We start from the raw sequence: 56,204 nt of genomic DNA on the forward strand, positions 1-56,204 counted from the left end.
CAAACCAACAATCAATCTCTCGCTGCCGGTAGAGGGGGTTCTAAGCCCAACACCCAATACCCGCAACCCCTTTTTTAACAGTTTCATGAAAAAATCAAAATAAATTCATAAACTGTTCAAAACATGGGGAAATGCTTGGATTTTAAGCGCCGAGAAAGTGGGTATTGGGCGCAAATCAAGGATGGGATAGAACCCGTTGATGATTTGCACGCGCAATCTGCGCCGATTCACCCGACTCGCAGGAGAAAAAGACGCGCATCACAAGCACAGTCAGACAGGCAAACAAGTTGTTTTAAAAACCGTTCGCATCGCAAAAGAGGATTGCATCTTCACAACGCCAGGCAAACGCACGAGGGATCGGTGAATTTCAGCGAAGTGATCCGTATCAGCTGCGACCACTTTTAGCATATAGTCCGCCGCCCCTGCCATCAGGTGACATTCCAATACATCAGGGACAGTCTGCACCGCTTTTTCAAAGGCAGCCAAAACATCATCGGCTTGCGACGTCAAAGTGACCTCAACAAAAAGAGTAGAGCGCCGATCAACATGGGTCGGGCTGAGCAGGGCAACATAATCGCGAATGATCCCGTCAGCTTCCAAACGCTGCACGCGGCGGTGGCAAGCAGAGCTGGAGACATTCGCAGCAACAGCCAAATCAGCGTTAGAGATGCGGCCCTTCTTTTGCAGGATGCGCAAAATACGGCGGTCTGTCTCGTCAATCTGTGGCATTTGATGAATTCATCCTGCTTTTGTCATTAGATAAGCAAATTCATCCCACGGAAATTATATCAAAGCAAGTGCGACGGAAGTCGATCGTGCGCACGTTATATATCTATCCCCAAAGTGATGGTCCCTCGGGATCACGAAAAAGGCCCGCGTACTGGCGTACACGGGCCTTTCTTTGATCAACAGTTTGATCTTATTTCTTCAAGGAATCACGGATTTCCAAAAGAACGTCCAATTCGCTTGGACCTGCTGGCGCTTCTGCAACTTCTTCAACTGGCTTTTCTGTCGCTGCTTTCACTTTATTGACGTAACGCACGAGCATGAAGACAACGAATGCGATGATCAGGAAGTTAATGACCGCCATGATGAATGAGCCATATGCGAAAATCGCAGCGCCGCTTTCGCGCGCATCAGCTAAAGATGTGCCCGCAGCGATGTCGCCAGACAAAACAACATATTTGTTCGCAAAGTCGATACCGCCCATGAACAGGCCGATGATTGGATTGATCAGATCGTCGACCAAGGATTTAACGATCGCTGTAAACGCTGCACCGATGATGATACCAACTGCCATGTCCATGACATTGCCTTTGGCGATAAAATCTTTGAATTCTTTAAGCATAGTGTCCCTCATGTTTCTACGGCGCGTCATTTTGCGCGCTTGCTCTCATTGGATATCATAAATTTGCACAAGGATAAGAGGTTAATTTTTCGCGAAAAGTCCCCATATTGAAACCAAGTAGCATTCAAAAGGAAAGTACATGTCATCTATCACAACACACCCAATCAATTCTCGCTGGGCCGCCCAAGACCCTAGCAAATTGCAACTGTATTCCTTTCCCACGCCAAACGGCGTTAAGGTGTCGATCGCTTTGGAGGAAATGGGCGTCCCTTATGAAGCGCATTTTGTTGGGCTGACAGACGCAGATGTAAAAAGCCCTGAGTTCTTGGCGTTGAACCCGAACAACAAGATTCCAGCCATCATTGATCCTAATGGGCCAGACGGCACCCAGATTGAGCTATTCGAATCTGGCGCGATCCTGATTTACCTCGCAGAGAAAACTGGCAAGTTTCTGTCGAAAGACCCCGCAAAGCGTTACGAAACTTTGAAATGGGTGATGTTCCAAATGGGCGGACTTGGTCCAATGTTTGGGCAGCTTGGGTTCTTTTACAAATTCGCAGGTGCGAAGATGGAAGACCCGACAGCACGCGACCGCTACATCGGTGAGGCCAAACGGTTATTGGCAGTCGTAGACAAACAACTCGAGGGCAAAGACTGGATTGTGGGCGAATATTCCATCGCTGACATGATGATCGCACCTTGGCTGAACGCTTTGGAATTCTACGGTGCAAAAGAGGTCGTTGGCTATCACGATCTAAAAAATGTACCGGCCTATGTGGACCGCTTTTATGCGCGCCCAGCGGTAGAAAAAGCCAAAAACATCCCGCCAATTCCCGACTGAGCGTAATACAGCAGGCTGTATAGCAGGGGGTGCGCGCCCCCTGCCCTTAATGCAGCCAACGTGAAGTGATCATAGCGCCATAAATAGCCCTAAGGCTTCTTCCAACTCGGTTTCTTCATATTTGAAATGCGACCTAACCACAGCCTCAAGCTGTTCAAATATAAGGCGCGCTGTCTCAAAACGGGTGGTTGACGGGTTGTCCACCAAATCGACCGCAGCCTCATACAGCCGCTCGATCAGTGCATGCACCACTTGATGTTCCGTGCGCAGCTTGGCCACCACAGCGGACAACGCGGCAACACCTTGTTGTTCAAGGCGGGGAAACATCTCTTGTTCTTCGAGGTTATGGTGCATGTTCAAAACCATACATTCACGCCCACATAGATTGCCGAAGCGTTGATAGTTCTGGGTCATTGACATCTTTGGGATAGCTTGGGCAAGTTCTGCGGCCCCTGCCCCCGTTTGTTCGATTTGAAGCAAAAGCGCTTTTGCCGTCACGATATCGCGCAAATGCATGCGATGAATTGCGGCCAAACGTTTGCCAGATTGACGTGCCTGATCATCGTTTGACAAAACGGGGGCTTTGGGGCGCGCGCCTTCATCCAGTGCAGTCATGGCGGCATCAACAGTCTGCCAAAGGTCAATCTTGGTCTGCGTCATATTTTATCCCGTCAAAACGTAAAAAAGGCGCAGCCTGAGCCGCGCCTTTTCAATCTAATCACATCAAACGTGGGATCAACCGCGCAGCACCGCTTTGGTCGCTTTTTCCACTTTGGCGATGATCTTGGCTGAAACTTCTTCGATGTCTTTGTCTTTCAGCGTTTCTTTCGCAGGCTGCAAACGCACCGTGATCGCGAGGGATTTTTTATCCTCGCCCAAGCTGCCACCGATAAATTCATCAAAGACACGCACATCTTCGATCAGGTTTTTATCAGCACCAAAGGCGGCATTCACAACAGCCAAGGCCGCCACGTCTTTATCGACAACGAATGCGAAATCACGCTCGACCGCTTGCAGGTCATTGGTGAAAAACGCAGGGCGCGCGGCTTTGCCGCCGCGAGGGAATGGTGGTTGCTCCAAGAACACTGTGAAAGCCACAGCCGGACCTTTGACGCCCATTTCTTTCAACGTTTTTGGGTGAATTTCGCCAAATTGCGCCATGATCTTTTTCGGCCCTAGACCGATCTTGCCAGAGCGCCCAGGGTGGAACCAGTTCGGCGTATCGCGCAAAATTTGCACCTTTGCAGGCGCACCGATGGACGACAGCACAGCCTCAGCATCGGCTTTTGCATCAAACACATCCACGTCCCGACGCGCGCCGTGCACGTCTTTTGGGCCAGTCGCGCCCACAAGCAGGCCTGCGATTTGCACGTGCTGCTCGCCTGGCTCGCCACCGTGGAAAGCTGCGCCGACTTCGAACAAAGCCAAATCACTGAAACCGCGCGCTTGGTTGCGTGATGCAGCTTGCAACAGACCGACCAAAAGATCGGGGCGCATGTGGCTCATTTCAGATGAAATCGGGTTTTCCAATTTCACAGCATCGCTGCCGCCATCAAACAATTTCGCGGATGCCTCGTCGACGAAAGAATAGGTCACGCATTCGTTGTAACCCAAAGCTGCCGCCGTGTGGCGCGCCATGCTTTCGCGCACCTGCATGGGCGTTTGGATTTGCTTGGCGATACCAACTGGGCGGGCCAACGGTTTTGGCTCAAGCTGTGTCAGGGATTCAACACGCGCGACCTCTTCGACCAAATCAGCAGAGCCCAAAACGTCAGGGCGCCAGCTTGGCACATGGGCCATGTCGCCATCGATCACAAAGCCGAGCGCTTCCAAAGTGGCGATCTGTTTTTCTGGCAGAATTTCCATCCCCACAAGGCTTTGCACGCGATCTGTGTCGAGCTTGTAAGCGCGAGACACGTCAGGCACTTGGCCTGCGACAGTCACCTCAGACGCTTCGCCACCACACAGATCAAGGATCATTTGTGTTGCATCTTCAATGGCTTGCATGTTGTAGGCCGGATCGATGCCGCGCTCGTTGCGGTACCGCGCATCAGAATTGATTTTCAGCGCACGGCCACCTTTGGCAATCGCGATGGTGTCCCAAACGGCGGCTTCTAAAAACACATCCGTGGTCTCGTCGGTGCAGCCCGTTTCCAAACCGCCCATGATGCCCGCGATGCTTTCGACTTTGCCGCCCGATGAAATCACCGTCACGCCCTCAGGGATCGTGTAGGTTTTTTCGTCCAAGGCCACCAATTCTTCGCCACCTTTTGAGGTGTGAATGGTCAAGCCGCCCTCAACTTTGCCCGCATCGAACACGTGCAAAGGACGGTTTTGATCGTAGGTGAAAAAGTTGGTCACATCGACCAATTTGGAAATTGGGCGCAGACCAATAGCTTTCAGACGGTCTTGCAGCCATGCAGGTGATGGTCCGTTTTTGACGCCTTTGATCAAACGGCCAGAAAAAACTTTGCAGCTGTCCTGCGCGCTCGCCTCAATGGTCACGGAAATCGGATTGGCAAAGCTGCCTGCAATTTTGGCCTCTTTCAAAGGCTTCAACGTGCCCAAGCCACGTGCAGCCAAATCGCGTGCGACGCCGCGCACGCCCAAAGCATCTGGGCGGTTTGGCGTAATCGCGATTTCGATCACGGGATCGATTTTAGACGGATTAGTTTCGGCCAAGTAATCCGCAAAAGATTGACCGACTTCGCCACTTGGCAATTCGATAATACCGTTGTGCTCGTCCGACAATTCAAGCTCTTTTTCGGACGCCATCATGCCAAAGGACTCAACGCCACGGATTTTACCGACAGAAATGGTGATATCCAAACCCGGAATATATGTGCCAGGCTTGGCCAAAACCACAGTGATGCCTTCCCGTGCATTCGGCGCGCCACACACGATCTGGGTTTCGCCCGCCCCCGCTTGCACTTTACACACGCGCAATTTGTCGGCGTCTGGGTGCTGCTCTGCATGGGTGATCTTGGCGATTTCGAAATCGGCAAAAACCTTGGCAGGATCTTCGACACCTTCAACTTCAAGACCAAGGTCCGTCAAAGCGTAGAGGATTTCGTCCAAAGTCGCGTCCGTTTCCAAGTGCTCTTTGAGCCATGAGACTGTAAATTTCATTGGGTGTCCTTTTCATCGCGGGCGGGCTGATCAGCGGCACCAAGCCGTCCAAGACGCAGCAATTTAAGTTCGCGCACAAAGCGCAGTGTTGGTTTAACAGCAAATAAAAACGAGCCGATCACAAAAAGCCACGTGCCTGCATATTGCAATTCATCGGAAAAGAAAAAGAACGATCCGACGATAAAACACAGCGCCGCCCCGAGATCGACCAGCGTATGGGCCAATTCGTAGAGCGCATAAACGCGACGACTGTCGTCGTCCATTTCGTGGAATTTTGTATCAAACAGTTTCATATAATGTCAGGGCGCCTAGCGGACGCCCAAATCCTCGACCAGTTCAAAAGTTTCAAAAACCAAAAGCGTGTCTCGGTCGAGCTTGCCTTGTGTGCCGAATTTCTTGGTCATGCGCTTGCGCCACGCTTCGATGTCTTGGTCTTCGCCTTCTTTGAGGGCCATCGCGGGCGTCACATTGCGGAATTTCACTTTTTCCACTTCCAATGTGCGCACGATCAAGGCGGGGTTGTTGTCCCAATCGGCAATGATATCGACACGGCCTGCGACGGGCAGCGCGCCTTCGTCACCTTCGAATTCGGACCACGGCATAGAGGTCGCGGCTTTCTTGCCCTGTGCCACCAATTCATTGAGCTGCGCACAACGCGTGCGATTGTTCGCAAGCTGAAACATCCCCGCACCGGGATAGGTGACCTGAAGGTCTTCCATTGAGTCGTTTTGGTCAGTCATTTTGATAACTCATCCTGAAGATATCCGTTTGCTATAAGAGGCATAGAGCTTAGTTGGCAGCTGCAACCTCGAAGACTTCTTTTGCAAACATTGAAAAATATGAAATCGCTGACTTAACAGTCAAAGAAATCCCTTGTGCTTTCGCTTCTTCTTGCATTTTGGCCCACAACGTTTCCGATCTTACCGCATCCAAAAACTCATATCCGTCCCAAGTGATTTCCCACACCACTTGATCAGAATGTTCACACAACGATTTTCGAATCAACTTACCTTGCTCAAGCAAATCAAGATGGAAAAGATCTTCTTTCGAGAGTTCCGATTGAAGTTCTTTTTCTCGCATGTCGTGATCGGCGTATGCCCATGCTCCGATATCGAAATATCGGTCACCTGATTTCTCAGCCTCTAGAAGTAACGTTCGGACGATTCCTAAATCACGCTTCACCCGTTAATCCCCCCAGCCAGCGTTGGCACGCTGAGCGGGTTAAAGCCGTAGTGTTTCAGCCAGCGCAGGTCGGAATCGAAGAAGGCACGCAGATCGGGGATGCCGTATTTCAGCATGGCCAAACGATCGATACCGATGCCAAAGGCAAAGCCTTGCCATTCATCAGGGTCGATGCCGCCCGCTTTCAACACATTCGGGTGCACCATGCCAGAGCCCAAAACTTCGAGCCAATCGTCGCCCTCGCCCACTTTCACGGTGCCGTTGTCCCATTTGCACTGGATATCCACTTCGGCGGAGGGTTCAGTGAATGGGAAATGCGAGGCGCGGAAACGGGTTTTGACTTCTGTGCCAAAGAAGGCGGTGAAGAATTCTTCGAGCACCCATTTAAGGTTCGCCATAGACACGTCTTTGCCGATGCACAGGCCTTCGACTTGGTGGAACATCGGTGTGTGGGTTTGGTCGTAATCACAGCGGTACACGCGGCCTGGTGCGATGATGCTGATCGGCGCACCTTGGTCAAGCAAAGTACGGATTTGCACGGGTGATGTATGCGTGCGCAAAACATGCGGCGGGCGATCATCGCCTTCATCGCGGTGCATATAGAACGTGTCGTGTTCTTGGCGCGCGGGGTGATGTGGCGGGATGTTGAGCGCATCGAAATTGTGCCAATCGTCTTCGACCTGCGGACCTTCGGCCACGGCAAACCCAAGATCGGCAAAAATCGCATAGATTTCCTCAGAAACGCGGCTGATAGGATGAATAGAGCCTTGGCGCGCAGGGCGTGAGGGCAATGTCACATCCAGCCATTCTTCAGACAGGCGTTTGTCCAAAGCGGCGTCTTCCAAAGCGACTTTTTTCGCAGCCAAAGCGGCATTAATTTCGTCTTTCAACGCGTTCAACTTCGGGCCTGCCACTTGGCGTTCCTCGGGCGTCATCTTGCCAAGCTCGCGCATTTTCAAAGACACTTCGCCCTTTTTGCCCACGGCTTTCAGACGGATGTCTTCGAGTGTCGCCTCGTCCCCTGCCTCGTTGATGGCAGTAAGGTATTTGTTTTTCAGATCATCCATGTCGGCACCCTAAAAGTTTTGTCCCCGCTTGGTAACACGGCGGGCCTAAAAGACAAGAAGCCGCGAGCCCCTATTCAGGGTCCGCGGCTTCTAAATGAGTTATCAATCCCCGAAAGGAAATGATTTACGCGAGCGCGGCCTTCGCCTTTTCGACGATGGCTGTAAACGCTTCTGGTTCATGTACGGCAAGATCTGCAAGGACTTTACGGTCCACTTCGACACCAGCCAATGACAGACCGTTGATGAACTTTGAGTATGTCAAAGCTTCATCATGCGCACGTACCGCAGCGTTGATACGCTGGATCCACAAAGCGCGGAAGTTGCGCTTGCGGTTTTTACGGTCGCGGGTTGCGTATTGGTTTGCTTTGTCAACAGCCTGCGTAGCTGTACGGAACAAGCGTGAACGCGCGCCGTAGTAGCCTTTTGCAGCTTTGATGACTTTTTTGTGACGAGCGTGAGTGACTGTACCACCTTTAACACGGGACATATTCTGAGCCTCCTATTAGCGGTTGTACGGCATGTACGACTTAACGATTTTCGCATCAGGTGCGGAAAGCGTTGTCGTGCCACGTGCGTTACGTAGAAATTTGTTTGAACGTTTGATCATGCCGTGGCGTTTGCCAGCTTGACCAGCTTTTACAAGGCCACTTGCAGTCATTTTAAAGCGCTTTTTTGCGCCTGACTTTGTCTTCATCTTAGGCATTTCCATCTCCTTTTTCGAGTGTTCGGATGGTTAAACGCGCGACTCGGCATGCCAGATCGCCGGACGCGCACCATGAGGCTGAGCAATTACTGCGGTCAGCCATGCTTGGCAAGTGAAAAGAGTGATTAATGTGCGGATTTAAAAATAACGTCCAATAACACGGGTCAAAGCGTGGGGAATATCGCTAAATTCATATCCACCGGGGTGTTGCGTGATGGCCCAAAAGACCATGCCTCCCCCAAGTAAAACCATGACAGCGCCAGTGCGGGGCGGACGGCTTTCAGAGAAAGCGCTAAACAAAGCAGGCACTGATAACACCAGTATTACTGCCCCGATCACCAGAAAAAGATCTGCGTCCATATTTCACCCCTAACTCTATCTATACCATAGAGCCATTATTCTGGGTCTGTGTTAAAAATCAAGCGTTCGTCACAAGGCGCAACACGCAAGATGTTTGTTGTACCAGGCTGGTTGAAGGGCACACCCGCTGTCACAACGATATTATCTGCCTCAGTGGCAAAGCCAAATGTCCGCGCAGCACGTGCAGCATTGACCACAGCCATTTTAAACCGATCCACTTCGCCTGTGACCATGCAATGCATGCCCCAGTACAAACAAAGTTTGCGTGCAGTTTTCGACAAAGATGTCATCGCGATGATCGGAACATGTGGACGTTCGCGCGCTGTCAAAGCCGCTGTTGTCCCACTTTCAGAGTAACAAACGATGGTTTTGATATCAGTCGTTTCAGCGATCTCACGCGCAGCTGATACGATCGCATCAGCCGTGGTTTCTTTTTTACCAGCGCGAGATGCATCCATAACCTCTCGGTAAACAGGATCGCTTTCGACTTCCATGGCCACGTTGTTCATGGTGCTCACAGCTTCGATCGGGAAATCCCCTGCTGCGGATTCAGCAGACAACATGATCGCATCTGCGCCCTCATAAATCGCAGTCGCGACATCAGAGACCTCAGCACGTGTGGGCATGGGGCTTTCGATCATCGATTCAAGCATCTGCGTGGCAACGATGACAGGCTTTGCAGCCGCACGACATTTGCGGATCAGTTGCTTTTGGATCGGAGGCACAGCATGGACAGGCAGTTCAACACCCAAATCGCCACGGGCAACCATGATGCCATCTGACACTTTCAAAATAGCGTCAAAATCTTTCACAGCAGATGGTTTTTCGATTTTGGACAAAACAAACGCACGCCCTGCTGCCAATTCTCTGGCTTGGATCACGTCTTCTGGGCGTTGAACGAATGACAAAGCCAGCCAATCAACACCAAGATCACAAACGAATTCGAGATCTTTCAAATCTTTTTCTGATAAGGCGGCCAAAGGTAGCACAACGTCAGGTACATTTACACCTTTGCGGTTTGAAATCGTACCACCGACAGTAACAACGCAATTGGCATAATCTTTGCCGCAGTCTTCCACTTGCAAACGGATTTTTCCGTCATTGACCAAAAGGTTGGATCCAACCTCAAGGGCTGCAAAGATTTCGGGGTGTGGCAGCTGCACGCGATTGATATCGCCATCCGCGTCATCCAGATCCAAGCGGAACTTAGCGCCCACTTCCAGATCATAAGACTCTTCGGCGAATTTACCGACACGCAGTTTTGGCCCCTGAAGGTCAGCCAAAATAGCAATTGGGCGCCCCAAGTCTTTCTCGACTTTGCGGATCATCGCGTGGCGTTCGCGAATTTCACCATGTTCACCATGGCTCATATTCAAGCGAAACACATTCGCGCCGGCTTCTGTGAGCGCGCGGATCATTTCATAGGTGTTCGAAGCTGGGCCCAATGTGGCCACGATCTTTACATTGCGAAGGCGTCTCATAGTTGCCTTACATCCTTTCGGTCATTTCAATTCGCGGTGGGCCGTCCCCTCTATGGCGCAATCTGCGCCAAGGCACAACTGGCCCTTTGCCTTCAAAGGTCTTATTAGGGTCATGACAGCAGAAGATGACGGTTAAATGAACGATTTTTCACCATTTCAGCAGATCAATTTAGATTTTGAGGGCCGCTGGTTGATCACATGTGACCACGCCACGAACCACATTCCCGCGGAATTTGAACCAAATCTTGGCCTACCCCAGTCGGAAATTGACCGGCATATCGCCTATGATATCGGCGCAAAGCGCGTCACCATCGAACTGGCGCGCCTTTTGCAAAGCCCTGCGATTTATACACAGTTTTCGCGTCTTGTGATCGACCCGAATCGCGGAGAGCGCGATCCGACATTGGTGCGCAAACTCTACGATGGCACGATTATCCCCGCAAATCGCTATGCCGATCATGCCGAAATCACACGACGCTTGAACACATACCACCGCCCTTATCATGACGCCTATCGCAGCCTTGCCGCGCGCAGGCCTGACACGGTGATTTGCGCAGTACACAGCTTTACACCGCAACTTACGGCACGCGCACGGCGGCCTTGGCAAATCGGGATTCTCTCTGCGGCAGACAAACGCCTCACTGCACCTTTAATTGATGCGATGCGCAATTCAGACGCCTTAAAGAGTGCTGCGGCTGAACTGGGTGAACCGCTTTGCATCGGTGACAATGAACCCTATGTTGGGCAGTTTCCTGGAGATGCGATTGCCACACATACTGTGGCGCAAAATCGGCCCAATGTGCTGATTGAATTGCGATCTGATTTGATTGAAACACCACAAACGCAACTTTATTGGGCCAATTTAATCGCCCCTATTCTCACAGATACACTCGCGAAAACAGGGCTTTGACAGCCCCGACCTAAGGATACCATCATGGATGACCAAACCAGACTCGAACTTGAAGCCGCCGCATTTCGCAGTTTACGCGATCATTTGATGACCAAGCGTACGGATGTGCAAAACATCGACATGATGAACTTGGCGGGCTTTTGCCGCAACTGCTTGTCGCGGTGGTATCAAGAAGCTGCCAATGAGCGTGGTATCGAAATGTCAAAAGACGAAGCGCGTGAAACATTTTACGGAATGCCCATGTCGGAATGGAAAGCGCAATATCAGACAGAAGCCTCTGATGATAAGAAATCCGCATTCGATGCCGCATTTGCCGCCAATGTCGACAGCGATAAGGCCTAAGCTTTCCGCCCGTGCTGCGCCCTGACGATTTTAGGATTTGATTCGGCGCGACACATCTTAGCTGCTGTCTTTATTTCTGCGATATGATGCAAAATGGACCAAACGCCACGCTTGATTGGAAACAGTATGGCGCATCGCGCAGCATAGTTCCCAAAGCCTTCATACATCTAAAAAAGCCTTTGTTCAAAACATAGCGTCTGTTACTGATTTTCTTAGCTTTAATATGGGTCGCCACAGTCAAATGCCCCAATATGGGCTGCGAATAACAGCTGCATATCAGCAAATTTCTGTGATGCCGTTGGTGAATGAGACCGCGTTTTTTTTAAAATCAAAAGGATGTTTTCAGCATCGCTTACAAAATCGCTGACAAAAAATTTAGATCGATCCTGTGTCGCTTGACCAGACGGCACAGCACATAGTTTGAGATTTCGGAGATACCGATATGTTACTTTTAAGCCTACTCACGTCACTCTTTGGATTGTCCTTTGCAATCGACACTTGGGGCAGTGATGATTCGTCAGACGAAAACGCTGATGACAACGACAGCAATGTTGACGATGACGCAGCACAAGATGACGTGGAAGATGCGGAGGAAGAAGACCCCATAGAAGTCAGCCCCGTTGGCACAGATGGGGATGACGAATTTTTGGGCACCCCCGCCGATGACCTGTTTGAAGGCATGTTGGGGGATGACACTATTTCGGGTCAAGCAGGCAACGACCACTTGGGGGGCGGTGCAGGCAATGACACCGTGGTAGGAAACGGCGGTGACGACACACTCTACGGCAATGCGGGCGATGATGTGGTTGAGGGCGGCTACGGCGATGACCGCATTTTCCTTGGTGACGGTGATGATACGACGGGCATTACGACGGGCGAAACGAATGACTCGCAAACTGACTATCTAGAACAAGGCGACGACTTTATCCGCGGTGGTGCGGGGAATGACGTTATATTTGATGTATTGGGATCAAACACGATCTACGGCGACGAGGGGCAGGACACAATCCTCACCTTTGACTATAACGAAAACACCCCTGACACAGTGAACGGCGGCTATGGCGCGGATTCGATTTTGGTCGATGATGGCGATACTGTAACTGGCGGTGCGGGCGCTGATATTATCGGCGTTTTGCGCCAAGGGCTTGAGGATGAAAACGTGGTCACGATCACAGATTTCAATCCAGAAGAAGATCAGCTTGTACTGGCATGGGATGGCCCCGCGCAAGATGAAACCCTCTTGGAGTACGCGGATGTAGGTGGTGGCGTTATGATTGGCTACAACGGGATCAACATGGCATTTTTACAAAATGTCACCGCAGATCAAATGGCCGATGTCGAAATAGAGTTCTTCTATACTGCAGCGATCATTTAAGCGGCACGGTTAAGCAGCACGGGCGCCCACCACTATGGTTTGAGGCGACAATTTGCACATCGCACACATACACAAAAAGGCCCGCAGTTGAGCGGGCCTTTATCGTAATCATGTCGAAATCGGCGCAGTGCCACAGCTTGTGAAGCACCGACGATTGTTAAATCGCGGCTTTTATCATTTCTTCGGTGTAGATTTCGCGCAAGCGTTTCGAAATATCACCAGGCACACCTGTGCCGATTTGCGCGCCATCAATTTCGATCACAGGCTGCGCAAACCCAGTCGCTGAAGTCACAAAAGCTTCATCCGCATTTTGCGCTTCTTCGATTGTGAAGAGGCGTTCTTCGACTTTCATCTGTGCCTCAATAGCAAAGCGCAAAATCGCAGCGCGGGTGATGCCGTGCAAAATGTCAGTGCTCAATTCGCGGGTGATGATCACACCATCTTTAACGATATAGGCGTTGTTTGCAGTGCCTTCGGTGACATAGCCATCTTCAACCAACCACGCATCTTGGCAGCCTTGCTTTTTGGCCTGCATCTTCGCGAAAGACGGGTACAGCAACTGGGTTGTCTTGATGTCACGACGGCCCCAACGTTCATCAGCGATGGACATCACTTTGATCCCAGCATCCATGATCGCGCTGTCGATCAAAGGTTTTTCAAATGTAAACAACACGATGCCGCTTGGCACTTCAGCGGGATCAGGCCATGCGAAATCACGCGCATCGGGCGCGCCGCGTGTCACTTGCAGATAGATACCGCCTTCCTCAAGGTTGTTCTTTGCAATCAGATCACGATGGATTTGCAGCAACTCGTCCATTGTCACAGGAGAGGCCATTTCAAGTTCAGACAGTGACCGTTGCAGACGTTCAATATGGCCATCAAATGCCAAAAGCTTGCCACCGACCACAGAGGTCACTTCATAGACAGCATCGGCCATCAGGAAACCACGATCAAACACCGAGACTTTTGCCTCTGCTGCTGGAACAAATTCTCCGTTGACGTAAACGATTTGGCTCATGCTGGTCTCCTTAAAATGGCCTTAGCCCCAAAGTTTTGACGCAGAGGGATGCACCCCATCGGCATCAAATTTTAATGCGTTGTCACGGTCTTCGGCCAGAAGAAGCGGCCCGTCAAGGTCTGTTATGCGCGCGCCCTGCGCAACAAGCACCGCTGGCGCCATCGCCAAAGAGGTTCCAACCATGCAGCCCACCATAATTCCAAACCCCTGCGCCTGTGCCGCAGCGCGCAATTCTAAGGCCTCGGTCAAGCCGCCCGTCTTGTCCAGCTTGATATTAATCATGTCATACTTGCCTTTGAGATCGCCCAAGCTGGCGCGATCATGACAAGATTCATCCGCACAGACAGGCAAAGGCCGCGCAATTTCGCCCAGCATCTCATCTTGGCCTGCGGGCATGGGTTGCTCCACCAGATCAACGCCCAAGCGCAGCAAATGTGGGGCAAGATCGGCATAGACTTCGGCGCTCCACCCTTCGTTTGCGTCCACAATGATCCGCGACTTGGGCGCACCGCGCCGCACCGCTTCAAGGCGCGCCATGTCATCTGGCGTGCCCAGTTTGATCTTAAGCAACGGCCTGTGCGCATGCTTCGCCGCGGCCGCTTGCATCGCCTCAGGCGTGCCCAAAGACAAGGTATAGGCGGTGATACAAGGCATAGGTCTGGCCATACCCAGCAGTTGCCACACAGGTTTTCCCGCTTGTTTGGCTTCCAAATCCCATAGCGCGCAATCCACTGCATTGCGTGCGGCCCCTGGTTCAAGGGCATCTTGCAGTGCCACGCGATCAATATCCGCAGGCAATGCTTCGATTTGGGCAGCTACGCTTTCCAAACTTTCGCCGTAGCGCGCATAGGGTACGCATTCGCCCCAACCCGACAGTCCGCCATGCGATGCTTTGACAGTAATCACCCGCGCTTCAGTGCGCGATCCGCGTGAAATTACAAAGGCTTCAGCAAGGCGAAACGCCTCGGCGGTCACGGTAAGGGTCATCATATATCCTTGATGTTAGGGGCGAATTTTAGGGCTATGTTGAAACGGTCTCGTCCATTTTGACCAATGCGTCAACCAAGCGATCCGCGCCTTGGCGGAATGGATCAACCGCAGGCAGACCCATTTCCGCTTCGACTTTCGCGAGGTAGCTTAGCGCATCTGCTTCTGACAAATGTTGCGTGTTCACTGAAATACCCACGACTTCACAAGCAGGATTTGCAACACGCGCCAAAGGCAAAGCTGTATCGCGTAGGCTTTGCAATGAGGGCAGGTCATACTCAGGCAGGCCGCGCATGTGGGTGCGGGTCGGTTCGTGGCACAAGATCAAAGCATCGGGCTGACCGCCATGGATCAAAGCCATGGTGACGCCAGAATAGGACACATGGAACAAGCTGCCCTGCCCTTCGATCAGATCCCAATGATCTGCGTCATTGTCGGGGGAAATATATTCAACGGCCCCTGCCATGAAATCGGCCACGACCGCATCAAGCGGCACGCCGCCCCCAGTGATCAAAATACCCGTCTGCCCTGTGGCGCGGAAGGTCGATTTCAAACCGCGCGCGCGCATTGAGGCATCCATCGCCAAAGCCGTGTACATTTTGCCGACAGAACAATCCGTGCCCACGGCCAAACACCGCTTGCCTGTGCGCTTCACTCCGTTGGCAATCGGGTAATCCACAGAAGGCACGCGCACATCATGCAAACTGCGCCCACAAGCAGCCGCGACGGCGACCAGATCATCTTCTTGGTTCAGCAAATTGTGCAGGCCAGAGGCAAGGTCAAACCCCTCTTCCAAAGCCTGCACCAAGACCTTTTTCCACGCTTTAGAAATCACACCACCGCGGTTTGCCACGCCAATCACCAGCGTCTTCGCCCCTGCGGCCTTTGCTTCTGCCAAAGTCATGTCAGCGAGCCCCATGTCAGCCTTGCAGCCCTCCATGCGGAATTGACCAATCGCGAACTCTGGGCGCCAATCTTTGATACCCTGCGCAACTTTGGCAGCAAGGGCATCGGGCGCGTCGCCGAGGAACAAAAGATATGGTGTTTGGATCATGGCAGCTCTCCTATGCATTTAGGACAGCATGCCAGACATAGCCCGCAAGGTGCTTTCAATCTGCGGCGAAATTCATCAATATTAGGGATAATCTACGTAATAAGCGCATCAAAATGATATATAATCCCACTTATTCAGAGTAATCGCGAATCCAAAGCGTAGTATCGGGAACGAAAAGATCAAATGAGTACCGATTTCTGTCATGAAACTGACAAGTTATCGTTGCGTCACAGAAATTGATCAGTACCTTATGCTTACTCCGTTCGGGGGGGAGGAACCTGAATGTTGAGGTCAACGCCTCGAGGTGTAAATCTCGAGGCGTTTGTCATTCTAAGTCCTTGTTATTGCAAGGGCGCGCAGTTCAGAGTGATCAAATCTTCTAATGCTGTATCCTGCGGTGTACCCAGATAAACCTCAAAGGGCGGCGAATCACGTGGCACTTCGCCAAACGCGGGCAGCCATTCACCAAACAAACAGACATAGACCTGTGCAAACCCTGCGGAATGCCCTTGCAAGCAAGTACGGCAAATTTTCCGCCCGCGATGCCCATGGATTGCGAGGGGCGCGCGATCTCACGCACGGGCATTTGAGACTTCACACTGCGGCAGATCCCCTAAACAACCGAACCTGGCAGGCAAAACTATCGGCGGTTCAGCGAGCGACAAATCACCCGCAGGATTGGCATAGACTTGGTCCAAGACCCGTAATATTTGCCCCCCATCAGGGGTCGTCAACCTTACGGTCTCTTCCTTATTGCAAGACGAATCTTGTTTAAAGCCAAGTCACGAATCTTGCTCAGTTGCGTCCACTTAAAAAAATCGCCATATACAGTCTAAGAGTATCGTATCGGAGTGTAATATGACCCATTATCTGGAATTCGAAAAGCCGCTTGCGGAAATCGAAGGCAAGGCTGAAGAGCTGCGAGCAATGGCGCGCGCCAATGAAGATATGGATGTTGAAAAAGAAGCCCTCGCTTTAGACGCAAAAGCGGAAGCGATGCTGGTCGACATGTATAAAACCTTGACACCTTGGCGCAAATGTCAGGTGGCACGTCACCCCGATCGCCCCCATTGCGCAGAATATATCGAAGCCTTGTTCACCGAATACACGCCGCTTGCAGGGGATCGCAATTTTGCCGATGACCATGCGATCATGGGCGGCTTGGCACGTTTCAACGACCAGCCTGTGATGGTGATTGGTCATGAAAAAGGCAATGACACCAAATCGCGCATCGAACGTAATTTCGGCATGGCCCGCCCAGAAGGCTACCGAAAAGCCGTTCGCTTGATGGAATTGGCTGACAAATTTGGTATCCCTGTGATTGCGCTTGTGGACACGCCCGGCGCATACCCCGGAAAAGGCGCAGAAGAACGCGGCCAATCCGAAGCCATCGCGCGCTCGACCCAAAAATGTTTGCAACTGTCTGTACCTTTGATTGCTGTGATCATCGGCGAAGGCGGATCTGGCGGTGCGGTTGCCTTTGCTGCGGCCAACAAAGTGGCGATGCTGGAACATTCTATCTATTCCGTGATCACACCTGAAGGCTGTGCCTCAATTTTGTGGAAGGACGCAGGCAAAATGCGCGAAGCCGCAGAAGCGATGCGCCTGACTGCGCAAGAGCTCAAAGAGCTGGCCGTCATTGATCACATTATTGCTGAACCTCTTGGTGGCGCACAACGTGATCGTGAGGCTACGATCGCTTCGGTTGGAAAGGCTATTGCAGACCTGCTTGCACCTTTATCAAATCAAACCCCAGAAAACTTGGTGAAATCGCGACGCAAGAAATTCTTGGACATCGGTTCAAAAGGGTTGGCGGCTTAAATCAGCCCTAAAACAACGACAAAGACCACTTTATGAATATAAAAATGGCCGCAATTTGCGGCCATTTTTATGCGCTTTTCACAGAACTTATTCCGCAGGCAGCTTAAACCCAGCTTCGCTCATCAAGTCATTTGAAGCAGTTTCTACCACATCTTCAATATGCACCATAAAGTCTTTCAGCGACAAGCCAGGTTCAATGATGGGCAGGAATTCTACCACGGCTGTGCCGCGACCACGGTAAATACCTTGGCGTTTCCAAAACACACCTACATTGGTCGCTGCTGGCACCACGGGTTGTTTGACCTGTGTGTATAACACGCCAGTTCCAACTTTATATTCGCGCTTCGCCCCTGCGGCCACGCGCGTGCCTTGAGGGAAAATAATCAACTGGCCGGGGCGTTTGTTGCCTGCTTTCACATCTGCCACCATTTTCTTGATGGCCTGCCCGCCTTTGCCTCGATCCACGCCAATACAGCCCACACGTTCCGCGTAAAAGCTGACGATTGGCATTTTTTCCAGTGATTTTTTCATGATAAACTTAGGGCGCGGCAAGGCCGACACGATCAGAATGATATCAAAAAAGCTTTGGTGTTTTGACGCGACGATCACTTCGCCTTCAGGCACTTCGCCGCGAATTTCAGATTTCAATCCGCAGATTATATGGGCAGAAACACGCACCCATTTGCACCAAATATGGATCGCATCAAATGCATATTTGCGATTTATGATCGCCAATGGCGTATAGATCAACCCAAACACGGCCATTGCCACATACATTTGGATTATAAAGATCAGGGATAAAACCCATTGGATTGGATATAGCATTACATCAGCCTTTTTAAGGTTCGGTTGGCCGCAAAGCGTGTGGCAAAAAATGAAACGGCTGCTGCGAAAGGCGGAATAACGAAAGGCCAAAGCCATTCAAACCCTTGAAATCCAAGCCCAGTCAAAAATCCGCCGCTGGCCTGCGTATTTGGCAAAAGCGCCACAGAAATCAAGCCCATAACCGTGCCAATCAAAGCGCCACTCAGGCCACGTAGAGTAAACTGACGAATGAATGCAGAAGCAATATAGCTATCTTTCGCCCCAACAAGGCGCAGCACGCGGATCACTTGCCCATTGGCAGCGAGCGCCGCATTGGCAGCCAAGGTGATCATAGCGGCCGTAACGCCAGTGATCAAAATCAAACAAATAACGCCAAGAAAACGCAACCGATTTGCAGCAACGACCAAAGGTTTACGCCAACGTGTGTGGTCATCCAGAACGGCGCCGGGGGCCTCCCCTGCAAGGCGCAAACGCAACCCTTCGGCGTCATAACCGTCTGAGGTCTCGATCACTTCGATCAAAACAGGCAAGGGCAATGTATCAATCGGCAATGAAGGTCCAAACCATGGCTCTAGCAAAGCGCGTTCTTCTTCGCTGTCCAAAGCGCGCGCGGATTGTACACCCGGCGTCGTGGCAAGCACATCAAGAGCGGCTTGCGTTTGCGCTGCAACCTGATCGCTGGGGGCCGAAATCCGTACTGTGGATGACCGTGCCAGTTCTCCGCCCCAGCGCTCAGCCAAACGGCCTGTTGCCAGTGAAAGCGTCAGAGCAAATACTGCTAAAAAGGCCATCGCGCCAGCCGTTAAGATCGTCAATCTGGCGGTAAAACCTGACGGCGGTACAATGCGATCGTGGATTGTTGTATCCGTCTTAAGAAAGGGCAAACTGAGTGCCATTATAAATCCACCCCTGCTTGCTGAATGCGTCGATTGGCAATCCGCAGAACACGGGTTTGCACTTGGGATTTGGCCTGACGGATCAGATGCATATCATGCGTGGCGATGATCACGGTTTTGCCCATACGGTTCAGTTCAATCAACAATTGCAACAAACGCAAAGACATATCCCAATCGACGTTGCCAGTGGGTTCATCAGCAATCACCACATCTGGGGACATGATAACAGCGCGCGCCAAAGCAGCGCGTTGACGTTCGCCGCCTGATAATTCTGCTGGCAAGGCGTCGGCGCGCTCTGACAATCCAACCCATGCCATCAGTTCGGTCAAGTTCGCCACATCCATCGGTTTGCCAGCCACCGACAATGGCATGGCTATATTTTCAGCAACACTTAAATGATCTAAAAATTTGCAGTCTTGATGCACCACACCCGTTTTGCGTCGTAATTCTGCAACTTGGTCTCGTGTGATATCGCGTGTTGCTTGGCCAAACAGATGAATTTGTCCTGCCGTGGGTTCTAATTCACGGTAACACAGCTTCAAAAATGTGGTTTTTCCCGCTCCGGATGGGCCCGTTAAGAAGTGAAACGACCCTGGGTTGAGCGATAGCGAAATTTCCGTCAAAAGATCACGTCCGCCATATCCGTAGGCTACATTATTAAACTCAATCACAGGTATCCCCTAAACCTTCGGTCGCGACAGTTTTGCCTCACAGGCGCGCGCTATTCAATCCAACTGTTGCAAAAACATGGACAATCCTGCCTGCCTCGTTAAGAATCTAGAAAAACGAACAAGATAAACCACTCATAACATGTGGTAGGGGAAGATATGCGGCTCATTTGTCCCAATTGTGGTGCTCAATACGAAGTTGATGCAAAGGTAATCCCAGCAACAGGGCGCGATGTGCAATGTTCAAACTGTGGACATACATGGTTTCAACAATCCGCCGAAGCGGATGCCGATCTTGCGCAAGAAATGGGGTTTGAACTGACGGCAGAAGATACTGTTTCTGACGCATCCATTGATGCGCCAGAAGATATGCACGACGAACCGCAGGTGCCGAATTTTTCACAAGAACCATATGACGAGGCCGAAGATCAGCCTGCCGAGGGCGCAGAGAAGGATGGTGTTGATCAAGCACCTTCAGACATAAACGTATCGCAAGATGTCCAAAGCGATGAAGCCGACGAATCTACGACACCCCCGATGCAGCGTTCTGCTGTGTCAGATAGTGTGCGTGATATTTTGCGTGCTGAAGTGGAATTTGATCAAGCCAAGCGCGCACCAGACACTTTGGAAACACAACCTGAGCTGGGCTTGGAAGAAGCATCAGATCAAGTAAAGGGGCTTCGCGAACGTATGGCGCGGCTACGCGGGTTGAACCCTGCCGAAGCTGTCGGGGGCTTGGCGTCCGCCACCAGCCGCAAAAGACGTGATCTTTTGCCTGATATCGAAGAAATCAATTCGACATTAAGCGCGGCCTCAGAACGTGATGAAGATGGCAGCATTCCAGACAAACAGACCCGCAGTAATCGTGCCCAACAAACTGGGTTTACGTTGACGTTCATCACATTGATCACCTGTGTTGTGATCTTGGTTTTGCTTTATATTTTGGCCCCTCTTTTGGCGGCGAAAGTGCCTGCATTGGCTGGATTGCTTGAGAGCTACGTCACAAGCGTCAACGCCTTTCGGAGCTGGCTGGACAACACTTTGACGGCCGCCAGTTCACGGTTGAATGCTTTACTCGGTCAGTTAAACGGCAGCTAGAACCGATCCAATAAGCGGTTCAAGTAGTCGCGTTCATTGGCATCTCGGTCTTGTTGCGCGGAGCGGCGCTTGATTTCATCAGCCAAATCCTTGGCTTGGCGCCGCCCTGCATCCGCCTCATTTGAGCCTTCGCCACCAAGCGCCCCGTTGCCTTGATCCCCTGCCCCCCGCCCCAGCGGATCTTGGCCGTTTTGCGCAGATCGTTGCCCTTGTCCGTCTTGTTCGCTTTGGCCCGTCCCATCTTGGGATTGTTGATCTTGCAGGGCTTGCATCCCTTGGCGCAGCAGGTCCATGGCCCGCGCCTGACTGTCTAATGCCCCTGCTAAGTCGTTGTCGCGCAAAGCTTGTTCTGCATCTGACATCGAATTTTCTGCACCCTCAAGTGCCTCGCCAGCTGCATCACCTTGCCCACCTTGGGAGGGTGCTGATTGCGATCCAAGCCCATCTCGCAGAGCTTGCTGGCGATCACTTAATGATCCGCCGTCTTGATCGCCTTGCCCGCCTTGCTCACCTTGATCGCCAAACTGATTTTGCAATTCCGAGAATGTATCGTCGTTCAATTGCTGCTGATCACGCAAGGTCTCTTGCAGATTTTCCATGGCTTCACCCGCACTGCCCTGCCCCGCGCCTTGGGTCACTTGCATATTTTCGAGCAGCTCATTGAGCATCTGCATCAACTGCTGCGCTTCGGCCATGCGCCCTTGTGTCATCAATTCTTGGATGCGGTCCATCAATTCTTGCAACTGATCGCCAGTGATATCACGGGTCTCTTGCGATTGCCCTGATTGAGTATCTTGATCTGACTGCTGCTCAGCCAATTGACGAATATAAGCATCACTGGCGGCACGCAGTTCTTGCATCAACTTTGCTATTTCTTCATCCGTGGCGCCATCGCGCATTGCTTGTGCCAAGCGATCTTGCGCACGGCGCAAACGTTCTAATGCCTCGGATAGCTCTCCATCTTCCAGCTCAATAGCGATATCCCAAAGCGATTGAGCGACCTCATCAACAGTCGCCTTCGTCATGCTCTGCCCGTCTGTCTCAATGAGACCCGCGATGGACCGCAGCCGCAAAAACAGCGCTTGGTCACCGCCATTGATCTCATCTTGGCCATAGCTGATCGCACGGATAACACGCGATGCGCGGGGGGCATTTTCGCGGCTCCACAGCAACTCGCGCCGCACATCAATCAAGGCCGCAGCCAGCGGATCAAAAAATCGCCGCCCCGGCAAAATCCCAAACAAGGGTTCGGCTTGCCCCCTCATGCCAGCGCCATCCCAAGCGGTGAGATTGACCTGCACAGGCAAACCAGAGAACGGGTGCTGCGATAGGTTTTCAGCGACCAAACCTTCGATCTCAGCTGCGCTTGCGCTGCGCGGCAATGGTATTTCCAAGCGAATGTCCACGCGCGGTTCTTGTGCAACTTTATACCCATAGCGCGCCTGAACAGCGTCGAAATCTGTCGAAATGGTCAATTCCGCCCGCGTCACGCCGAAATCATCTGACAGTAAAAATGCCTGCCGCATTTCGCCCGAGACAGCGCGCTCCATTTCACCGACCAGTCGCGCCACAGGTGCATGGTCAGGTAAGAGCGCAACAGACCAGAGTTGATCTTTATCGCCTTTGATTTCAATTTCGCCGTTCTTTTCCAAGGCAAATTCATGTGAGGAACCCGCCTGATCTTGCGCTGCCTCCGTCACAGTTTGGCGCAGCTTTAACGCGTCTTCTTCACCGTAAAGACGGATAATAACTTTAGACGCTGCTGGCGCAGCAAAGGATTGGGGCAGATCTGCCAAGTACAATGTAGGTTTGCCTGTATGCGCGGGCGGCTCTATCCAACCTTCCCATGCAGGGCCAGCAGCAATGATGTTGCGCTGTGCAGTACCTGCACGCCAATCCACAGAAGGGCCAAACAAAGCCGACATAATCAAAGCACCTACAGCAATCAAACGCAGCGCATAAGGGTCACGCGCTGCCAAACGTATCTGTGGCAGCGGTGCCGATGCTTGCTGTGCTGCTTCGGCCATGCGGTTGAGATGGATTTGCCAAAGCGCTCGCGTGGCGGGACCTTCATCTGCATCAGAAAGCGAATCTTCAAGCGCCTGCAAAGGCCTGTTTTGTAAATTCGCATCGATGCGCGCCCGCGCTTGAGAACGGGTTGGACGCTGAAACTTCATCAAGCCAAGCGCAAAACTAGCACTCCATAAAACTGCGCATATAGACGCAAAAGGAAGGCGACCGATCACCGCAGGGACATTCCACAGCAGACCGACCAATCCAACGCACAAAATGACAAAACACAGCCAGAATGCCTGCGCCACACGTTCGACATATAGAAATGCGAAACTGTGCCGCACAATACGCCCGACGTGTTTTTCTGCCGCGATCTGGATTGGCGTTTTGTCGGTCATTAGCCCTGCCTAAAATCGTTTTACAAGGCGCGCCAAAATCAGCCGCCTATTTAAGCCATTCAGGAATGGTATCGCGGTTTAGCATTTCCTCATAGGTCGGGCGCGCACGAATGACAGCAAATTGATCGCCGTGCACCAAGACTTCTGGAATAAGCGGGCGCGAATTATATTCGGATGCCATCACAGCACCGTAAGCACCCGCCGACCTAAAGGCCACCAGATCATCAGCGCCAAGGGCGGTCATGTCACGCGCTTTGGCGAATGTATCGCCCGTTTCGCACACAGGCCCGACGATGTCATAAGCCGCTTTTTCGGCGCCTGCTTTTGCCTCAACCACAGGGATAATATCGTGATGCGCCTCATACATTGACGGGCGGATCAAATCGTTCATCGCTGCATCAATGATCAAGAAATCGCGGCCTTCGCCTTGCTTGAGATAGATAACAGATGACACCATCACCCCTGCATTGCCTGAAATCAAACGGCCTGGTTCAATTTCAATTTCGCACCCTAGATGACCCACCGTGCGGCGGATCACATCGCCATATTCCATGGGCAAAGGTGGCGCGTCATTTGAAGTCTCGTAAGGAATACCAAGCCCGCCGCCCAGATCAAGGCGGCGAATGTTTATGCCATCTGCGCGCAGCGTTTCAGTCAGCTCGGCCACTTTGGTAAAAGCCTGTTCAAATGGATCAAGTTGGGTCAATTGCGAGCCGATATGCACGTCAATCCCAACCACTTCGATGCCTTCCATCTTTGCGGCCTGCGCATAAACAGACCGAGATTTCGCAATCGGAATCCCAAATTTATTCTCGCTTTTGCCCGTGGCAATTTTTGCATGGGTTTTGGCATCAACGTCAGGGTTTACCCGCAAAGCAATCGGCGCTTTGACACCCAAAGACATGGCCACGTCATTGAGTGCTTCAAGTTCAGGTTCAGATTCGACATTGAACTGGCGAATGCCCCCAGTCAGCGCTGTGCGCATTTCTTCGCGGGTTTTGCCCACGCCAGAAAAAACGATCCGTTCCCCCGGCACACCAGCTGCGCGCGCTTTCAAATATTCGCCCATGGATACAACATCGATACCCGCGCCCAAGTCACCAATCAATTTTAGCACAGCCAAGTTTGAATTGGATTTCATTGCAAAGCAGATCAAGTGATCCATGCTGTGCAAAGCTTCATCAAACAAAGTGAAATGGCGTGTCAAAGTGGCGGTTGAGTAGCAATAAAACGGCGTCCCCACCTTGGCCGCGATGTCTGTCAGTGCCACGTCTTCTGCGTGCAAAACACCGTCGCGATAAATGAAGTGATCCATGAGGGGGCGCCTTTCAATGTCAGTTTGCGTTGAGATACTGGAATTCACGCCCCATGAAAAGACGCCAATCGGGATGCAACGAAAAAGAGCGCCCCGATTGGGACGCTCTCAAACATGATATCGGACAAGACAGGTTTAGCCGCCGAAATGGATGCCGATTGATGTCGATGTGCTCATTCCGCTGTTTGAATTCAGCGACACCGCAGTTTCACCAGATACGCGGGGCGGCTTAGGGTCACCATCTGCGCCACAGGCGGCCAAAAAGCCACAAGACAAAACAGTTAGAATGATCGTTTTCATTTCAAAGCCTCTTTCCAACGCGCTATTTGCGCCCGCACCTGCACAGGTGCAGTCCCACCGTAGCTTGTGCGCGATGCCACTGAATTTTCAACTGTCAAAACAGTAAACACATCGTCAGTTATTGCAGAATGCGCGGCTTTCATCTCATCAAGGCTTAAATCGGGTAAATCACAGCCTTTGGATTCGGCCAAAGCGACCAAAGCGCCCGTTACATGATGGGCATCGCGGAATGGCAAACCAGCCTCGCGCACCAGCCAATCGGCCAAATCGGTTGCAGTCGAGAATCCCGATGCAGCCGCGGCCCGCAGGCTGTCTACATTCGCAGTCATGTCAGAAACCATGCCTGTCATCGCAGCCAACGCCAACATCAGGTTGTCAGCCGCATCAAAGACCTGTTCTTTGTCTTCTTGCATGTCTTTGGAATAGGCCAAAGGCAGGCCTTTCATCACGGTAAACAGCGCAACCATTGCGCCCATTATGCGACCAACTTTGGCACGAATAAGTTCGGCTGCATCAGGATTTTTCTTTTGCGGCATGATCGATGAGCCCGTGGAAAACCGATCGGAAAGGGTAACAAAGCGGAATTGCGCAGAAGACCAGATCACCAGTTCTTCGGCAAAGCGCGACAGGTGCATCGCCGTGATCGACGCGCAGGATAAGAATTCAAGCGCGAAGTCACGGTCAGCAACGGCATCCAGTGAGTTCGCTGTTGGGCGATCAAAGCCCAACGCTTCGGCTGTCATGTGGCGGTCGATCGGAAACCCCGTGCCAGCAAGCGCGGCGGATCCCAGCGGATTTTCGTTCATCCGCGCGCGCGCATCTTTGAAACGCGACACATCGCGGCCAAGCATTTCAACATAGGCCATCATGTGGTGGCCCCATGTGACAGGCTGCGCGGTTTGCAAATGTGTAAAGCCAGGCATGACCCAATCAGCGCCCGCTTCGGCTTGATCCAAAAGCGCGCCTATCAAAGCTTCTAGGCCTTGAATTGCGGCGTCCATTTGATCGCGGGTCCACAATTTGAAATCTGTTGCGACCTGATCATTGCGTGAGCGCGCTGTGTGCAAGCGCCCTGCTGGTTCGCCGACAATTTCTTTCAAACGCGCTTCGACATTCATGTGGATGTCTTCAAGTGCGGTGGAAAATTCGAATTTGCCGCTCTCAATTTCTGACAAAACCGTGAGAAGGCCTTCACGGATCACTTCGGCATCGCTATCAGTAATGATGCCTTGAGTGGCAAGCATCGCAGCATGAGCGCGAGAGCCTGTGATGTCTTGGAACGCCAGCCGCTTGTCATAGCCGATCGAAGCATTGATTGCTTCCATGATTGCGTCTGGGCCTGCAGCGAAACGCCCGCCCCACATCGCGTTAGATTTTTTGTCAGTCATGGACACACCCAGATGTTTAAAATGCTAAAGATTGCTTTCCTCTACACGGCCCTGAGCCTTACTGCAATTGCTGCGCAGGGGTTGGATATGGCAAAAATTGACGAAATGCGCGCGGGATCAATGCGAAAGCTTGTGTTTCACAAAGATGCGAAAGATGTATCCCAGCTGCCTTTTACCACGCCCGAAGGCGAAGAATTTCAGTTATCAGATTTTCGCGGCGATTATATCTTACTGAATTTTTGGGCCACTTGGTGCGTGCCATGCCGCACAGAAATGCCTGATCTTGATGCTCTTGCAAAAACCTATGACGGCAAAGGGTTAAAGGTTTTGACCGTTGCATCGGGGCACAATCCTTTGCCTGCGATCACTAAGTTTTATCGGGATGCAAACCTTGAAACCCTTCCGACCCTGCTGGACCCTAAGGGCAGCTTTTCCCGCGACATGGAAGTTTTGTTTCTGCCTATCACAGTATTGATTTCCCCAGAAGGACAGGAAGTCGCACGGATGAAAGGCGATGCAGAATGGTTTTCAGAGGACGCACGTCTGCTTATTGATGCCCTAATCCAAGATTCAGCGGCGCAGACGACTGGCGCTGACCATCGCTGAGTTTTTCATCACAGTTTCCAAACAGGAAGAAATTTTGTCCGCCTGAAACAGAATTTGTTCCAATGACCGATCAATTTCTTTGTGAAATTTATCAAGTTGGTCAATCACAGGTGTCAATGAAACTGAATTTGCGCCTAAGCGGCCTGCTTCCACACGGCACAGCACACGAATAGAATCGAGCCCCGCCACCAATTGGCGCATATCTTTCGATGAGCGCGCAAGCCCAACCACATCGCGACTAACGCCATTGAGGGCCTGCACAGCATCCTTACTAAACTGCGTCCGTAACGCCTTTGCCTCACTGGCTACATCTACGTTACTGACGCCACCCTCGACTGCGTTATCCCTCGACATAAGGGTGTCGCTGAGCTCACCAAATAATGCCGATGCAGACACAAGAAACACAACATTCTGAACGCGCGCAGAAACTGCAGCCGATACCGTTTCCTTTTCACCCTCAATTTTGAAGCCCTTCAGGTGCCCATGCACCTCATCAGACATCAATCGATAGTTTTGTGAAATCGCTGAAATAGGGCCACCTGCAGGCTCCAATCGCGATGCGACAATGCGCATATTTGATGGAATGCCGCGAATCGCCTTGAAAAAGCCGAAGAGCTTTTCTTGTTCAGCGCCAAGAGCCATGAGCGCTGTCGACATATCGGTTAAAGTTGTCGAAAGCTTATTGGACACGCGCCCCAATATTTTATCGCGTGCCTGCCCTTCAGCTCCCAAAGCCTGTGCTTCGAAATTCGCGTAATCGACATAGCCAAGATCCTGAATCGCTGACAAAATATGTGCAGAACTGTCTTGCGCTGAAAGGCCTGCCTTTTCCTGTTCCAAGGCGGTGGAATAGATCTGGCGAACAGCATCGAATATGTCTGAGGACGGCTTGAAACTCATTGATAAATACCCCCCCTCAATCGGGGCCATCACACAAAAAACCCAATAGGCATCGCCCGTTTTGGATTGATTTAAAATATAGGCTGCAACTGATTTCCCGCTTTGGAGCACCGACCAGATATGGTGGAACATCCCTTTCGGCATGTCAGGATGTCGCAGTAGGCTATGAGGCGCCTTCTCTAACTCACCCCAATCAAAGCCCGACACGCGCTCAAAGGCGGAATTACCCGCAGTTATAACACCTGTTTCATCGGTGCAGGCGCATAACACCTCATCACAATTAAATTGCACTTCAATTTGTTTGCCATGGAATGCGGAGTGATCGTGTTGAAAGCTCATGTTCTACCCAAATCTGATTTATGCCCCATGCTACCCGCCCCGACCTTTCTATGAAGTTAACTTTGCCCGCATAGATCCCGCTTTGTGAGTCGAAAAGTTGACCTAGCGGCAATAGAAATCGACCCTGTGGAAAAAACCTAAAATCTGTTTCAATCTTGCGCGATGCCAAGCCAAAGATGTGGTAAATTGAATAAAGTATAGCAACTTCAACACCTTGAACATTTGACATAACTTTGCGCCAAAACTGTCGAAAACTGACGAATTTACATGCTGTTATCTACTCTGGGCCATGCTGACCCAAAGGCGACATGTAGCCGTGTGAAGGAGCAGATATGACCCAATCAGTACAAGCACCAAACGGATTTGATAACCCGTTGAATGCGGCAATCACGGAACGAGATCGCAATACAATGCAAATGGTCCGAGACGCGATAAAGAACAAGCAAGTGATGCTTGCCTATCAACCTGTCGTGCAAACCTGCAGACCAGATCGCCCCGCATTTCAAGAGGGGTTGTTGCGCGTTCTCGACCGCACTGGGCGCGTGATCCCCGCCCGCGAATTTATTGAAGTGGCAGAAACATCCGAAACAGGGCGCGCCTTGGACTGTTTGGCGATCGAAATAGGCCTGAAAACCTTGTTGGACCACCCAGACTTGCGCTTGTCGATAAATATGTCTGCACGCTCCATTGGATATCCACGCTGGAAAGAAACTTTGCTGAATGGGCTGAAGAAAGACCAAACAATTGCAGAGCGCCTGATCTTGGAAATTACAGAAAGTTCCGCCATGTTAATGCCTGACTTGGTCAGCTTCTTCATGACCGAATTGCAAGCGATGGGTATTTCATTCGCACTTGATGACTTTGGCGCAGGTTATACTGCATTCCGATATTTTAAGGATTTCTACTTTGATATGGTGAAAATCGACGGCGCCTTTATTCGCGGGATCGCGCATACGCCTGACAATCAGATTTTGACCCGCGCCCTTGTGTCCATCGCTCAACATTTTGACATGTACACGGTGGCTGAATTTGTCGAAACCAAAGAGGATGCCGAGTATCTGACCTCTATCGGGATCGACTGTTTGCAAGGTCACTACTTTGGCGCGGCAACGGTAGATCCGATTTGGAAAGCCCGTGCATCGCAAAAAATCGCCAGCTGATCAATTTGCTTGCGCCATAAGTGCGACCACCATTGCGTAAAGTAAACTTGCACCATACTCTCTTTATAGGGGAGTTCTAAAGTTGGTAAAACGTGGCTTGAGCTCGCGATCTCCCCCTGCGAAATACTAAGGAGAGATAGCAAAATCATGACCAATGTCGTAATCGCCTCTGCTGCGCGAACACCTGTCGGTAGCTTTTCTGGCGCCTTCGCCAACACCCCTGCACATGAACTCGGTGCCACCGTTTTAGAAGCCCTTGTTGCCCGTGCGGGTATCGAAAAACACGAGGTAAACGAGACAATTTTGGGCCAAGTCTTGACCGCAGGCCAAGGACAAAATCCTGCGCGTCAGGCGCATATTCTGGCTGGCTTGTCACAAGAGGCGTCAGCTTGGAGCATAAATCAAGTCTGTGGTTCAGGCCTGCGTACAGTCGCGCTTGCAGCGCAACATATTATGCTGGGTGATGCCGATATCATTTGCGCAGGCGGGCAAGAAAACATGTCTATGTCGCCCCATGTGGCAAACCTGCGAGCGGGTCACAAAATGGGCGATATGCAGTTTATCGACTCGATGATCAAAGATGGTCTTTGGGATGCCTTTAACGGCTACCATATGGGCATCACCGCTGAAAACGTCGCAAAACAGTGGGATATCAATCGCGAAACACAAGATGCTTTCGCACTCGCATCGCAAAACAAAGCTGAAGCTGCACAGCTAGCTGGTAAATTTGTCGACGAGATTGTTCCTTTCACCGTCAAAACACGTCGCAGCGAAACGGTTGTCGATGCAGATGAATACATCCGTCATGGCGCGACACTCGAAAGCCTGCAAAAATTGCGTGCAGCCTTTGATCGCGAAGGCACAGTCACAGCCGGCAATGCTTCGGGTATCAATGATGGTGCCGCAGGCGTGCTTTTGATGTCGGCAGACAATGCCGCAAAAAGAGGCATCAAACCGCTGGCGCGCATTGCCTCATATGCGACCGCAGGCCTTGATCCATCAATCATGGGTGTCGGCCCTATTCACGCTTCTAAGAAAGCACTCGAAAAAGCGGGTTGGAAAGCCGAAGATCTTGATCTCGTCGAAGCCAACGAAGCCTTCGCGGCGCAGGCTTGCGCTGTCAACAAAGACATGGGCTGGAACCCAGAGGTGGTGAATGTCAATGGCGGCGCTATCGCGATTGGTCACCCAATTGGCGCTTCTGGTGCTCGTATCTTGAATACTTTGCTGTTCGAAATGCAACGCCGCGACGCGAAGAAAGGTCTTGCGACCCTATGTATCGGTGGCGGCATGGGCGTGGCCCTTTGCGTCGAGCGCGATTGATCCATGAACCGCACAGCCCATGCGCTGTGCGGTGCTGCTATTTTCTAGAGGAATTATAAGAAAGGGAGGGCACTATGGCTAAAGTTGCGGTGGTAACAGGAGGCACCCGCGGAATCGGAGCCGCTATTGCAAAAGCGTTGAAAAACGAAGGCTATCACGTGGCTGCAAATTATGCAGGCAACGATGAAGCCGCAAAAGCATTCTCAGCCGATACGGGAATACAGACCTTTAAATGGGATGTGTCGGATTACGAAGCCTCTAAATCTGGGCTTGCAGAGGTAGAGGCGGCTTTGGGGCCCGTTGATATCGTGGTTGCAAACGCTGGGATCACACGGGATGCCCCCTTTCACAAGATGACCCCCGAACAATGGACTCAAGTCATCGACACCAATTTAACAGGTGTATTTAACACAGTTCATCCCGTTTGGCCGGGCATGAGAGAGCGCAAATTTGGGCGCGTCATCGTGATCTCATCTATCAATGGGCAAAAAGGTCAATTTGCGCAGGTTAATTATGCTGCAACCAAAGCGGGCGATTTGGGGATTGTGAAATCCTTAGCTCAAGAGGGTGCCCGCGCAGGCATCACCGCCAATGCAGTTTGTCCTGGCTATATCGCAACAGATATGGTGATGGCGATACCAGAAGAGGTTCGCACCAAAATCATCTCGGGAATTCCTGCGGGTAGATTTGGCGATCCTGATGAAATCGCGCGCTGCGTCACGTTTTTAGCAAGTGACGACTCTGGCTTTATAAATGGCTCGACCTTGTCGGCAAACGGCGCACAAATTTGCAGCTAATGCTGCGCAGGCCATAAAAAATAAGCCCCTCTTTTACGGAAGTGGGGCTTGTTATTGACACCGACTAAAAACGGTGCACAAGCCTACATATGACACAAAAATCAGCGACACTTGTTGGCCTTTGCGCCATTATTCTTTGGGCTCTTCTGGCTTTATTTACAGTCGGAACAGATCCGATTCCCCCCTTGCAGTTGAATGCAATGTGTTTTGCATTGGGCAGCATAATTGGATTTATTTGGCTGGCTTGGACCGACAAATGGAGCGATCTGAGAACCATCCCCCTATCTGTCTATGCCTTTGGTACTGTTGGATTATTTGGATATCACTTTTTATATTTTTCAGCCCTGCGCGCAGCGCCCCCAGCAGAAGCGGGGCTGATTGCTTATCTTTGGCCTCTGCTCATCGTGCTGTTTTCTGGCCTTTTGCCCAATGAAAAACTGAAAGCCCTGCACATCCTCGGAGCGATCGTGTCCTTTTCGGGGGCCAGCTTGATCGTGGCAGCAGGCGCAGACTTTAGTGTGGAAAACATATTTGGCTATGCTTTGGCCTTGGCCTGCGCGTTTACGTGGTCTGGATATTCAGTGCTATCGCGCCGTCTTGGCACAATTTCAACGGCTTCCGTGGTGGTATTTTGTTCGGCGACCGCTGTGTTATCAGCTTTGGCGCATTTGGCATTGGAAACAACGGCTTGGCCGACAGCACCTATCGGCTGGGTATCCGTTTTGGGTCTCGGATTAGGCCCAGTCGGCGCTGCATTTTATTTGTGGGATATCGGGGTGAAACGCGGCAACATCCAAGTCTTGGGTGTTCTATCTTACGCAGCCCCATTGCTATCGACTTTCGTCCTAATCGTAGCAGGCGTAGCGCAGGCGCGTATGTCATTGATCGTTGCCGCCATTTTGATTGCGACAGGCGCCGGCTTGGCAGCTTTTGCGAGCCGCCAAACCGAAGGATAAGTTTAGGTAGAGGAGAGACGTGAAATTTCTTCTTTAATACGAAGTTTTTGTTTTTTCAGATCTACAATCCGCAGGTCATCGGTGCCTGGGGCACGCTGCTCATGTTCGACGGCTTCGGAGAGACTTTGGTGTTTTTTCTTCAACTCGTGGATGTGGGAACTCAAATTCATTACATATCCTCTTCTGTGCTGATGATCGGCCAAGTATGTAGGCCGCATGACAAGTCGAGCATATTTTTTGCTCTGTGTCACCTCTGTGTTACGAAAAACTTCGTAGGTCTAGATTGATGCGCTAAACCTTGCCAAAAGGTTAATCCCCCCAACCCAAAGCAGCGGAATGTCGCAAAATAGCTAAGGCTTGTTCACTATAGCTATCCCCATCCCTTTCATGGCGTGGGCCATCATGCATACGCAGTGGGGCTTCCAACACGAAATCAGCACGCCCTAATTTGCGAGCCTGCACAATCACAAGGCGCGCCTCGCGATCACTGCGCGCTTGGATAGGTCGCACCCGCACAGAGCCAAGTCGCCCATGTAAATTTGCCAAAATATCCAGCAATCGGTCAGCTTTTTGGATCATTGTAAAATACCCGCGCGGACCCAAACGCTTTGACGCCAGATCAATCCATGTCTCAAGCGGTGTTTCGCCGCTGACGGCAACATTGCGCCCCTCATCATTCGAGGCGGTGAATTTGTTTTTCAGGTAATAGGGCGGATTGGCGATGACGTGATCAAACCGTCGATCGCGCACAGACAAGGGCATAGACTGAATATCAGCTTGGACCACTTCCATATCAGCGCCGTTACGCACCGCATTTCTGCGCGCGAGATCTGCATAAAGTCCCTGCATTTCAACGCCAACAAAGGACAATCCAGAGACACGCGCGTTAAGACACAAAGATGCGGCCCCTGCCCCACAGCCCAGTTCTAAAACGGTCTGTCCTGCCTGTGCGGGGGTGGCAGCGGCCAGCAAAACGGGATCAATACCTGCGCGATACCCCTTTGCAGGCTGAAGCAGTTTCACGCGCCCCATCAAAAAATCATCACAGGTCTCTGATGTCGCGATCACTCGGCTTCCAATTCAAAATCATTTTCGATCAAGATTCGGCGCGCTTGGGCCAGATCAGCGTCTAACACCATCAAGCGGCGCGGCAATATGCCTATGGATCCTTCGAGGACGCTCATATGGACGTCCATTTCAAAGCAGTTTATATCCTCATCCGAGAGCAAGGCTTTCGCATAGATGATTTGCATCGGGTTGTTTGTGCGTAGAAGCTGTTTCATGATTCCGATTTAACGACAGACCTATGGGTTTGTCGAGTGAAGGACGCGGCCATATGGGCATGGATAACGTAACCGTTAAACCACACGAAAAACTGGCATTGGCGCTGGAGGCCGAACTGGCCGCCGTCAACACGCTCATCCGCGACCGCATGGCATCGAAACATGCCCCACGTATTCCCGAAGTGACGGCGCATTTGGTCGAAGCTGGTGGCAAACGCTTGCGCCCGATGTTGACCTTAGCAGCAGCAAAAGCCTGTGGATATACAGGGCCTTACCACATTCATTTGGCCGCAACGGTTGAATTCATTCATACGGCGACTTTGCTGCATGATGATGTAGTTGATGAAAGCGCCCAGCGCCGTGGTCGCCCTACGGCCAATCTTTTGTGGGACAATAAATCATCTGTTTTGGTGGGCGACTACCTGTTTGCGCGGTCTTTTCAATTGATGACCGAATGCAATTCCATGCGCGTCATGCATATTTTATCGGGCGCCTCGGCGACGATTGCAGAAGGCGAAGTGTTACAGCTGACCGCAGCGCAAGACCTAAGCACCAGTGAAGATATTTATCTGCAAGTTGTGCGCGGCAAAACCGCAGCGCTGTTTTCTGCTGCCACAGAAGTGGGTGGTGTCATTGCCGATGCAGACCCCACTGTGGTGCAAGCGCTTTTCGATTACGGCGATGCTTTGGGCGTGTCTTTCCAGATTGTCGATGACCTGCTTGATTTTGAGGGCACAGGCCAGACAGGTAAAAATATCGGCGATGATTTCCGCGAACGTAAATTGACCCTGCCCATGATCAAAGCCATCGCCAAAGCGGATGCGACAGAGCGTGCTTTTTGGGTGAAAACCATCGAAAAAGGCAAGCAAGACGATGGCGATCTGGATCATGCGATCAATATTTTACGAAAACACAATGCCCTAGCGGATACGCGCCTTGTCGCACTGGATTGGGCCGACAAAGCCAAAGCCGCTTTGCTGGCGCTACCTGAAAGCGAGATTCGCCAGATGCTCAGTGATATTGCCGATTACGTGGTCGCCCGATTGCGCTGATCGTTAGGGCAGCGTCGTCGCGGCTTTAACCCACCACCATGGATTGCTTTGGCTGATCTGTGCGGCCGCGTCCTGTGCCGTGGCGCGGTCGGGATAAATCGCAAAGCAGGTTGCGCCAGATCCAGACATGCGCGTCAAAAGCACATCGGGGGACAGAGCCAAAGACACCAAAACAGCCGCGATTTCGGGGGCGAGTTTGGCTGCTGGTTCTTGCAAATCATTGCGCTGGGTACCCAGCCAATCCACAAAGGCCAAACTATCGGGCCATTCGGGCAACGTATCTGGCATCGGCGCGTTATCTTTGCGATCCAAGCGCTTAAACACATTTGGGGTCGCCACTTCGACCCGAGGGTTGACCAGAACCAAATGCAAAGCAGGCAGCGGCGTTTCAACCAAATCATTGCCTATGCCGCGCATTCTTGCAGATTTAGACGCCAAGCAGACAGGCACATCAGCGCCCAGTAAGAGCGCATGATCGTGGCCCATCAGAGGGCCTCCCAAACGTGCAGCAGCGCGCAGGGCGGCTGCCGCATCAGCAGAGCCACCACCGATCCCTGATGACGGGGGCAGATGTTTATCCAGCGTTAGAGCCATCGGATACCCGCAAGCCTCTGCCGCTTTCACAACCAAATTGCTGCCATCTGTAGGCACGCCTTGGGCAAAAGGCCCTTCAACAGTAAGGCTTGTGTGCTGCGCAGCCTCTGCTGTGACCTGATCGCCGACATCGACAAAGGCAACAAGGCTATCGAGCAGATGATACCCATCGTTTCTTTGCCCTGTCACATGCAGCGACAGGTTAATTTTCGCGGGCGCAAAGACTTTAACCATCGATAGCAACGCGGGTGGGTTCTGCACCTTCATTGATCAAGACCTGATCCAAACCGACTGCTAGTTTTTCGCGAATACGAGCGGCATCTTTTTCTTCTGGTTCAAAAGACAAGGCGCGTGTCCACTGGAATTTTGCCTCACGCTCGCGCCCCACGGCCCAATATACATCGCCCAAGTGGTCATTGATGATTGGATCCACTGGCAACAAGGCTGCGGCTTTTTCCATAGGGGCCACGGCTTGTTCGAATTGGCCTAAACGGTATAGACCCCAGCCCAAGCTATCTGTGATAAAGCCGTCATTGGGACGCGCGGCGACCGCAGCGCGGATCATCGACATAGCCTCATCTAGGTTGGTGTTCATCTCAACAAAGGAATAGCCCATGTAATTGAGCACCTGCGGTTGCGCGGGGCGCAATTCAAGCGCTTTGCGAAAATCTGCTTCGGCTTTGTCCCATTGGTCACTGCGTTCATAGGCGATTCCACGGGTGAAAAACAAAGGCCACTGTGCGACGGTTGGCTCAGGGGTCATCGCCAGCGCTGTGCTATAGGCCTCGATGGCCTCTTTATAGCGCTCACCGCGCCGCATCGCATCACCCAATGACACCGCAACTTCGGGCAGATCACTGTGCGTTTTATACAAAGACCGCAAAATTTCTATTTCGGCCTCTGTTTTATCTTGCGCACGAAAAGCCTCTGCGCGCCCCAATTCGCCGACGTAATAGATGGGCGATTTGGGGTCGATCTTGTCATAAACGTCAATCGCCAGATCATAATGCCCCAAACGCTCCAAGATATTGGCCACGCTAAATGCATAGGTTGCGCGATCAGAGCGCAGGCTTAGAGCGGTGCGCGCATAGAGCAAAGTATAGCTGTCGTCCATTTCGCCCGTGAGCATTTCGGCCACAGCGCTGAACACTTCAGCTATGCCGTCTTGAGCGCTGCGTACGATGGTAAAGGGCAAGGGATTGCCCGTTTCCATCAGGTCCACCAAGGTTGCAATCAGCGGGTCATTGGTTGGCCCAAAGGCTTCGTCAATCAACACCAGTGCTTCATCGTTGCGGTCGAGTTGACTAAGCATATGCACGCGGGCAAAAATAATTCCGCCCAGCTGTGGCATGTCAGGGTCGTCCAGAATTTCAAGTCCGCCTTCAAAGTCGCCAACCATAGCCAACGCCAAAGCGCGATTATAAGGCCCGAAGAAACTCAGCCCTTCGGCACTTGCTTCGAACTTGTCGAACTCTTGCAAGGCGGCAGTGACATCGCCTTTGCCGATGTAGACCCAAGCGCGGGTCAGCCCATCAATAATTTTGGAAATACCTTCGCCTGTATCAAGCTCTTTCAGCAGCTTGTCCCATTCCCCCGCCTGCGCATACGATTCGATCAAAACTATCGCAGCAAGCTGGTTATCGGGATCAAGGCTTTTCAAAGTGATCGCAGCGCCGAGAGCTTCATCAAAGGCCCCCATCGACACTTTTGCGGAAATCAAGGTTTCCAACAAAGCGACGTTTTGAGGGTCGTTGACCAAAGCTTTCTGGGCGTAAAAGGCTTGTTCTTTGTAATCGCGCCCGAGTGAAGCTTGCCGCGTTGCCAGATATGCACCTGCATCCGCAAAGCTCGGCGTTGCTGTCGAGGTTAGCATCATAGCCGATAAGCCGAGTGCCACACATTTCGAAATCAAAGACTGGTTCACGCATATCTCCTTTTGGACATAAGGCAAGCCTAGCGCGCTCATGACGGGGCTGCAATCGCTTAGGGGGGCCGAAAAGCCCCCCTAAACTGTTCACAATATTAGCATTCGCAAAGAAGCGCCTACATATTTGGATAATTCGGCCCATCACCACCTTGGGGAACTGTCCAAGTGATGTTTTGGCTGGCCTCTTTGATGTCGCATGTTTTGCAATGCACACAGTTTTGGAAATTCACCACAAACTTAGGCTCTTGGTTTTCTTCCGTCAGATATTCGTAAACGCCCGCAGGACAATAGCGTGCCGATGGTCCGCCGTAGATGTCATAATCGACTTTGATTGCGACTTCAGGGTCGTTAAGGCGCAGATGGCTGGGCTGGCTTTCTTCATGGTTGGTCGCTGCGAAAGACACGTTGGTCAAGCGATCAAAGGACAAAACACCATCGGGTTTCGGGTAATTGATCTCAGGGTAGTCACCAACTTTCCCTGTGCTTTCGGCATCAGTTTTGCCGTGTTTTACAGTGCCAAACACAGAGGCCCCGAACAGGGTGTTGGACCACATATCCAAGCCGCCTAAAGCAAGGGATGGGTATAGGCCAAACTTAGACCACAAGGGTTTCACATTGCGTACTTTTTTCAAATCCTGACCAACCGCACCGTTGCGCAATTCTGCCTCATAGGCTTCAAGCGTATCGCCTGAACGCCCAGCCGTGATCGCATCAAATGCGGCTTCGGCTGCGGCCTTGCCCGACAACATCGCATTGTGGTTGCCTTTGATGCGCGGCACATTCACCAGCCCAACAGAACATCCCAGCAAAGCCCCGCCAGGAAAGGCGGATTTTGGCATCGACTGATAGCCGCCCTCAGAAATCGCGCGCGCGCCATAAGCCACGCGTTTGCCGCCTTTTAGCAGTTCAGCAACCATGGGATGATGCTTGAACTGTTGGAATTCCATGTAAGGGAACACGTTCGGGTTCTTGTAGTTCAAGTGAACGACAAAACCGATAAACACCTGATTGTTTTCAGCGTGATAGACAAAAGCACCACCACCAGATTTGCTATTCAAAGGCCAGCCCATAGTGTGGGTTACGGTGCCTTCTTTGTGTTTCTCTGGGTCGATTTCCCAAATTTCTTTCATACCAAGGCCGAATTTTTGAACATCGCGCCCCGCAGACAGATCATATTTTTCGATGACTTCTTTAGACAATGATCCGCGCACACCTTCGGATAGCAAAACGTATTTGCCGTGCAACTCCATGCCTGGCTCTGTATCAGGGCCGATGGTGCCGTCCGCCTCTAGGCCGAATACGCCTGCGACCACGCCTTTGACTTCGCCGTTGTCGCCGTAGACCAATTCGGAACACGCCATGCCAGGAAAGATTTCGACGCCCAGTTCTTCAGCCTGCTCAGCCATCCAGCGGCAGACATTCCCCATAGAAACAATGTAATTGCCGTGGTTATTCATGAGAGGTGGCATCGGGAAGTTCGGAATGCGGATTTGACCAGCTTCACCCAAGACATAGAAGTTGTCTTGTTTCACAGGCGTATTCAAAGGCGCGCCTTTGGCTTTCCAGTCGGGGATCAGAGCATCAAGGCCGCATGGATCAAGCACAGCGCCCGACAAAATATGCGCGCCAACTTCAGACCCTTTTTCCAAAACAACAACGTTTAGATCAGCATCAAGCTGCTTAAGGCGAATAGCCGCCGACAGACCCGCAGGCCCCGCACCAACGATGACAACATCGTATTCCATCGTTTCGCGTTCGATTGCTGACATACTTACACTCCCCAAAGTCGTAAACCGTGTTGATCCTTCCTACCCTCTCGACGGTATAAAGGTCAATTTCGCTGGCATATTTTTTATGAATAGTGACCGACAGTTAAGGATGAGCCTCAGATATGCCGAAGTCTTCCCTGATATGACCATACTCCATACGAAATATTGCCACATTTACCAAAGAACTTGGGGGTAAAAGACCTTTTAAAAAAACGCCCCAACCCTTGAGCAGCGAAAATGATTTTAGAAAACCGTTCATTCAACACCCCGTATATTCGCTTTTGTGCAATATTCTTTGCTCTCTCCATTGCATTTGTTGCAGTGGTACGCGATTTTTCGTTCGATTTTATCCCAGCGGGGATCAATAAAATCCTCGGCCTGTCGCACTTCATGCTGTCGGGCCCTTGGATCTGGATCGCTTTCCCATTGGTCATTTATTTATATCGCATAGACAAACAACGCGGGCGAGAATTGATCGGCGTTAGCTTGGCGACAATCGCGCTCTCAGCTGCCTTTGCGACGAGCAAAGCGACCATTCCGACAGTCAATCCATTTTGGGCGGACCCAATGCTCACGCGCCTAGACTTGATTATCTTCAACGGCCGACACGGTTTCGAGTGGGCGCATGAACTGGGCGCAGATTTTCTGAATGCCGACGGTGTTGCCACGACTTATGCCAAAACTTGGGCGGCGCTCTCGCTCCTCTTTCCCATGATCGTGACCGCGAGCGACAGTAACCTAGAACGCCGCCAAAGATACCTGATGGTCTATGCAATCACTTGGGTCTTTTTGGGTGTCGTTTTAGCAATGGTCATGTCATCCGCAGGCCCCGTGTTCGCAGATGCCATTACAGGACGAACAGATTTTGCGGCCCTGCACCCCTCGCTCTACGCTGTGGGGCTTGAGGGCAGCCTTATCGACCAGATGCAACAGTTTTTGTGGAGCGAATACACCTATGACGCGGGCGCGCAACTCGCGGGCACGGGCATTTCCGCTTTCCCATCGTTGCACGTGGCGATGGCAGCCTTGTGGTGTTTATATATTTGCGAGCGCAGCCCGTATTTTGCGCCGCTTGGCATTACATATCTTGTGCTGATTTGGTTCCTATCCATTTATACTGGCTATCATTACGCGACCGATGGCCTGATTTCCACGCTTCTGGTTGCAGCCATCAATTGGCTGTTTCTCAGGCGGCGCAGCGGCACATCACAGTGGGCAAGCAAACAAGATTTTGCTCTAAGCTGACCACACGTGCTGGCTATAAGTCCACACATGGTTTTGAATCTCAAAAGCAGAGCTTTGGCAGCAAAATCGCGCCTGCCCTCTTGCATTCTCGCTCCAATCAGGGTCAGGTGTCCGAACTGAAAAACAACAACAAGACGCGCGGCACCTTGCCGTGGCGTCTATTCGTGCGAATGAGTGCTATGGAAAAGATTCTAATGACCCGCGCTGGCCATGCCGCGCTGAGTGCTGAGCTCAAAAACCTCACATCCGTTGAACGCCCTGCAATTATCCAAGCGATTGCAGAAGCCCGCGAACATGGGGATTTGTCTGAGAATGCTGAATATCATTCTGCCCGCGAAAAACACAGCTTCATTGAAGGTCGCGTAAAAGAGCTAGAGGGCATTTTGTCTTTGTCTCAAATCGTTGATCCCAAAACCTTGTCTGGCACCATAAAATTTTCAGCCACAGTCACAATCGTGGATGAAGATACAGATGAGGAAAAAACCTATCAAATCGTTGGACAACACGAGGCAGACATCGAAAGAGGTTTGCTCAACATTCAATCCCCTATCGCCCGCGCCCTGATTGGCAAAGAAGAAGGCGACAGCGTTGACGTGCGCACGCCTGGCGGACTGAAAAGTTATGAGATTCTGAAAGTCGCTTATATCTGATCCATTTTGGATTGCCCGCCCATTTTGCGCAGGGAGGCCAGTTTGGCACAAGACGGCAAACATTCCAGTGACCTCGGCGTGTACCAACGCTCCGATGATGACGGCCCCATCACGACGGTCGAAATCATCGCTGGGTCTCTGTCAGCTTTTTGGCTGATTTTAACAGCTATTTTCTTTCTATTTATAGATTCGGACGCTGGCGAAGACGGGCTTGGAAGCATTCGGTTCGTCATGATTATCATCGCGATCTTCATGCCTGTCGCCATGATTTGGGTCGGCGCTTTGGCTGTCAGAGCCTCGCGCACGATGCGTGAAGAAAGCCGTCGCCTGCAAACAGCTATTTCGGCCATGCGCCAAAGCTATCTATCAGGCCAGACAGCTGGATCATCGGCCACAGTTGAGAAAAAGCTCGAAGAAATCGTAGCCGCGCAACGCAAAACGCACAACACGCTGACCACCTTTACATCCATACGCCCCCAAGAAACGCCACCTGAAGACAAATTGGCTATCGCAGCTCCGAGACTGTCAGAAAACCAAGCATCACTGGCCTTGGGTACCCCAGCGGACAGCCTGTCTCCTCCCCTTTCTGTAGCGGATTTTATTCGGGCGATGAATTTCCCTGAGACCGCGGAAGACAAAGAAGGCTTTCGTGCGCTGCGCCGTGCTTTGAGTGATCGCAAAGTCAGCCTTCTGATCCATGCTGCACAGGATATTTTGACCCTGCTCAGCCAAGACGGCATTTACATGGATGATCTGCGCCCTGATCGCGCCAAGCCAGAAGTCTGGCGCCTGTTTGCCAAAGGCGAACGCGGTCGCGGCGTGGCCCCCTTGGGGGGCGTGCGTGATCGGTCCAGCTTGGCCTTGGCTGCGGGACGTATGAAACAAGATGCGATTTTTCGCGATGCTGTGCATCACTTTTTGCGTAAATTCGACAAAACCTTTTCCGAATTTGAAGCCACAGCAACAGATGAAGACATCGCCGCACTTTCGGATTCGCGTACAGCACGCGCGTTTATGCTTTTGGGACGTGTCGCAGGCACGTTTGACTAATCGCTTGGCGTATCATTCCCGATGAAAGAGACCCCTATGCAGCCCAAAGGCCGTCGACATCCTTTTTTCCAAGGCGCCCTAGACGCAGCGCCCTTTGTGATTGTTTTGGCCCCATTCGGGTTCTTGTTTGGCCTTGTGGCCAGCGAGGCAGGATTGAACATACTTCAGGTCCTGAGCTTTTCGATACTTGTGCTTGCGGGGGCAGCGCAACTTACGGCGATCCAATTGCTAACTGAAGAAGCCCCCACGGTGATCGTCATCGTGTCGGCTTTGGCGGTGAACCTGCGTATGGGAATGTATTCGGCCGCATTGGCACCACATATGGGCGATGCGCCATTGTTGCGCCGCGCGATGGCAGCCTATTTACTCTTCGATCAACCCTATGCGCTATCCAGCGTCGCCTTTGAAAAACACCCCGACACACCTGTCGTGGATAAGTTCCAATACTTTTTTGGCGCGGGCGCTCCCATCGCTTTTTTGTGGTATCTCACAAGCCTTTCTGGCGCAGTGCTTGGCGACAAAATCCCATCAAACATCGGTATTGATTTCGCTTTGCCCATCACATTTTTGGCGGTGGTGGCCCCAATGTTGAAATCTTCGGCCCATGTGGCATCAGCTTTAACTGCAAGCATCGCAGCCCTCATCTTTAACTTTATGCCCTTTGGCACGGGACTATTGGTGGCAGCATTTCTTGCCTTAATCGTTGGAGCCACTGTGGAAGTTTGGGCAGAAAAAAGGGCGGCTAGAACATGATTGAGGCAAGCACTTCACAGATTTGGACTGTGATTATCGCCACTGGCATTGGCACATTTTTAATTCGATTTTCGTTTTTGGGATTGATCGGCAATCGGCAATTGCCTGCATGGGCATTGCGCATGTTGCGCTATACGCCTGTCGCTGTTTTGCCTGCGGTGATCGCGCCGCTCTTGTTCGGCAATGGACCAAATGCCATGGATCCAATTCGACTGGCGGCAGCTTTTGCGACATTGGCAGTCGGCGTGAGCACCCGCAATGTGCTTTACGCCATCATCGCGGGATTATCCGTTTTCATCGGCTTGACTGCCTTGGGCGGCTGATCAGTTCAACAACAAGGGCGGCGCTTGGATAAGTCGTGAATTGTTGTCGGGTGACGCATCTGAATGGCGCTCGGTCGACACATTTGGCAAGTCACCAAACCAATTCATAAGCCGCTTTGGAAACATGGTGTTTGGAACCATATCAAAGCCTGGCAAGTCTGACAGGATCTCTGTGATACTATCGGCACAATGCGCTTTGGGCACAGCACCATAGGCCTGAATACGCGCAAGCGCCAACTCAGCAACCGCGGGGCTGACCAAAACAGTTTGCTCCACCACATCGTAAGTCACACGGGCATGATAATCGATATAGAAATCAACAGCGGGATCGGACATGCCAAAGAACACATCATTGCGCTCAGGCAGATGCGGGTGGTTAAATGTCCCCGCTGGATCGAATAAAGCGCGCTGGGAGGGTGCATTGACCAAAAGTCCAGAATGCGCGCCAGATCCGTTATTCTTCCCCACAACCGTGAATAGAGTGATCGCTGTGGGGCCAGAGTGGCGATAAACAGAGCGCGCGACTTCGGCGTCAGGCGCCCAAATGGGTTCTGCCGCACCACATGCTGTTAAAACAGCCGTTGCACAAACCAAAGCGCAGATGCGCAACGAAGACATGACACGAAGTCCCACTCTGTCAGTCACGCCTTAGGTTCTGAAAATCGCGAGGAAAACCAAGACAACGATGGATGCAACAGCAACACGTGTTGACCATTTCATGAAGCCTTCAAAAGCTTGTTCTTGTGCTGCGATATCCTGTTCGCCGTGCTTGTGTTCGGACATGGTTTGAAATCCCCTATTTGAGTTTGCGCTTGAATTAATGGATTTAAGCGTCGGTGTCACCTATTCTTCGCAGCCAAATGTAACTTATGTGTCTTCGCTGCTTTCCAGTTCATCCACCAAGCGAAAACCGATGCGTCTTGCCGCTTGTTCGGGCACGATTTTAGGCAAGGCGCGCAGCATCACGTTGAGCTGCGTGACATGCTGCACCAATTGGGTTTTCGTGCCAGCATCATCAGAGCCATAAAACGTAATCAAATCTGGATCGAAAAAGCCCATACCTTCGATTCGCAAAGCCCCTGTGCTGGACCCTGCATAGCCCATGGCCACTTCATGTTCGCTGTCGAGTTGTTCTTCAAAGTTCTTGATATACAAAATCAAGCGTTCATAAGCCCATTCAGCGGGGCTTTTTTGATCAACAGGTTTACGTGACAATGCTTTGGGAAGCGGTTTTTGTTCGGCTGACTGTGGCGCTTCAGGATCAGAATGCACAGCCCGCGCCCGTGGCATTGCCGCGGCTTCGGCCGCTTCGGCTGTCGTGCGAATGGGGTCATTATCGGTCATGTCAGATCCTTGCGTTGCCATAGTATAGTCCCGTCTTCGCGCGTGCTGCGCGTGACACGCCCATTGTGATATAAATGAACGCAATGCGCCATAGCTTCGGCCATGGCCAATCCATATTCGGACGCTTTTATATCGCGCTTAAACAAGAGGGTAAAACAGTCGCAGGCGGTGCGCGGCTCGGCCAAAAACGTCAGCAATCTATCAAGCGCGCTGTGATGATTTTTGATCAGATTATCCAATCGCGCAGGCAGGCCGTAATACGGCAACTTATGCCCTGTCAGCACCAATTGGTCATCGGAGGCAAAGGGCTGAAACTTTTCGCATGATGTGATCCAATCGCCCACGGTATCCGCGAAAGGTTCGGTCGCTGATACGCCAATATTGGGCGATATAGACCCCAAAAGTTGATCGCCACTTAAAATCAAACGGCCATCACGCGACCAGAATGTCGCATGCTCAGGCGCATGGCCATCACCGCATTTCACATCCCAAAGACGCCCGCCAATCGTGATCGTATCGCCGTCTTGCAGGCGCGTGAACCCCAAGGGCAAAGGGCTGACCAAATCGCTTGTGTTAAAGGGGCGTTCAAGCAAACGTGCTTCTAATATCTCAGGCGCCATGCCGCAAGATTTCCAAAACCCGATCATTTCAGGTGTAGGGCGGTCTTGGATATCCATCTGCAACATGCGCGCCATCAAATAGGCCGTGCGCGTCATGAGCAATTCAACGCCATGTTCTGCGACAAACCAGCCCGCCAGACCGACATGATCCAAATGGTGATGGGTGACAATCAAGCGCTTTACTGGCTTAGCCTGCAAAGGCCCTGTCAAAAGGTCGGTCCAAATGCGCCGCGATGTTTTGGTATCCACCCCTGTGTCTACGATCGTCCAACCATCGCCGTCATCTAAAACATAGACATTCACGTGATTGAGCACCATCGGCAAGGGCATACGCACCCAATAGACACCATCCGCCACTTCGCTCACAGCAGCACCTTCGGGCGCGACAAATTCAGTTCTGTTTAAATCTTTCACGCTTGCTATCTATCACCCGAAATTCAAATCATCCGCTGCGATAGCATATAGATCATCTGCGCCGTGCAAAGCCTGTGTCAGTAAAAAACGGTATTCAGGCAAAAGCCGACCGATGTAGAACTCTGCCAAATAGGCGCGGTCACTGCCAAGACCACCTGCGCCCGCAGCTTTCAAATGCGCGAAAGCACCCAAAACACGCGCAAAGGCGCGCAGAAACGGCACAGCACCAGCAAGGCGATCTGTTTGCGGCAAAGCGACCATGGCCTCAACGCCTTCGCGCAGAGTTTCCGCAGCCTCCCAAACCTGTTTGGCAAGCGCGGGAAACTCATCGCGGGCGTTTTCTGCACAGTGTTCAATATTGTCCAAAAGCCCATAAGCTGCATCGCCCGTGTCCATCAATTTGCGGGTCACAAGATCAATGGCTTGAATGCCGTTGGTGCCTTCATAAATCGAAGTAACCCGTACATCTCGCGCCAATTGCGCGGCCCCTGTTTCTTCTATGTAGCCCATGCCGCCATGCACTTGGATCCCCATTTGCGACACCTCGTGGCCGACATCAGTCCCAAAGGATTTCGCGATAGGAATAAGAAAGGCCCCTTGCGCTTTTTGCGCGGCATCATCCCCCCCCAGATCAAGCGAGACAGCGCAGGCCAATGCGATGGATCGGGCGGCAAATGTGTCCGCACGCATGGTCAAAAGCATGCGACGCACATCGGCATGATGAAGAATCGTGCCTTGCCCGTTATGTTGAGCCGTGCGGCCTTGGATACGGTCTTGGGCATAGGCCAAGGCTTGCTGGGTCGCCGCCTCTGCGCAGCCGACCCCTTGGACGGCAACCCCAAGGCGGGCATTGTTCATCATCGTGAACATGCAGTGCATGCCTTTGTGTTCTTCACCGATCAGCCAGCCTTTCGCGCCTGCGTAATCCATCACACAGGTCGGCGAACCGTGTATGCCAAGCTTGTGTTCCAAACTGACCACGCTCACCGCATTCTGCGCGCCCAAGGAGCTATCAGATTTTGGAATAAATTTAGGCACCATAAACAACGAAATCCCCTTGGTGCCCGCCGCGCCATCAGGCAGGCGCGCCAAGACCAAGTGACACAGATTGTCTGCGAAATCGTGATCGCCCCAAGTGATGAAAATCTTTTGCCCTGTGATTGCATAGCTGCCGTCACCATTGGGAGTGGCAGTGCTACGCAACGCGCCCACATCTGATCCTGCGCCAGCTTCTGTCAGGTTCATCGTGCCTGTCCATTCCCCCGACAAAAGTTTGGGCAAATACAGGGCTTTGATGTCATCACTCGCGTGCTGTTCAAGGGCTTCGATCTGGCCTTGGGTCATCAATGGATTTAGCGACAAAGACAAACAGGCCCCCGCCATCATTTCATTCACAGCCGTCGCGACAGACAAAGGCAGCCCCATACCGCCGTGATCAGGGTCTGCAAGCATCCCGATCCATCCGCCTTGGGCAATTTGTTGAAAGGCATTTGCAAAGCCTGTGGCCGTTGTCACCCTGCCATTCTCAAGCTTTGCGCCTTCGATATCACCGATACGATTGAGCGGAGCGATTACGTCATTCGACAGTTTGGCCGCTTCTTGAAAAATGGCCTCAAGAGTATCGTGATCAATATCACCAAACCTGTCTTGCTGGGTGACACGCGCGAAATCGACAACGTTTTTTAGAATGAATTGAAGATCTTGAGCTGGGGCGTGGTAGGGCATTCGGTCTCCTTGAGTCAGTTCAGGGGACAAACCAATCCCTGTGTCGCACCAACTCTGAATAGGGCAGTTATGCTAACCTTACCCAAGCTTTGTAAGCTGGCCATACCAAACGCTACGTCAAAATCAATTAGGCGCGCCCTGACGCTGCAGAAAGCAAAGCCGCGTTGACACCGATTTCGGCCAAGGCGGCGGTCCATTTTTCAAGATCGCCTGTCTGGAACACAATCTGCGGTGTTGCCGCGCAGGTCAGCCAAGCGTTTTGCGCAATCTCACTTTCCAGTTGGCCCGATGACCACCCCGAATACCCTAAACATAATAGACGTTCGGCAGGCCCCGCCCCTGTTGCGATATCACGCAAAACATCCCGCGATGCCGTCATGGAAAAGGCAGAATTCACAGGCAGGGATGCTTCTGAACAGGCATAATCCGTGCTGTGCAAAACAAACCCCCGCGCCATTTCAACAGGACCGCCATAGCGCACCTGCAATGGCTTCATATCCGCGTCAGGCGTGATGTCCAGTTGATCGAAAACGTCTGAGACCGCGATCTGTGACGACACCTTGTTGATGATAAGCCCCATCGATCCTTCGTCAGAATGCGCACAAATATAAATGACAGTGCCATCAAAACGGCTGTCTTCCATGCCGGGCATTGCGATCAGCAATTGCCCTGTTAGATCTTGAACGGTTTTATCGGTCATGGCCTACATCACCCTAAACGGTAAAAAGGTGCAAGGGATGAAATTCGCGCATCGTACAAACACATCTTTCTCGCTCAAAAGTGAGTTTTCTGTTGGCCCTCTACGCGCTATATCCATGGCATGATCAAAAACCTTATCTCTTCATTTAGCGCAGCGATTATAGCTTTGGCTATGGCAAGTTCGGCACAGGCCGACACCAAAGACCCTTTGGGCGCGAATGTTCAGGTGTCTTTGATGCAAGGTTGGACCATGGCCAATGGCAATTACATGGCAGCCCTGCGGGTTGATCTGGCCCCTGGCTGGCACACCTATTGGCGTGCCCCTGGTGCGGCGGGCATTCCACCCGTGTTTCGCTGGATGGGCAACAGCACTGCGATTCAAGCCAAATATCATTGGCCAGTTCCAACGATTTACAGCCAAAATGGTATGCGCTTTTTGGGGTATGAAGACAGTTTGATTTTGCCAATAGAATTCACCCCGTCTGCATCGGGGGATATCGTGGTGTCAGGGGCTGTCACTTTGGGGGTCTGCGATGACGTTTGCATGCCCTTTACAGCGCAGCTAGATGCACACTTCTCTGCGCAAGCGGCGGCACAAAACAAGCAAGTGATTCAAGCACAGCTCAATGCCAAACCCAAACGCATCACCTCTGCAATCTGTGACGCCAAGCCGATTGCAGACGGCATCAAATTAAGCGCGACCGTGAATATTCCATCTCTGGGCGCCACGGAAATGGCCGTGATCGAACATCCTGATCCATCAATTTGGGTTTCCGAAGCCACGTCTATGCGCAAGGGTCGCACTGTGACGATGTCCAGCGATATGGTGCCCACAAACGCAGCTCCATTTTTGTTGAATCGATCGCAGGTTCGCCTGACGGTTATTGGCGAAGATGGCAAAGCCTATGAAACACTCGGCTGCAAGGCGTCCTAAAGCGGGCGCCTGCTGTTGCGGTTGATCACCATCAAGCTGGCGTAAACCAGCGTCAAAACCACCGCCGTGCCAAGTATGAACAGACCCAAGGCCGCGCCCATTCCCCCTGCGCCCAAAACCTGCGGCAAAGCGCCTGACACGGCTGTCACGCCTAAGGTCAGTGCAAACCACACCACCGTAAAAATCAACGATCCGCCGATTGCGGCAAAGCTGCGACCCAAACGACGCGGCTGTTTGACTGCACGGCTGAATGCTGTGATGAACCGCCCGACATCGACTTGCATTGCCAAAATAGAAGGCACGAGTAGCAAGACAATCACCATCCCAAAACCAAGCCCGTAGACCAAAGTGATCACGGTCGGTTTCAAAAATTGCGCATCAGCAGAGCGTTCGAAAAGCAAGGGGGCCAAGCCCAATACTGTGGTGGCTGTGGTCAGCATGACGGGGCGCAAACGGTCGGTGGCCGCTTCGATCACGGCTTGAATGATGCCCCGATCATCAGCATATTCATCGATAGTGGTAACTAAGACGATGGAATCATTGATGATAATTCCCGTCATGCCGATCAACCCCACGACCGAGAACATCGACAAAGGCACATCCCAATAGGCATGGCCATAAATTGCGCCGATTAAACCAAAGGGAATGACAGCCATGACGACAATCGGTCTGGTCCAGCTTGAGAAAATCCAAGACAGAGTCAGATAGATCCCCAAAAGGGCGGCAGACAGACCAAACAATGCGTCGGATAGAAAACGGTTTTCTTGCTCTGACAGGCCCGAAATGCGTTCTGTGACACCAAAATCTTCGGCAATTTGTGGCAAGATTTCATCTGCCAATGCGGATTGAATTTCAACAGCGCGTGCAGGATCATCTTCGTTCAAATCGCCCGACACAGTGACAAGTCGCAGGCCATTTTCGCGACGCACAGCGGAAAAGCCCGACTGGCGTTTGACAGACACGATGTCGGACAAAGGCACGTAATTTCCTGCGGCCGTCCGCATCTGCGTTTGATCTAAAAAGTCGGCTTTCACTTCGTCGTCAGGCAAAGACACCGTGACTTTTGCAGTGCGTGCCCCATCGGGAAAACTGGCCGCTTCGATCCCCCCCAGACGGTTTGAAAGCACCCGACCAAGACTGTCGATATTAAAGCCAAGGGCCTCGCCTTGTGGGGTCAATTCTAGGATCAATTCGTCTTTGTCATACGATAGGCTATCCTCTAGGGCCGACACCTCTGGGTATTGCGACAGCTTGTTTTTTAATTCTTCGGCCGCGGCTTTTAAGGTTTGAGAATCTGCACCGAACAGCTGTACATCAATCGCGTCCCCACCTGGACCAAACCGCCCACCGCGAAACGAAACGGTTTCTAACAAGGGATGATTGATCACAGCCTCTTGCAGGTCGGCCACGAAAGCGAATGACGAATAGGGGCGCAGGTCGGCATCGATTAATTCTATCGAAATCCCCCCAAGCTGAAAACTTTCTTTTGTGTCTGAACCCGCCAGTCCGCGCCCCGCACCGCCACCGATTTGGGCGATGACATAGGCCACGGGATTGGTGCCGTATTCTTCTTCAAAGGCTTTGCCTGTCGCTTCGGTCGCGCGCTGCATTTCACGCATCATCGCCAGTGTATCTTCGCGGGTGGCACCAGGCGCCATCGCGAAGTTTCCTGAAATCACAGATTGTTCTGGCGAATTAAAGAACCGCCAAGGCACATCGCCTGAGACCAGTAAAGACACCTGCCATGACAGCAAAAACAACGCGCCAGCCATCACCGCGTAGCGCATGCGAATCACATAGAACATCGCGGGTTTGAACAGACGATCTCTGACCACGCGAAACCCTTTATTCACCTGACGCGATGGCCAGTCATACCAATGTTGTTTGGCTGTCGCGGCAATCGAGTGGCTTAAGTGGTTTGGCAAAATCAGGAAACATTCAACCAAAGATGCGATCAAAACAACGATCACGGTAAAGGGAATATCGGCAATCAAATCACCGAAGCGCCCCGAAATGGTCATCAAGCCGAAAAAGGCGATAATGGTGGTGATGGTCGATGAAAACACAGGTGCGAACATCCGTTTGGCTGCATTTTCAGCGGCTTGAACAGGCGTTTCCCCGAGCTTGCGCACCCGAAAATCAGCATGTTCCCCGACCACAATCGCATCATCCACAACGATCCCCAAAGTGATGATCAGCGCAAACAGCGATATCATGTTAAAAGTCAGACCAGCAGCATACATCAAGGCAATAGCAGACAGCATGGCCACAGGAATACCCGCAGCCACCATCAAAGCAGTGCGTGCGGACAAGAACAAAAACAACAATAGCCCCACAAGGCCAAGCCCCATCAACCCGTTGACGATCAATAGATCAAGGCGCGATTTAATTGCCTCGGCGCGGGTGCGAAACAAATCCAGTTTCACGCCTTGGGGCACTGTAAGTTCCATTTCATCGGCCATGTCTTGCACGATCCCTTGGATCTCAATCGCATCCCCCAAAGCGGACCGATCAACGCGCACCGTCACAGCAGCATTTTCGCCCACGTAATAGGCCTGATCGCGATCTATGCCTTCGACGCGGATATTGGCGACATCCGCAACGGTCAACTTTGATCCATCGTCATTGGTGCGCAAAACAATGCCCGCGATTTGCGCAGCGGATCGTTTGGATACGCCTGCTCGCACACGCGCGGCACCGCTGCCCACATCCCCTGCGGGGTTTGCATCTGTTTCCGCGCCGATGGCAGTGGCAATATCAGCCATGGTCACATCATATTGGATCAGATCCAAGGTCGAGACTTCGACAATCGTTTCAGGAGCGGCAACCCCAGAAATGGAGGTGCGAGTCACACCTTGGGAAAACAAGCGCACCACAAATTCATCGGCAAAGCGCGCTAATTGTTCGATACCCACGGGGCCAGAAATGACGACTTCGGTCACCCTGTCAGACCAACCACCCCAGCGCACGGTTGGATCGTCGGCCCCTTCAGGAAGGTTCGAAACCGTATCCAAGGCCGCATTCACATCATCTGCCCCGCGCTGAATGTCCCAGCCAGGTTCAAATTCAAGCCGTATATTCGCACGCCCTTCGATGGATGTCGCAGAGCTTTCAGATACACCTTCGACGGCCAAAAGCGTGGGTTCAAGCACCTGCATAATGGCCGTATCGACATCTTCGGCCCCTGCCCCTGACCATGCGACGGACACAGACACACTATCAACCACCACATCGGGAAAGAACTGTGCGCGCATATTCGGCAAAGCAAACAAACCCGCCCCCAACATCAAGACCAAGAGCAAATTGGCGATGGTGGGATGGCGTGTAAAATAGGACAAAAGCCCCTTGGCTTGTGCGGCAGATGGTCTTGTGGGCGATGTCATGGGCGGCCCCCTCCACGGTTTTCAAGCCGCGAAATCAGGTCTTGTGACACCTGAGGGGCTTGCAACTGTTTGATCATACGGGCGCGCACTTCGTCTGGCATGCGCTGATTTTGCTGAACCATCGCGATAAGCTCTGCACGTTTTTCATCGCTTAAAGTGACATCTTGCGGCTCTGGCGCCGCCCCTGACTGCGTATTTTCACCCAAATCGGCCCCCACAGGCGTCACCCGAATACCCGCTCCCAACAATGGCGACCGCTCTGCCACAATAAATCGATCTGCGATTTCGCTTGCATCAACAATGACCTCATTGCCTTGACTGCGCAGCACGGGCGCGGATAGGACTTCAAGCCTGCTATCATCGCGCAGCGCCAAAACAGTCCCCGCGGCGTCGACCGCGGCGGCAGGCAAGCGCGCGACATTTGTCAAAGCTGGCTCTTGAATTTTGATCGCAACGAAATCTCCCGGCCGCAATCCCAACGACGTTTCAAGGCGTGCGAACAGCAAGCGCCCAGTTTGGCCCGCGCCGACTTCCGCGCTTTCGCGGGTCACGCGCCCTTGAGACGATAGATCGAAATCGTCCATCGACAAGGATGCCGTCACAGGCAATTGCGGCAAACGCCCAGAACCACCCGACAGGTTGGCATATTGCTGGGTCGAGACACGAAACGCGATTTCAAGATCTGTAGGATCAATCAGCGATCCGATCTGTTCATTGGTGGTTAAAAGACTGCCCAAAGCCAAGGAAACACCCGACAAAATGCCATCGAAATCAGCGGTCAAGCGCGTGTTATCCAAAGCGCGCTTGGCTTCGGACAAATCGATCTTAGCCCGCAAAACGCCATTTTTACTTTGATCCAAACGCGCCGCAGCTGTGGCCAAGGATTGGCGTTTTGACAATACAGATTGCTGTGCGGCAGCTTCAGTCAAGGCGGCGGTTTCAACGGATGCATCTGTGCCGACACCGCGCGTGGCCAAGTTGCGCTGGCGTTCGAGCGCGGCTGTGCGCAAATCCAACTGGGACCGCGCCGCGGCAAGATCATCTTGGGCGATTTCCAATCCGCGCTGCGCATCGCTCAATTCGGCTTCGGCCTCTTGCAGGTCAGCTTGTGCCACTTGCAGCGTGGCCTCGGCATCTGTCGGATCAATGCGCAACAAGATGTCGCCTGCTTTGACCGCGCCGCCTTCTTCGAAATTATCAGCCAACTCAATTATTTCGCCACCTTGCGGAGCGCGCAAGGCCAAAGACCTGCGCGCCAAGACTTCGCCAAAGGTGGTCAAAACAGGCGTTTGAGTTGTCGAAACGGCAGGTACGACATTGACGGAAAATTGGCGTTCGCGGGCGGGCGGACGCTGATTGTCATTTGCCGCTCGCGCCTTGACGGTTGAAACCATTCGATAGCCTGCGGCAAAGATCAGCGCAGCACAAAGCGCCACAAGGAATAGTCCAAACAAAGCGCGACGCATAAAATTCATAGGGGCCTCAGCTCAAGGTGTTAATCGATGAATGACCCCGTGCTTTTTGATCGGGCATAGGGCGTCACCGCGTATGATTGCACGGTTTACCCCCTGTGGCGCAAAACAAATTTCACCATTTTGCTATTTATTTGCGCCGCTTATGCTCTTCCAAACGCGGCAGGATCTGAACAAAATTGCAAGGCATGTGCCGATAGTCCAGTTGGTGTTGCAAAATCTCGGTCCAAGCGTCTTTGCACGCCCCTGTTGATCCAGGCAAAGCAAACAAATACGTGCCGCCAGCCACACCGCCTGTTGCACGGCTTTGCACCGCGGAAGTGCCTATTTTTTGCATAGAAACGATGGTGAAAACGGTGGAAAAGGCATCGATTTCTTTTTCATAAACATCGCGGTGCGCTTCTACAGTCACATCACGCCCAGTCAGCCCAGTGCCACCCGTAGAAATCACCACATCCACATCAGCGCGGGCAATCCAAGCCCTAAGATGATCGCGGATAAGCGCGCGATCATCGGTGACGATCTGGCGATCAACCACCACATGCCCCGCATCCGTAATCATGCGCTGCAAGGTGTCGCCAGATTTATCGTCGCTTAGGCTACGGCTGTCAGAAACAGTCAAAACCGCAATATTGACGGGGATAAATTCTTTAGCTGCGTCAGTCATCTGTTTCGAGCACCTTTAAGAATGAGGGGCGGTATCGACCTTGCGCAAGCGCGCTTGCAAATCAAGCAAGTCCGCCCAAGCATCGCGTTTGGCCAAAGGGGTGCGCAAAATATCACGCGGAGACATCATCGGCAAAGCGGGTTTGCCCAGCACAGTTTGCCAATTGCCACGCAGGCGGGTAATGCCCGTACGCCCCAATGTGGCGGCACAAGCGGGATTCCCCATCAGCACAATAAAATCGGGGTTCGCCAATTCGATGTGACGCAGCAAAAACGGTTTCAGCATCGCGATTTCACGCGCAGTTGGATCACGATTTTCAGGCGGACGCCACGGCAGCGCTTTGGTGATATAGAGCGCTTGGGCTGGGTTTGTCGCAGTGCGACTTAGGCCGATGGCATCAAACATTTTGTCAAACAAAGCGCCTGCGGGGCCCATAAAGGGTTTGCCTTCAATGTCGTCTTCACGACTGGGCGCATCGCCTACGACCATCACACGGGCGCCAAGACTGCCATCTTGAAACACCAGATTGCGCGCCCCTCGGCGCAGATCGCAATGTTCAAATCCCAGCAAAGCGGTTTTTATGTCTTCAATTGACACACAGCTGGCAACGGCTTTTTGCGCCTCATCTGTCGCATCAATTTCGGGCGCTTTTACAGGGGTTGGCGGTTGTGAACTGACGGGTGCAGCCGCAGGTTTGGGGGCCTCTTTGGGGATCTCATAACGGTTTACGGGCGTTTCACCGATGGCTTCGCTGACGCCAAGCTCGACCTGCCACTCTAACAGAGCGTGCGCTTCCCAATAATCCAAGTGAGTCTCCATAGGATCAAACTAGCTGTACTCTGCACGAAGGTAAATCATAAGAAATGCCTCACATAGCATTGCCGCGTGCCAGTTGAGTTTCTATAAGGGCGCAGCGACAGCATTGTCGCCGCGTGACAATATGAGGGCATCATGGCATTTCGGCAAAAACACCTTCTTGGCATTGAACCTTTACACCCCACAGAAATCACTACGATTTTGGATGTTGCGGACAGCTATGTCGATTTGAACCGCCAAGCACATAAGCATTCTGATGCGTTGAAAGGCATGACACAAATCAACATGTTCTTTGAAAACTCCACACGCACTCAAAGTTCGTTTGAACTGGCGGGCAAGCGTTTGGGCGCGGATGTGATGAACATGTCGATGCAAGCGTCATCCATCAAAAAGGGCGAAACGCTGATTGATACAGCTTTGACGCTAAATGCCATGCACCCTGACCTTTTGGTTGTACGTCACCCTCATTCAGGGGCGGTGGATCTACTGGCGGAAAAGGTCAATTGCGCTGTGCTGAATGCAGGTGACGGCCGCCACGAACATCCGACACAAGCGCTGTTGGATGCTTTGACCATTCGCCGCGCCAAAGGCCGCTTACACCGCCTATCTATCGCGATTTGTGGCGATATCGCGCACAGCCGCGTGGCGCGTTCAAACCTTATTTTGCTCGGTAAAATGGAAAACCGTGTGCGCCTTGTTGGCCCACCGACATTGATCCCTGCGGGCATGACGGAACTGGGCTGCGAGGTCTATGAAGACATGGAAGAAGGTCTGAAAGACGTTGATGTCGTCATGATGTTGCGCTTGCAAAAAGAACGTATGGATGGCGGATTTATCCCGTCAGAGCGTGAATATTTCCACCGCTATGGATTGGATGCGGCCAA

Annotated in this window: 59 protein-coding genes (1 of these 59 running past the window's edge); 19 read left to right on the plus strand and 40 right to left on the minus strand. The window is 52.0% G+C overall.

Annotated features, from left to right (window positions below; genetic code table 11):
- Positions 1-270: 270 nt before the first annotated feature.
- Positions 271-729: an Lrp/AsnC family transcriptional regulator gene (locus EDD53_RS09310; RefSeq protein WP_123792988.1), complete on the minus strand. Its 459-nt coding sequence runs from the start codon at positions 727-729 to the stop codon at positions 271-273.
- 190 nt (positions 730-919) lie between these two features.
- Entirely contained in the window at positions 920-1,348 is a 429-nt protein-coding gene (gene mscL / locus EDD53_RS09315) for a large conductance mechanosensitive channel protein MscL (protein WP_123792989.1), read from the minus strand.
- 139 nt (positions 1,349-1,487) lie between these two features.
- Between mscL and EDD53_RS09320 the strand changes: the two genes are divergently transcribed.
- Entirely contained in the window at positions 1,488-2,189 is a 702-nt protein-coding gene (locus EDD53_RS09320) for a glutathione S-transferase N-terminal domain-containing protein (protein WP_123792990.1), read from the plus strand.
- A gap of 69 nt (positions 2,190-2,258) precedes the next feature.
- Here the strand turns inward: EDD53_RS09320 and EDD53_RS09325 are convergent, their stop codons facing one another.
- The 10 genes from EDD53_RS09325 to pyk form a co-directional block, all read right to left on the minus strand.
- Entirely contained in the window at positions 2,259-2,849 is a 591-nt protein-coding gene (locus tag EDD53_RS09325; protein ID WP_123792991.1) for a hemerythrin domain-containing protein, read from the minus strand.
- A gap of 75 nt (positions 2,850-2,924) precedes the next feature.
- Positions 2,925-5,318: a phenylalanine--tRNA ligase subunit beta gene (gene pheT / locus EDD53_RS09330; RefSeq protein ID WP_123792992.1), complete on the minus strand. Its 2,394-nt coding sequence runs from the start codon at positions 5,316-5,318 to the stop codon at positions 2,925-2,927.
- Positions 5,315-5,611, minus strand: coding sequence for a YrhK family protein (locus EDD53_RS09335; RefSeq protein ID WP_123792993.1), 297 nt, complete (start codon positions 5,609-5,611; stop codon positions 5,315-5,317). Before EDD53_RS09335 ends, pheT begins: the two co-directional genes overlap by 4 nt.
- Before the next feature lie 15 nt (positions 5,612-5,626).
- A complete protein-coding gene (locus EDD53_RS09340; RefSeq protein ID WP_123792994.1) occupies positions 5,627-6,058 on the minus strand; it encodes an ASCH domain-containing protein in 432 nt (143 codons plus the stop codon).
- Between the two features lie 49 nt (positions 6,059-6,107).
- Positions 6,108-6,500 carry a DUF2513 domain-containing protein gene (locus EDD53_RS09345; protein ID WP_123792995.1) on the minus strand — a complete coding sequence of 131 codons (393 nt, stop codon included), beginning with the start codon at positions 6,498-6,500 and terminating at the stop codon, positions 6,108-6,110.
- Positions 6,497-7,567: a phenylalanine--tRNA ligase subunit alpha gene (gene pheS / locus EDD53_RS09350; RefSeq protein ID WP_123792996.1), complete on the minus strand. Its 1,071-nt coding sequence runs from the start codon at positions 7,565-7,567 to the stop codon at positions 6,497-6,499. Before pheS ends, EDD53_RS09345 begins: the two co-directional genes overlap by 4 nt.
- A gap of 124 nt (positions 7,568-7,691) precedes the next feature.
- The gene (gene rplT, locus EDD53_RS09355) at positions 7,692-8,054 is read right to left on the minus strand and encodes a 50S ribosomal protein L20 (RefSeq protein WP_123792997.1); all 363 of its coding nucleotides are present in this window, start codon (positions 8,052-8,054) and stop codon (positions 7,692-7,694) included.
- Positions 8,055-8,069: 15 nt separating this feature from the next.
- A complete protein-coding gene (rpmI, locus tag EDD53_RS09360) occupies positions 8,070-8,270 on the minus strand; it encodes a 50S ribosomal protein L35 (protein ID WP_123792998.1) in 201 nt (66 codons plus the stop codon).
- Between the two features lie 138 nt (positions 8,271-8,408).
- Positions 8,409-8,630 (minus strand): hypothetical protein, encoded by a 222-nt coding sequence (locus EDD53_RS09365; RefSeq protein ID WP_123792999.1) that lies wholly within the window; start codon positions 8,628-8,630, stop codon positions 8,409-8,411.
- A 35-nt stretch (positions 8,631-8,665) separates the two neighbouring features.
- Complete coding sequence (gene pyk / locus EDD53_RS09370; RefSeq protein ID WP_123793000.1) at positions 8,666-10,111, minus strand: pyruvate kinase; 1,446 nt, start codon at positions 10,109-10,111, stop codon at positions 8,666-8,668.
- Between the two features lie 136 nt (positions 10,112-10,247).
- Between pyk and EDD53_RS09375 the strand changes: the two genes are divergently transcribed.
- The 3 genes from EDD53_RS09375 to EDD53_RS09385 all read left to right on the plus strand — a co-directional run bounded on the left by EDD53_RS09375 (position 10,248) and on the right by EDD53_RS09385 (position 12,738).
- Complete coding sequence (locus EDD53_RS09375; protein WP_123793001.1) at positions 10,248-11,021, plus strand: N-formylglutamate amidohydrolase; 774 nt, start codon at positions 10,248-10,250, stop codon at positions 11,019-11,021.
- Between the two features lie 24 nt (positions 11,022-11,045).
- Complete coding sequence (locus EDD53_RS09380; protein WP_123793002.1) at positions 11,046-11,363, plus strand: DUF1244 domain-containing protein; 318 nt, start codon at positions 11,046-11,048, stop codon at positions 11,361-11,363.
- 442 nt (positions 11,364-11,805) lie between these two features.
- On the plus strand, positions 11,806-12,738 hold the full coding sequence (locus tag EDD53_RS09385) for a calcium-binding protein (RefSeq protein WP_123793003.1): 933 nt from the start codon (positions 11,806-11,808) through the stop codon (positions 12,736-12,738).
- 157 nt (positions 12,739-12,895) lie between these two features.
- Here the strand turns inward: EDD53_RS09385 and EDD53_RS09390 are convergent, their stop codons facing one another.
- From EDD53_RS09390 to EDD53_RS15080, 4 genes are all read right to left on the minus strand, one after another.
- The gene (locus EDD53_RS09390; protein WP_123793004.1) at positions 12,896-13,756 is read right to left on the minus strand and encodes a D-amino-acid transaminase; all 861 of its coding nucleotides are present in this window, start codon (positions 13,754-13,756) and stop codon (positions 12,896-12,898) included.
- Between the two features lie 21 nt (positions 13,757-13,777).
- Positions 13,778-14,743 carry an N-acetyl-D-Glu racemase DgcA gene (dgcA, locus tag EDD53_RS09395; RefSeq protein WP_123793005.1) on the minus strand — a complete coding sequence of 322 codons (966 nt, stop codon included), beginning with the start codon at positions 14,741-14,743 and terminating at the stop codon, positions 13,778-13,780.
- Between the two features lie 34 nt (positions 14,744-14,777).
- Positions 14,778-15,797 carry an N-acetyltransferase DgcN gene (dgcN, locus tag EDD53_RS09400; protein ID WP_123793006.1) on the minus strand — a complete coding sequence of 340 codons (1,020 nt, stop codon included), beginning with the start codon at positions 15,795-15,797 and terminating at the stop codon, positions 14,778-14,780.
- 341 nt (positions 15,798-16,138) lie between these two features.
- On the minus strand, positions 16,139-16,312 hold the full coding sequence (locus tag EDD53_RS15080) for a GyrI-like domain-containing protein (protein WP_342772306.1): 174 nt from the start codon (positions 16,310-16,312) through the stop codon (positions 16,139-16,141).
- 343 nt (positions 16,313-16,655) lie between these two features.
- On the opposite strand from EDD53_RS15080, the gene EDD53_RS09405 reads away from it, so the two are divergent.
- Positions 16,656-17,618, plus strand: a complete 963-nt coding sequence (locus EDD53_RS09405; RefSeq protein WP_123793007.1) for an acetyl-CoA carboxylase carboxyltransferase subunit alpha — start codon at positions 16,656-16,658, stop codon at positions 17,616-17,618.
- A gap of 87 nt (positions 17,619-17,705) precedes the next feature.
- On the opposite strand, the gene EDD53_RS09410 is transcribed toward EDD53_RS09405, so the two are convergent.
- The 3 genes from EDD53_RS09410 to EDD53_RS09420 are packed head-to-tail and all read right to left on the minus strand — an operon-like array spanning position 17,706 to position 20,010.
- The gene (locus EDD53_RS09410; RefSeq protein WP_123793008.1) at positions 17,706-18,443 is read right to left on the minus strand and encodes a lysophospholipid acyltransferase family protein; all 738 of its coding nucleotides are present in this window, start codon (positions 18,441-18,443) and stop codon (positions 17,706-17,708) included.
- The gene (locus tag EDD53_RS09415; protein WP_123793009.1) at positions 18,443-19,339 is read right to left on the minus strand and encodes a cell division protein FtsX; all 897 of its coding nucleotides are present in this window, start codon (positions 19,337-19,339) and stop codon (positions 18,443-18,445) included. Before EDD53_RS09415 ends, EDD53_RS09410 begins: the two co-directional genes overlap by 1 nt.
- Positions 19,339-20,010 carry a cell division ATP-binding protein FtsE gene (locus EDD53_RS09420; protein ID WP_123793010.1) on the minus strand — a complete coding sequence of 224 codons (672 nt, stop codon included), beginning with the start codon at positions 20,008-20,010 and terminating at the stop codon, positions 19,339-19,341. The genes EDD53_RS09415 and EDD53_RS09420 overlap by 1 nt, the downstream gene beginning before the upstream one ends.
- Before the next feature lie 156 nt (positions 20,011-20,166).
- Here EDD53_RS09420 and EDD53_RS09425 point away from each other — a divergent pair, with 156 nt between their 5' ends.
- Positions 20,167-21,105: a zinc-ribbon domain-containing protein gene (locus EDD53_RS09425; RefSeq protein WP_123793011.1), complete on the plus strand. Its 939-nt coding sequence runs from the start codon at positions 20,167-20,169 to the stop codon at positions 21,103-21,105.
- Here EDD53_RS09425 and EDD53_RS09430 read toward each other — a convergent pair.
- The 4 genes from EDD53_RS09430 to argH form a co-directional block, all read right to left on the minus strand.
- A complete protein-coding gene (locus EDD53_RS09430) occupies positions 21,102-23,516 on the minus strand; it encodes a DUF4175 domain-containing protein (RefSeq protein ID WP_123793012.1) in 2,415 nt (804 codons plus the stop codon). The two genes, EDD53_RS09425 and EDD53_RS09430, sit on opposite strands and share 4 nt — an antisense overlap.
- Before the next feature lie 46 nt (positions 23,517-23,562).
- Positions 23,563-24,831: a diaminopimelate decarboxylase gene (lysA, locus tag EDD53_RS09435; RefSeq protein ID WP_123793013.1), complete on the minus strand. Its 1,269-nt coding sequence runs from the start codon at positions 24,829-24,831 to the stop codon at positions 23,563-23,565.
- Positions 24,832-24,966: 135 nt separating this feature from the next.
- Positions 24,967-25,131 (minus strand): hypothetical protein, encoded by a 165-nt coding sequence (locus EDD53_RS14850; RefSeq protein ID WP_170162734.1) that lies wholly within the window; start codon positions 25,129-25,131, stop codon positions 24,967-24,969.
- Positions 25,128-26,519: an argininosuccinate lyase gene (gene argH, locus EDD53_RS09440; RefSeq protein ID WP_123793014.1), complete on the minus strand. Its 1,392-nt coding sequence runs from the start codon at positions 26,517-26,519 to the stop codon at positions 25,128-25,130. The genes EDD53_RS14850 and argH overlap by 4 nt, the downstream gene beginning before the upstream one ends.
- A 12-nt stretch (positions 26,520-26,531) precedes the next feature.
- Here argH and EDD53_RS09445 point away from each other — a divergent pair, with 12 nt between their 5' ends.
- A complete protein-coding gene (locus EDD53_RS09445) occupies positions 26,532-27,125 on the plus strand; it encodes a TlpA disulfide reductase family protein (protein ID WP_123793015.1) in 594 nt (197 codons plus the stop codon).
- Here the strand turns inward: EDD53_RS09445 and EDD53_RS09450 are convergent.
- Positions 27,090-28,364, minus strand: coding sequence for a PAS domain-containing protein (locus EDD53_RS09450; protein WP_123793016.1), 1,275 nt, complete (start codon positions 28,362-28,364; stop codon positions 27,090-27,092). The genes EDD53_RS09445 and EDD53_RS09450 overlap by 36 nt on opposite strands.
- A 332-nt stretch (positions 28,365-28,696) precedes the next feature.
- Between EDD53_RS09450 and EDD53_RS09455 the strand changes: the two genes are divergently transcribed.
- The 4 genes from EDD53_RS09455 (at position 28,697) to yddG (ending at position 32,600) form a co-directional block, all read left to right on the plus strand.
- Positions 28,697-29,524 (plus strand): EAL domain-containing protein, encoded by an 828-nt coding sequence (locus EDD53_RS09455; RefSeq protein ID WP_123793017.1) that lies wholly within the window; start codon positions 28,697-28,699, stop codon positions 29,522-29,524.
- A gap of 147 nt (positions 29,525-29,671) precedes the next feature.
- Positions 29,672-30,847, plus strand: coding sequence for an acetyl-CoA C-acetyltransferase (locus EDD53_RS09460; protein ID WP_123793018.1), 1,176 nt, complete (start codon positions 29,672-29,674; stop codon positions 30,845-30,847).
- 74 nt (positions 30,848-30,921) lie between these two features.
- Positions 30,922-31,644: an acetoacetyl-CoA reductase gene (phbB, locus tag EDD53_RS09465; protein ID WP_123793019.1), complete on the plus strand. Its 723-nt coding sequence runs from the start codon at positions 30,922-30,924 to the stop codon at positions 31,642-31,644.
- An 89-nt stretch (positions 31,645-31,733) separates the two neighbouring features.
- A complete protein-coding gene (gene yddG, locus EDD53_RS09470; protein ID WP_123793020.1) occupies positions 31,734-32,600 on the plus strand; it encodes an aromatic amino acid exporter YddG in 867 nt (288 codons plus the stop codon).
- A gap of 2 nt (positions 32,601-32,602) precedes the next feature.
- Here the strand turns inward: yddG and EDD53_RS09475 are convergent, their stop codons facing one another.
- The 3 genes from EDD53_RS09475 to EDD53_RS09485 all read right to left on the minus strand — a co-directional run bounded on the left by EDD53_RS09475 (position 32,603) and on the right by EDD53_RS09485 (position 33,883).
- Positions 32,603-32,770, minus strand: a complete 168-nt coding sequence (locus EDD53_RS09475; protein ID WP_123793021.1) for a YdcH family protein — start codon at positions 32,768-32,770, stop codon at positions 32,603-32,605.
- A 139-nt stretch (positions 32,771-32,909) separates the two neighbouring features.
- Positions 32,910-33,668: a tRNA1(Val) (adenine(37)-N6)-methyltransferase gene (locus tag EDD53_RS09480; RefSeq protein ID WP_246002346.1), complete on the minus strand. Its 759-nt coding sequence runs from the start codon at positions 33,666-33,668 to the stop codon at positions 32,910-32,912.
- Complete coding sequence (locus tag EDD53_RS09485; RefSeq protein WP_123793022.1) at positions 33,665-33,883, minus strand: putative signal transducing protein; 219 nt, start codon at positions 33,881-33,883, stop codon at positions 33,665-33,667. The genes EDD53_RS09480 and EDD53_RS09485 overlap by 4 nt, the downstream gene beginning before the upstream one ends.
- Positions 33,884-33,936: 53 nt before the next feature.
- On the opposite strand from EDD53_RS09485, the gene EDD53_RS09490 reads away from it, so the two are divergent.
- Complete coding sequence (locus EDD53_RS09490; protein ID WP_123793023.1) at positions 33,937-34,935, plus strand: polyprenyl synthetase family protein; 999 nt, start codon at positions 33,937-33,939, stop codon at positions 34,933-34,935.
- 3 nt (positions 34,936-34,938) lie between these two features.
- Here EDD53_RS09490 and EDD53_RS09495 read toward each other — a convergent pair whose 3' ends face one another.
- The 3 genes from EDD53_RS09495 to EDD53_RS09505 all read right to left on the minus strand — a co-directional run bounded on the left by EDD53_RS09495 (position 34,939) and on the right by EDD53_RS09505 (position 39,225).
- The gene (locus EDD53_RS09495) at positions 34,939-35,763 is read right to left on the minus strand and encodes a 4-(cytidine 5'-diphospho)-2-C-methyl-D-erythritol kinase (RefSeq protein WP_123793388.1); all 825 of its coding nucleotides are present in this window, start codon (positions 35,761-35,763) and stop codon (positions 34,939-34,941) included.
- A complete protein-coding gene (locus EDD53_RS09500; protein ID WP_170162735.1) occupies positions 35,756-37,453 on the minus strand; it encodes a tetratricopeptide repeat protein in 1,698 nt (565 codons plus the stop codon). Before EDD53_RS09500 ends, EDD53_RS09495 begins: the two co-directional genes overlap by 8 nt.
- Positions 37,454-37,572: 119 nt before the next feature.
- Positions 37,573-39,225: an electron transfer flavoprotein-ubiquinone oxidoreductase gene (locus EDD53_RS09505; protein ID WP_123793025.1), complete on the minus strand. Its 1,653-nt coding sequence runs from the start codon at positions 39,223-39,225 to the stop codon at positions 37,573-37,575.
- A 237-nt stretch (positions 39,226-39,462) separates the two neighbouring features.
- Here EDD53_RS09505 and EDD53_RS09510 point away from each other — a divergent pair, with 237 nt between their 5' ends.
- The 5 genes from EDD53_RS09510 to EDD53_RS09530 all read left to right on the plus strand — a co-directional run bounded on the left by EDD53_RS09510 (position 39,463) and on the right by EDD53_RS09530 (position 43,246).
- Complete coding sequence (locus tag EDD53_RS09510; protein ID WP_123793026.1) at positions 39,463-40,470, plus strand: phosphatase PAP2 family protein; 1,008 nt, start codon at positions 39,463-39,465, stop codon at positions 40,468-40,470.
- Between the two features lie 179 nt (positions 40,471-40,649).
- Complete coding sequence (greA, locus tag EDD53_RS09515) at positions 40,650-41,120, plus strand: transcription elongation factor GreA (protein WP_123793027.1); 471 nt, start codon at positions 40,650-40,652, stop codon at positions 41,118-41,120.
- Positions 41,121-41,162: 42 nt separating this feature from the next.
- Positions 41,163-42,170 (plus strand): hypothetical protein, encoded by a 1,008-nt coding sequence (locus EDD53_RS09520; RefSeq protein WP_123793028.1) that lies wholly within the window; start codon positions 41,163-41,165, stop codon positions 42,168-42,170.
- A 36-nt stretch (positions 42,171-42,206) separates the two neighbouring features.
- Positions 42,207-42,923, plus strand: coding sequence for an AzlC family ABC transporter permease (locus EDD53_RS09525; RefSeq protein ID WP_123793029.1), 717 nt, complete (start codon positions 42,207-42,209; stop codon positions 42,921-42,923).
- Positions 42,920-43,246: an AzlD domain-containing protein gene (locus EDD53_RS09530; RefSeq protein WP_123793030.1), complete on the plus strand. Its 327-nt coding sequence runs from the start codon at positions 42,920-42,922 to the stop codon at positions 43,244-43,246. Before EDD53_RS09525 ends, EDD53_RS09530 begins: the two co-directional genes overlap by 4 nt.
- Here the strand turns inward: EDD53_RS09530 and EDD53_RS09535 are convergent, their stop codons facing one another.
- From EDD53_RS09535 to EDD53_RS09560, 6 genes are all read right to left on the minus strand, one after another.
- Positions 43,247-43,864 carry a hypothetical protein gene (locus EDD53_RS09535; RefSeq protein WP_123793031.1) on the minus strand — a complete coding sequence of 206 codons (618 nt, stop codon included), beginning with the start codon at positions 43,862-43,864 and terminating at the stop codon, positions 43,247-43,249.
- 30 nt (positions 43,865-43,894) lie between these two features.
- Positions 43,895-44,029 (minus strand): aa3-type cytochrome c oxidase subunit IV, encoded by a 135-nt coding sequence (locus EDD53_RS09540; protein ID WP_123793032.1) that lies wholly within the window; start codon positions 44,027-44,029, stop codon positions 43,895-43,897.
- Positions 44,030-44,113: 84 nt separating this feature from the next.
- Complete coding sequence (locus EDD53_RS09545) at positions 44,114-44,590, minus strand: DUF6173 family protein (RefSeq protein WP_123793033.1); 477 nt, start codon at positions 44,588-44,590, stop codon at positions 44,114-44,116.
- The gene (locus EDD53_RS09550; protein WP_246002349.1) at positions 44,587-45,624 is read right to left on the minus strand and encodes an MBL fold metallo-hydrolase; all 1,038 of its coding nucleotides are present in this window, start codon (positions 45,622-45,624) and stop codon (positions 44,587-44,589) included. The genes EDD53_RS09545 and EDD53_RS09550 overlap by 4 nt, the downstream gene beginning before the upstream one ends.
- A gap of 12 nt (positions 45,625-45,636) precedes the next feature.
- Positions 45,637-47,349, minus strand: a complete 1,713-nt coding sequence (locus tag EDD53_RS09555; RefSeq protein WP_123793034.1) for an acyl-CoA dehydrogenase — start codon at positions 47,347-47,349, stop codon at positions 45,637-45,639.
- Positions 47,350-47,476: 127 nt separating this feature from the next.
- A complete protein-coding gene (locus EDD53_RS09560; RefSeq protein WP_123793035.1) occupies positions 47,477-48,049 on the minus strand; it encodes a YqgE/AlgH family protein in 573 nt (190 codons plus the stop codon).
- Positions 48,050-48,169: 120 nt separating this feature from the next.
- Here EDD53_RS09560 and EDD53_RS09565 point away from each other — a divergent pair, with 120 nt between their 5' ends.
- Positions 48,170-48,982, plus strand: a complete 813-nt coding sequence (locus EDD53_RS09565) for a protein-disulfide reductase DsbD domain-containing protein (RefSeq protein ID WP_123793036.1) — start codon at positions 48,170-48,172, stop codon at positions 48,980-48,982.
- Here EDD53_RS09565 and EDD53_RS09570 read toward each other — a convergent pair.
- The 4 genes from EDD53_RS09570 to EDD53_RS09585 form a co-directional block, all read right to left on the minus strand.
- A complete protein-coding gene (locus EDD53_RS09570; protein ID WP_123793037.1) occupies positions 48,979-52,365 on the minus strand; it encodes an efflux RND transporter permease subunit in 3,387 nt (1,128 codons plus the stop codon). The two genes, EDD53_RS09565 and EDD53_RS09570, sit on opposite strands and share 4 nt — an antisense overlap.
- The gene (locus EDD53_RS09575; RefSeq protein WP_123793038.1) at positions 52,362-53,840 is read right to left on the minus strand and encodes an efflux RND transporter periplasmic adaptor subunit; all 1,479 of its coding nucleotides are present in this window, start codon (positions 53,838-53,840) and stop codon (positions 52,362-52,364) included. The genes EDD53_RS09570 and EDD53_RS09575 overlap by 4 nt, the downstream gene beginning before the upstream one ends.
- 127 nt (positions 53,841-53,967) lie before the next feature.
- Entirely contained in the window at positions 53,968-54,504 is a 537-nt protein-coding gene (moaB, locus tag EDD53_RS09580; RefSeq protein ID WP_123793039.1) for a molybdenum cofactor biosynthesis protein B, read from the minus strand.
- A 15-nt stretch (positions 54,505-54,519) separates the two neighbouring features.
- A complete protein-coding gene (locus tag EDD53_RS09585) occupies positions 54,520-55,323 on the minus strand; it encodes a uracil-DNA glycosylase (protein WP_123793040.1) in 804 nt (267 codons plus the stop codon).
- Positions 55,324-55,455: 132 nt separating this feature from the next.
- Here EDD53_RS09585 and EDD53_RS09590 point away from each other — a divergent pair, with 132 nt between their 5' ends.
- A protein-coding gene (locus tag EDD53_RS09590; protein WP_123793041.1) for an aspartate carbamoyltransferase catalytic subunit crosses the window boundary here: on the plus strand, positions 55,456-56,204 show its 5' portion. It continues 214 nt past the right edge of the window; 749 of the gene's 963 nt are visible here — the first part of the coding sequence; it begins with the start codon at positions 55,456-55,458; its stop codon lies off the right edge, out of view.

Source organism: Pacificibacter maritimus (assembly GCF_003814915.1).
Taxonomy (GTDB): domain Bacteria; phylum Pseudomonadota; class Alphaproteobacteria; order Rhodobacterales; family Rhodobacteraceae; genus Celeribacter; species Celeribacter maritimus.

What these genes read in the sequence shown, in the direction of transcription:
- EDD53_RS09505 (WP_123793025.1), bottom strand. Translation starts at nt 39,225, where the DNA reads ATGTCAGCAATCGAACGCGAAACGATGGAATACGATGTTGTCATCGTT.
- dgcN (WP_123793006.1), bottom strand. Translation starts at nt 15,797, where the DNA reads ATGATCCAAACACCATATCTTTTGTTCCTCGGCGACGCGCCCGATGCC.
- EDD53_RS09490 (WP_123793023.1), top strand. Translation starts at nt 33,937, where the DNA reads ATGGGCATGGATAACGTAACCGTTAAACCACACGAAAAACTGGCATTG.
- EDD53_RS09310 (WP_123792988.1), bottom strand. Translation starts at nt 729, where the DNA reads ATGCCACAGATTGACGAGACAGACCGCCGTATTTTGCGCATCCTGCAA.
- greA (WP_123793027.1), top strand. Translation starts at nt 40,650, where the DNA reads ATGGAAAAGATTCTAATGACCCGCGCTGGCCATGCCGCGCTGAGTGCT.
- EDD53_RS09410 (WP_123793008.1), bottom strand. Translation starts at nt 18,443, where the DNA reads ATGCTATATCCAATCCAATGGGTTTTATCCCTGATCTTTATAATCCAA.
- dgcA (WP_123793005.1), bottom strand. Translation starts at nt 14,743, where the DNA reads ATGACCCTTACCGTGACCGCCGAGGCGTTTCGCCTTGCTGAAGCCTTT.
- EDD53_RS09405 (WP_123793007.1), top strand. Translation starts at nt 16,656, where the DNA reads ATGACCCATTATCTGGAATTCGAAAAGCCGCTTGCGGAAATCGAAGGC.
- pyk (WP_123793000.1), bottom strand. Translation starts at nt 10,111, where the DNA reads ATGAGACGCCTTCGCAATGTAAAGATCGTGGCCACATTGGGCCCAGCT.
- EDD53_RS09575 (WP_123793038.1), bottom strand. Translation starts at nt 53,840, where the DNA reads ATGAATTTTATGCGTCGCGCTTTGTTTGGACTATTCCTTGTGGCGCTT.
- rplT (WP_123792997.1), bottom strand. Translation starts at nt 8,054, where the DNA reads ATGTCCCGTGTTAAAGGTGGTACAGTCACTCACGCTCGTCACAAAAAA.
- rpmI (WP_123792998.1), bottom strand. Translation starts at nt 8,270, where the DNA reads ATGCCTAAGATGAAGACAAAGTCAGGCGCAAAAAAGCGCTTTAAAATG.
- EDD53_RS09320 (WP_123792990.1), top strand. Translation starts at nt 1,488, where the DNA reads ATGTCATCTATCACAACACACCCAATCAATTCTCGCTGGGCCGCCCAA.
- EDD53_RS09415 (WP_123793009.1), bottom strand. Translation starts at nt 19,339, where the DNA reads ATGGCACTCAGTTTGCCCTTTCTTAAGACGGATACAACAATCCACGAT.
- EDD53_RS09560 (WP_123793035.1), bottom strand. Translation starts at nt 48,049, where the DNA reads ATGACCGATAAAACCGTTCAAGATCTAACAGGGCAATTGCTGATCGCA.
- EDD53_RS09475 (WP_123793021.1), bottom strand. Translation starts at nt 32,770, where the DNA reads ATGAATTTGAGTTCCCACATCCACGAGTTGAAGAAAAAACACCAAAGT.
- EDD53_RS09585 (WP_123793040.1), bottom strand. Translation starts at nt 55,323, where the DNA reads ATGGAGACTCACTTGGATTATTGGGAAGCGCACGCTCTGTTAGAGTGG.
- EDD53_RS09430 (WP_123793012.1), bottom strand. Translation starts at nt 23,516, where the DNA reads ATGACCGACAAAACGCCAATCCAGATCGCGGCAGAAAAACACGTCGGG.
- moaB (WP_123793039.1), bottom strand. Translation starts at nt 54,504, where the DNA reads ATGACTGACGCAGCTAAAGAATTTATCCCCGTCAATATTGCGGTTTTG.
- EDD53_RS09555 (WP_123793034.1), bottom strand. Translation starts at nt 47,349, where the DNA reads ATGCCCTACCACGCCCCAGCTCAAGATCTTCAATTCATTCTAAAAAAC.
- EDD53_RS09540 (WP_123793032.1), bottom strand. Translation starts at nt 44,029, where the DNA reads ATGTCCGAACACAAGCACGGCGAACAGGATATCGCAGCACAAGAACAA.
- EDD53_RS09530 (WP_123793030.1), top strand. Translation starts at nt 42,920, where the DNA reads ATGATTGAGGCAAGCACTTCACAGATTTGGACTGTGATTATCGCCACT.
- mscL (WP_123792989.1), bottom strand. Translation starts at nt 1,348, where the DNA reads ATGCTTAAAGAATTCAAAGATTTTATCGCCAAAGGCAATGTCATGGAC.
- EDD53_RS09380 (WP_123793002.1), top strand. Translation starts at nt 11,046, where the DNA reads ATGGATGACCAAACCAGACTCGAACTTGAAGCCGCCGCATTTCGCAGT.
- EDD53_RS09445 (WP_123793015.1), top strand. Translation starts at nt 26,532, where the DNA reads ATGTTTAAAATGCTAAAGATTGCTTTCCTCTACACGGCCCTGAGCCTT.
- EDD53_RS09385 (WP_123793003.1), top strand. Translation starts at nt 11,806, where the DNA reads ATGTTACTTTTAAGCCTACTCACGTCACTCTTTGGATTGTCCTTTGCA.
- EDD53_RS09450 (WP_123793016.1), bottom strand. Translation starts at nt 28,364, where the DNA reads ATGAGCTTTCAACACGATCACTCCGCATTCCATGGCAAACAAATTGAA.
- pheS (WP_123792996.1), bottom strand. Translation starts at nt 7,567, where the DNA reads ATGGATGATCTGAAAAACAAATACCTTACTGCCATCAACGAGGCAGGG.
- EDD53_RS09325 (WP_123792991.1), bottom strand. Translation starts at nt 2,849, where the DNA reads ATGACGCAGACCAAGATTGACCTTTGGCAGACTGTTGATGCCGCCATG.
- pheT (WP_123792992.1), bottom strand. Translation starts at nt 5,318, where the DNA reads ATGAAATTTACAGTCTCATGGCTCAAAGAGCACTTGGAAACGGACGCG.
- EDD53_RS09510 (WP_123793026.1), top strand. Translation starts at nt 39,463, where the DNA reads ATGATTTTAGAAAACCGTTCATTCAACACCCCGTATATTCGCTTTTGT.
- EDD53_RS09335 (WP_123792993.1), bottom strand. Translation starts at nt 5,611, where the DNA reads ATGAAACTGTTTGATACAAAATTCCACGAAATGGACGACGACAGTCGT.
- EDD53_RS09570 (WP_123793037.1), bottom strand. Translation starts at nt 52,365, where the DNA reads ATGACATCGCCCACAAGACCATCTGCCGCACAAGCCAAGGGGCTTTTG.
- EDD53_RS14850 (WP_170162734.1), bottom strand. Translation starts at nt 25,131, where the DNA reads ATGAAAACGATCATTCTAACTGTTTTGTCTTGTGGCTTTTTGGCCGCC.
- EDD53_RS09545 (WP_123793033.1), bottom strand. Translation starts at nt 44,590, where the DNA reads ATGACCGATAATGACCCCATTCGCACGACAGCCGAAGCGGCCGAAGCC.
- EDD53_RS09460 (WP_123793018.1), top strand. Translation starts at nt 29,672, where the DNA reads ATGACCAATGTCGTAATCGCCTCTGCTGCGCGAACACCTGTCGGTAGC.
- EDD53_RS09525 (WP_123793029.1), top strand. Translation starts at nt 42,207, where the DNA reads ATGCAGCCCAAAGGCCGTCGACATCCTTTTTTCCAAGGCGCCCTAGAC.
- EDD53_RS09375 (WP_123793001.1), top strand. Translation starts at nt 10,248, where the DNA reads ATGAACGATTTTTCACCATTTCAGCAGATCAATTTAGATTTTGAGGGC.
- EDD53_RS09485 (WP_123793022.1), bottom strand. Translation starts at nt 33,883, where the DNA reads ATGAAACAGCTTCTACGCACAAACAACCCGATGCAAATCATCTATGCG.
- EDD53_RS09535 (WP_123793031.1), bottom strand. Translation starts at nt 43,864, where the DNA reads ATGTCTTCGTTGCGCATCTGCGCTTTGGTTTGTGCAACGGCTGTTTTA.
- EDD53_RS09495 (WP_123793388.1), bottom strand. Translation starts at nt 35,763, where the DNA reads ATGGTTAAAGTCTTTGCGCCCGCGAAAATTAACCTGTCGCTGCATGTG.
- EDD53_RS09425 (WP_123793011.1), top strand. Translation starts at nt 20,167, where the DNA reads ATGCGGCTCATTTGTCCCAATTGTGGTGCTCAATACGAAGTTGATGCA.
- EDD53_RS09365 (WP_123792999.1), bottom strand. Translation starts at nt 8,630, where the DNA reads ATGGACGCAGATCTTTTTCTGGTGATCGGGGCAGTAATACTGGTGTTA.
- EDD53_RS09565 (WP_123793036.1), top strand. Translation starts at nt 48,170, where the DNA reads ATGATCAAAAACCTTATCTCTTCATTTAGCGCAGCGATTATAGCTTTG.
- EDD53_RS09390 (WP_123793004.1), bottom strand. Translation starts at nt 13,756, where the DNA reads ATGAGCCAAATCGTTTACGTCAACGGAGAATTTGTTCCAGCAGCAGAG.
- EDD53_RS09340 (WP_123792994.1), bottom strand. Translation starts at nt 6,058, where the DNA reads ATGACTGACCAAAACGACTCAATGGAAGACCTTCAGGTCACCTATCCC.
- EDD53_RS09455 (WP_123793017.1), top strand. Translation starts at nt 28,697, where the DNA reads ATGACCCAATCAGTACAAGCACCAAACGGATTTGATAACCCGTTGAAT.
- yddG (WP_123793020.1), top strand. Translation starts at nt 31,734, where the DNA reads ATGACACAAAAATCAGCGACACTTGTTGGCCTTTGCGCCATTATTCTT.
- lysA (WP_123793013.1), bottom strand. Translation starts at nt 24,831, where the DNA reads ATGGATCACTTCATTTATCGCGACGGTGTTTTGCACGCAGAAGACGTG.
- argH (WP_123793014.1), bottom strand. Translation starts at nt 26,519, where the DNA reads ATGACTGACAAAAAATCTAACGCGATGTGGGGCGGGCGTTTCGCTGCA.
- phbB (WP_123793019.1), top strand. Translation starts at nt 30,922, where the DNA reads ATGGCTAAAGTTGCGGTGGTAACAGGAGGCACCCGCGGAATCGGAGCC.